General features: G+C 31.5%; 58 protein-coding genes, 1 tRNA gene and 1 riboswitch (1 of these 60 running past the window's edge). Of the genes, 27 read left to right on the top strand and 32 right to left on the bottom strand.

What is annotated here, in order from left to right:
- Positions 1–1,007: the 3' portion of a LysM peptidoglycan-binding domain-containing protein gene (locus B4J88_RS07260; protein WP_291067054.1), read on the top strand. The gene continues 841 nt to the left of window position 1, outside the view; 1,007 of the gene's 1,848 nt are visible here — the last part of the coding sequence; the start codon falls outside the window, past its left edge; it ends in the stop codon at positions 1,005–1,007.
- A gap of 114 nt (positions 1,008–1,121) precedes the next feature.
- Complete coding sequence (locus tag B4J88_RS07255) at positions 1,122–2,291, top strand: dicarboxylate/amino acid:cation symporter (RefSeq protein ID WP_221855609.1); 1,170 nt, start codon at positions 1,122–1,124, stop codon at positions 2,289–2,291.
- 91 nt (positions 2,292–2,382) lie between these two features.
- On the opposite strand, the gene B4J88_RS07250 is transcribed toward B4J88_RS07255, so the two are convergent.
- On the bottom strand, positions 2,383–4,785 hold the full coding sequence (locus tag B4J88_RS07250) for a TonB-dependent receptor (protein ID WP_291067050.1): 2,403 nt from the start codon (positions 4,783–4,785) through the stop codon (positions 2,383–2,385).
- 297 nt (positions 4,786–5,082) lie between these two features.
- Here B4J88_RS07250 and B4J88_RS07245 point away from each other — a divergent pair, with 297 nt between their 5' ends.
- The 6 genes from B4J88_RS07245 to B4J88_RS07220 all read left to right on the top strand — a co-directional run bounded on the left by B4J88_RS07245 (position 5,083) and on the right by B4J88_RS07220 (position 8,605).
- On the top strand, positions 5,083–5,847 hold the full coding sequence (locus B4J88_RS07245; RefSeq protein WP_291053100.1) for a Rossmann-like and DUF2520 domain-containing protein: 765 nt from the start codon (positions 5,083–5,085) through the stop codon (positions 5,845–5,847).
- Complete coding sequence (locus B4J88_RS07240; protein WP_114998734.1) at positions 5,844–6,368, top strand: KdsC family phosphatase; 525 nt, start codon at positions 5,844–5,846, stop codon at positions 6,366–6,368. Before B4J88_RS07245 ends, B4J88_RS07240 begins: the two co-directional genes overlap by 4 nt.
- A gap of 11 nt (positions 6,369–6,379) precedes the next feature.
- The gene (locus B4J88_RS07235) at positions 6,380–6,964 is read left to right on the top strand and encodes a Maf family nucleotide pyrophosphatase (protein ID WP_291067048.1); all 585 of its coding nucleotides are present in this window, start codon (positions 6,380–6,382) and stop codon (positions 6,962–6,964) included.
- A 256-nt stretch (positions 6,965–7,220) separates the two neighbouring features.
- Complete coding sequence (gene nadD, locus B4J88_RS07230) at positions 7,221–7,787, top strand: nicotinate (nicotinamide) nucleotide adenylyltransferase (protein ID WP_291067046.1); 567 nt, start codon at positions 7,221–7,223, stop codon at positions 7,785–7,787.
- A gap of 24 nt (positions 7,788–7,811) precedes the next feature.
- Positions 7,812–8,168, top strand: coding sequence for a hypothetical protein (locus B4J88_RS07225; RefSeq protein WP_038336388.1), 357 nt, complete (start codon positions 7,812–7,814; stop codon positions 8,166–8,168).
- The gene (locus B4J88_RS07220) at positions 8,165–8,605 is read left to right on the top strand and encodes a GNAT family N-acetyltransferase (protein WP_038336389.1); all 441 of its coding nucleotides are present in this window, start codon (positions 8,165–8,167) and stop codon (positions 8,603–8,605) included. The genes B4J88_RS07225 and B4J88_RS07220 overlap by 4 nt, the downstream gene beginning before the upstream one ends.
- Here B4J88_RS07220 and B4J88_RS07215 read toward each other — a convergent pair.
- Genes B4J88_RS07215 through pth form a run of 3 tightly spaced genes read right to left on the bottom strand, consistent with a single transcriptional unit; the run spans position 8,602 to position 9,801 of the window.
- Positions 8,602–8,832, bottom strand: a complete 231-nt coding sequence (locus B4J88_RS07215; protein ID WP_038336390.1) for a DUF3820 family protein — start codon at positions 8,830–8,832, stop codon at positions 8,602–8,604. The genes B4J88_RS07220 and B4J88_RS07215 overlap by 4 nt on opposite strands.
- Entirely contained in the window at positions 8,832–9,245 is a 414-nt protein-coding gene (locus B4J88_RS07210; protein WP_280035392.1) for a rhodanese-like domain-containing protein, read from the bottom strand. The genes B4J88_RS07215 and B4J88_RS07210 overlap by 1 nt, the downstream gene beginning before the upstream one ends.
- Positions 9,235–9,801 (bottom strand): aminoacyl-tRNA hydrolase, encoded by a 567-nt coding sequence (pth, locus tag B4J88_RS07205; RefSeq protein ID WP_286474801.1) that lies wholly within the window; start codon positions 9,799–9,801, stop codon positions 9,235–9,237. Before pth ends, B4J88_RS07210 begins: the two co-directional genes overlap by 11 nt.
- Before the next feature lie 112 nt (positions 9,802–9,913).
- Here pth and B4J88_RS07200 point away from each other — a divergent pair, with 112 nt between their 5' ends.
- From B4J88_RS07200 to B4J88_RS07190, 3 genes are all read left to right on the top strand, one after another.
- A complete protein-coding gene (locus B4J88_RS07200) occupies positions 9,914–10,432 on the top strand; it encodes a TlpA family protein disulfide reductase (RefSeq protein ID WP_114998723.1) in 519 nt (172 codons plus the stop codon).
- A gap of 188 nt (positions 10,433–10,620) precedes the next feature.
- Complete coding sequence (gshB, locus tag B4J88_RS07195) at positions 10,621–11,601, top strand: glutathione synthase (protein WP_291067040.1); 981 nt, start codon at positions 10,621–10,623, stop codon at positions 11,599–11,601.
- Entirely contained in the window at positions 11,598–13,604 is a 2,007-nt protein-coding gene (locus B4J88_RS07190; protein ID WP_291067038.1) for a flavohemoglobin expression-modulating QEGLA motif protein, read from the top strand. Before gshB ends, B4J88_RS07190 begins: the two co-directional genes overlap by 4 nt.
- Positions 13,605–13,642: 38 nt before the next feature.
- Here the strand turns inward: B4J88_RS07190 and B4J88_RS07185 are convergent, their stop codons facing one another.
- From B4J88_RS07185 to B4J88_RS07165, 5 genes are all read right to left on the bottom strand, one after another.
- A complete protein-coding gene (locus B4J88_RS07185; RefSeq protein ID WP_291067036.1) occupies positions 13,643–14,929 on the bottom strand; it encodes an APC family permease in 1,287 nt (428 codons plus the stop codon).
- A 69-nt stretch (positions 14,930–14,998) separates the two neighbouring features.
- On the bottom strand, positions 14,999–17,386 hold the full coding sequence (locus B4J88_RS07180; protein WP_291067034.1) for a TonB-dependent receptor plug domain-containing protein: 2,388 nt from the start codon (positions 17,384–17,386) through the stop codon (positions 14,999–15,001).
- A 53-nt stretch (positions 17,387–17,439) separates the two neighbouring features.
- Positions 17,440–17,543, bottom strand: a riboswitch (SAM riboswitch).
- 58 nt (positions 17,544–17,601) lie between these two features.
- Entirely contained in the window at positions 17,602–18,201 is a 600-nt protein-coding gene (locus B4J88_RS07175) for an aminotransferase class IV (RefSeq protein WP_114998715.1), read from the bottom strand.
- Positions 18,185–19,144, bottom strand: a complete 960-nt coding sequence (locus tag B4J88_RS07170; protein ID WP_291067032.1) for an aminodeoxychorismate synthase component I — start codon at positions 19,142–19,144, stop codon at positions 18,185–18,187. Before B4J88_RS07170 ends, B4J88_RS07175 begins: the two co-directional genes overlap by 17 nt.
- 15 nt (positions 19,145–19,159) lie before the next feature.
- Positions 19,160–19,921, bottom strand: coding sequence for a hypothetical protein (locus B4J88_RS07165; RefSeq protein WP_038336406.1), 762 nt, complete (start codon positions 19,919–19,921; stop codon positions 19,160–19,162).
- Between the two features lie 72 nt (positions 19,922–19,993).
- Between B4J88_RS07165 and B4J88_RS07160 the strand changes: the two genes are divergently transcribed.
- A complete protein-coding gene (locus B4J88_RS07160; RefSeq protein WP_038336407.1) occupies positions 19,994–20,566 on the top strand; it encodes a nitroreductase family protein in 573 nt (190 codons plus the stop codon).
- 112 nt (positions 20,567–20,678) lie between these two features.
- The gene (locus tag B4J88_RS07155) at positions 20,679–21,512 is read left to right on the top strand and encodes an alpha/beta hydrolase (RefSeq protein WP_291067028.1); all 834 of its coding nucleotides are present in this window, start codon (positions 20,679–20,681) and stop codon (positions 21,510–21,512) included.
- Between the two features lie 52 nt (positions 21,513–21,564).
- Here B4J88_RS07155 and B4J88_RS07150 read toward each other — a convergent pair whose 3' ends face one another.
- On the bottom strand, positions 21,565–22,062 hold the full coding sequence (locus tag B4J88_RS07150; RefSeq protein WP_291067026.1) for a GNAT family N-acetyltransferase: 498 nt from the start codon (positions 22,060–22,062) through the stop codon (positions 21,565–21,567).
- A 32-nt stretch (positions 22,063–22,094) separates the two neighbouring features.
- Positions 22,095–22,556, bottom strand: coding sequence for a DinB family protein (locus B4J88_RS07145; protein ID WP_038336414.1), 462 nt, complete (start codon positions 22,554–22,556; stop codon positions 22,095–22,097).
- 134 nt (positions 22,557–22,690) lie between these two features.
- Here B4J88_RS07145 and B4J88_RS07140 point away from each other — a divergent pair, with 134 nt between their 5' ends.
- From B4J88_RS07140 to B4J88_RS07125, 4 genes are all read left to right on the top strand, one after another.
- Complete coding sequence (locus tag B4J88_RS07140; protein ID WP_114998705.1) at positions 22,691–23,791, top strand: Mrp/NBP35 family ATP-binding protein; 1,101 nt, start codon at positions 22,691–22,693, stop codon at positions 23,789–23,791.
- A gap of 14 nt (positions 23,792–23,805) precedes the next feature.
- Complete coding sequence (locus tag B4J88_RS07135) at positions 23,806–24,096, top strand: NifU family protein (RefSeq protein ID WP_114998704.1); 291 nt, start codon at positions 23,806–23,808, stop codon at positions 24,094–24,096.
- Positions 24,097–24,205: 109 nt separating this feature from the next.
- Positions 24,206–24,976, top strand: coding sequence for a DUF3108 domain-containing protein (locus B4J88_RS07130; protein ID WP_286486551.1), 771 nt, complete (start codon positions 24,206–24,208; stop codon positions 24,974–24,976).
- Positions 24,977–24,993: 17 nt separating this feature from the next.
- Positions 24,994–25,587 (top strand): hypothetical protein, encoded by a 594-nt coding sequence (locus tag B4J88_RS07125; protein WP_280050732.1) that lies wholly within the window; start codon positions 24,994–24,996, stop codon positions 25,585–25,587.
- Between the two features lie 7 nt (positions 25,588–25,594).
- Here the strand turns inward: B4J88_RS07125 and aat are convergent, their stop codons facing one another.
- Together aat and B4J88_RS07115 are read right to left on the bottom strand one after the other, a co-directional pair.
- Positions 25,595–26,227, bottom strand: a complete 633-nt coding sequence (gene aat, locus B4J88_RS07120) for a leucyl/phenylalanyl-tRNA--protein transferase (protein WP_291067022.1) — start codon at positions 26,225–26,227, stop codon at positions 25,595–25,597.
- Positions 26,228–26,309: 82 nt separating this feature from the next.
- A complete protein-coding gene (locus tag B4J88_RS07115; RefSeq protein WP_019976879.1) occupies positions 26,310–26,681 on the bottom strand; it encodes a DUF3127 domain-containing protein in 372 nt (123 codons plus the stop codon).
- A gap of 117 nt (positions 26,682–26,798) precedes the next feature.
- Here B4J88_RS07115 and B4J88_RS07110 point away from each other — a divergent pair.
- Positions 26,799–26,880 (top strand) — tRNA-Leu (locus tag B4J88_RS07110).
- 413 nt (positions 26,881–27,293) lie between these two features.
- Here the strand turns inward: B4J88_RS07110 and B4J88_RS07105 are convergent.
- The 15 genes from B4J88_RS07105 to B4J88_RS07035 form a co-directional block, all read right to left on the bottom strand.
- Complete coding sequence (locus B4J88_RS07105) at positions 27,294–28,418, bottom strand: GNAT family N-acetyltransferase (RefSeq protein ID WP_291047809.1); 1,125 nt, start codon at positions 28,416–28,418, stop codon at positions 27,294–27,296.
- A gap of 46 nt (positions 28,419–28,464) precedes the next feature.
- On the bottom strand, positions 28,465–28,986 hold the full coding sequence (locus tag B4J88_RS07100; protein ID WP_286495691.1) for a DUF4833 domain-containing protein: 522 nt from the start codon (positions 28,984–28,986) through the stop codon (positions 28,465–28,467).
- Positions 28,987–29,034: 48 nt separating this feature from the next.
- Positions 29,035–29,637 (bottom strand): hypothetical protein, encoded by a 603-nt coding sequence (locus tag B4J88_RS07095; RefSeq protein ID WP_125349578.1) that lies wholly within the window; start codon positions 29,635–29,637, stop codon positions 29,035–29,037.
- Positions 29,638–29,640: 3 nt separating this feature from the next.
- Positions 29,641–30,279 (bottom strand): VTT domain-containing protein, encoded by a 639-nt coding sequence (locus tag B4J88_RS07090; RefSeq protein ID WP_291067021.1) that lies wholly within the window; start codon positions 30,277–30,279, stop codon positions 29,641–29,643.
- A gap of 49 nt (positions 30,280–30,328) precedes the next feature.
- The gene (locus tag B4J88_RS07085) at positions 30,329–31,000 is read right to left on the bottom strand and encodes a DedA family protein (protein WP_291067020.1); all 672 of its coding nucleotides are present in this window, start codon (positions 30,998–31,000) and stop codon (positions 30,329–30,331) included.
- Between the two features lie 9 nt (positions 31,001–31,009).
- Positions 31,010–31,375, bottom strand: a complete 366-nt coding sequence (locus B4J88_RS07080; RefSeq protein ID WP_291067019.1) for a YraN family protein — start codon at positions 31,373–31,375, stop codon at positions 31,010–31,012.
- A 10-nt stretch (positions 31,376–31,385) separates the two neighbouring features.
- Positions 31,386–32,021: a uracil phosphoribosyltransferase gene (upp, locus tag B4J88_RS07075; protein ID WP_291067017.1), complete on the bottom strand. Its 636-nt coding sequence runs from the start codon at positions 32,019–32,021 to the stop codon at positions 31,386–31,388.
- On the bottom strand, positions 32,008–32,964 hold the full coding sequence (locus B4J88_RS07070; protein WP_291067016.1) for a S66 peptidase family protein: 957 nt from the start codon (positions 32,962–32,964) through the stop codon (positions 32,008–32,010). The genes upp and B4J88_RS07070 overlap by 14 nt, the downstream gene beginning before the upstream one ends.
- A gap of 82 nt (positions 32,965–33,046) precedes the next feature.
- Entirely contained in the window at positions 33,047–35,557 is a 2,511-nt protein-coding gene (locus B4J88_RS07065) for a TonB-dependent receptor (RefSeq protein ID WP_291067014.1), read from the bottom strand.
- A 422-nt stretch (positions 35,558–35,979) separates the two neighbouring features.
- Complete coding sequence (locus B4J88_RS07060; protein ID WP_286501096.1) at positions 35,980–38,439, bottom strand: TonB-dependent receptor; 2,460 nt, start codon at positions 38,437–38,439, stop codon at positions 35,980–35,982.
- A 464-nt stretch (positions 38,440–38,903) separates the two neighbouring features.
- On the bottom strand, positions 38,904–39,767 hold the full coding sequence (gene nadC, locus B4J88_RS07055; protein WP_286501097.1) for a carboxylating nicotinate-nucleotide diphosphorylase: 864 nt from the start codon (positions 39,765–39,767) through the stop codon (positions 38,904–38,906).
- A complete protein-coding gene (locus B4J88_RS07050) occupies positions 39,767–40,657 on the bottom strand; it encodes a hypothetical protein (RefSeq protein WP_291067011.1) in 891 nt (296 codons plus the stop codon). Before B4J88_RS07050 ends, nadC begins: the two co-directional genes overlap by 1 nt.
- Positions 40,657–42,222, bottom strand: coding sequence for an L-aspartate oxidase (nadB, locus tag B4J88_RS07045; protein ID WP_291067009.1), 1,566 nt, complete (start codon positions 42,220–42,222; stop codon positions 40,657–40,659). The genes B4J88_RS07050 and nadB overlap by 1 nt, the downstream gene beginning before the upstream one ends.
- Positions 42,222–43,226: a quinolinate synthase NadA gene (nadA, locus tag B4J88_RS07040; protein ID WP_291047825.1), complete on the bottom strand. Its 1,005-nt coding sequence runs from the start codon at positions 43,224–43,226 to the stop codon at positions 42,222–42,224. The genes nadB and nadA overlap by 1 nt, the downstream gene beginning before the upstream one ends.
- A gap of 12 nt (positions 43,227–43,238) precedes the next feature.
- A complete protein-coding gene (locus tag B4J88_RS07035; protein ID WP_291047827.1) occupies positions 43,239–44,357 on the bottom strand; it encodes a C1 family peptidase in 1,119 nt (372 codons plus the stop codon).
- 126 nt (positions 44,358–44,483) lie between these two features.
- Here B4J88_RS07035 and B4J88_RS07030 point away from each other — a divergent pair, with 126 nt between their 5' ends.
- Entirely contained in the window at positions 44,484–44,948 is a 465-nt protein-coding gene (locus B4J88_RS07030; RefSeq protein ID WP_286495705.1) for a hypothetical protein, read from the top strand.
- A 159-nt stretch (positions 44,949–45,107) separates the two neighbouring features.
- Entirely contained in the window at positions 45,108–46,463 is a 1,356-nt protein-coding gene (locus tag B4J88_RS07025; RefSeq protein WP_286479332.1) for an orotate phosphoribosyltransferase, read from the top strand.
- A 73-nt stretch (positions 46,464–46,536) separates the two neighbouring features.
- Here the strand turns inward: B4J88_RS07025 and B4J88_RS07020 are convergent, their stop codons facing one another.
- Both B4J88_RS07020 and trmB read right to left on the bottom strand, forming a co-directional pair.
- A complete protein-coding gene (locus B4J88_RS07020; RefSeq protein WP_291067006.1) occupies positions 46,537–47,988 on the bottom strand; it encodes a M20/M25/M40 family metallo-hydrolase in 1,452 nt (483 codons plus the stop codon).
- A 94-nt stretch (positions 47,989–48,082) separates the two neighbouring features.
- Positions 48,083–48,760, bottom strand: a complete 678-nt coding sequence (gene trmB, locus B4J88_RS07015) for a tRNA (guanosine(46)-N7)-methyltransferase TrmB (RefSeq protein ID WP_219033815.1) — start codon at positions 48,758–48,760, stop codon at positions 48,083–48,085.
- A 135-nt stretch (positions 48,761–48,895) separates the two neighbouring features.
- On the opposite strand from trmB, the gene B4J88_RS07010 reads away from it, so the two are divergent.
- Complete coding sequence (locus B4J88_RS07010) at positions 48,896–49,324, top strand: hypothetical protein (RefSeq protein ID WP_114998669.1); 429 nt, start codon at positions 48,896–48,898, stop codon at positions 49,322–49,324.
- A gap of 179 nt (positions 49,325–49,503) precedes the next feature.
- Positions 49,504–49,977: a DUF6702 family protein gene (locus B4J88_RS07005; protein WP_114998668.1), complete on the top strand. Its 474-nt coding sequence runs from the start codon at positions 49,504–49,506 to the stop codon at positions 49,975–49,977.
- Positions 49,978–50,026: 49 nt separating this feature from the next.
- Here the strand turns inward: B4J88_RS07005 and B4J88_RS07000 are convergent, their stop codons facing one another.
- Together B4J88_RS07000 and B4J88_RS06995 are read right to left on the bottom strand one after the other, a co-directional pair.
- A complete protein-coding gene (locus B4J88_RS07000; protein ID WP_291067004.1) occupies positions 50,027–51,283 on the bottom strand; it encodes a D-alanyl-D-alanine carboxypeptidase/D-alanyl-D-alanine-endopeptidase in 1,257 nt (418 codons plus the stop codon).
- The gene (locus B4J88_RS06995) at positions 51,283–52,185 is read right to left on the bottom strand and encodes a mechanosensitive ion channel family protein (protein WP_221856081.1); all 903 of its coding nucleotides are present in this window, start codon (positions 52,183–52,185) and stop codon (positions 51,283–51,285) included. Before B4J88_RS06995 ends, B4J88_RS07000 begins: the two co-directional genes overlap by 1 nt.
- A gap of 172 nt (positions 52,186–52,357) precedes the next feature.
- Between B4J88_RS06995 and B4J88_RS06990 the strand changes: the two genes are divergently transcribed.
- The 5 genes from B4J88_RS06990 to B4J88_RS06970 form a co-directional block, all read left to right on the top strand.
- Complete coding sequence (locus tag B4J88_RS06990; protein ID WP_291067002.1) at positions 52,358–53,659, top strand: OmpA family protein; 1,302 nt, start codon at positions 52,358–52,360, stop codon at positions 53,657–53,659.
- 111 nt (positions 53,660–53,770) lie between these two features.
- A complete protein-coding gene (gene tgt / locus B4J88_RS06985) occupies positions 53,771–54,901 on the top strand; it encodes a tRNA guanosine(34) transglycosylase Tgt (RefSeq protein ID WP_291047836.1) in 1,131 nt (376 codons plus the stop codon).
- A 1-nt stretch (position 54,902) separates the two neighbouring features.
- Entirely contained in the window at positions 54,903–55,997 is a 1,095-nt protein-coding gene (locus B4J88_RS06980) for an LptF/LptG family permease (protein WP_291067000.1), read from the top strand.
- Positions 55,998–56,175: 178 nt separating this feature from the next.
- A complete protein-coding gene (locus B4J88_RS06975) occupies positions 56,176–57,426 on the top strand; it encodes a hypothetical protein (protein WP_291066999.1) in 1,251 nt (416 codons plus the stop codon).
- A 25-nt stretch (positions 57,427–57,451) separates the two neighbouring features.
- Positions 57,452–57,671, top strand: a 220-nt coding sequence (locus tag B4J88_RS06970; RefSeq protein WP_291060620.1) for a hypothetical protein, incomplete at its 3' end; no start/stop codon positions are given.

The following is a 57,671-nucleotide window of genomic DNA, read 5'->3' as shown; positions in this document are numbered from 1 at the left end:
CTATTATGCTACCTTTTGATGTTGCAAATAATCCGCAATTAAAAAATTCGCAAGCAATGCAATTTTTTACTGGAGCTAAATTAGCGTTGACTCATTTGGCGAAAAAAGGTAAAAATGTAAATGTGAAAGTGATCGATACGAAAAACGGAAACTTACAAGATATTCTATCAACAACAGATTTTAGTAAAACGGATGCTGTTATCGGCCCATTGAACACGTCTGATATTACAGAAGTTGCCAACTTCTTCAGTAATTCTGGTATCGCTGTGATTTCGCCTTATGCAAATGACGATTCGTTAAATTCTTTCAATGATTTATTGATTTCTAATCCAAAAGATGAAGTAATTGCAGATCAAATCATCGAAGAAATTGGGAAAAACTTTGCTGGAGAACAAGTTTATTTATTAACAAATCGTGACGATCAAGAGTTAGCAAGTTATACGAAAAAACAATTAGAAAAACAGTTGAAAGCAAATGTTGTGATTGTAGATAGCGCAGCAAAAATTGTTCAACCACACGACAAAGTAAACGGCGAAGATTATTACACACCAATTATCACAGTTTTAGTTGGTGATGATGATAATTTGGGAAAACAATATTTAGAGAAATTAAAAACATTTAACAAAGACAATATCAAAGCCTTCGGGATAAAATCAGTTTCGGTTTATGATGTTTATAGTGCAGATAATGCGAAGAATATTGATGCATTCCGTGAATTTGGTTTTGTGTTTAGTACTGCGCGATTAATCAATACAAGAGATACGGAAGTACAAAGTGTAATCAAAGATTTCAAGGAAGTTTATTGTGAATTTCCGACACGTTACGAGCAATTAGGTTACGACGTAACTTACGATATTGTGGACAGAATGAATAATAAAGGTGATGTTACCAACAATATTACAACAGAAAATACACGTTTGGCATCGAAGTTTGCATACAAAAAAATAAGCGGAAGCAAAGCTTATACGAACGATGCAAGCCGAATTGTACGTTTACCTAAAAAGTAATTTTATCAAAAATTATATACCAAAAAGCGATGCTAAAATTTAGCATCGCTTTTTCTTTTTATCAAGATTTAGAATTAAAACCTTGTATTGAACGGATTTTTTCTAAATTTGACTATGCACAAACTTAAAGACAATTTACTCGTAAAAGTTATTCTTGCCATTGTACTTGGAATTTCACTCGGCGGAATAATACCAGAAGCTATTGGTCGTATTTTTATGACTTTCAATGATTTTTTTAGCGAATTACTTAACTTTTTAATCCCATTAATCATTGTTGGATTAATCGTTCCATCAATTGGAAGATTAGGACAAACAGCCGGAAAATTATTATTAGCAACCGTTTTAATTGCTTACGGATCAACCATTTTTTCAGGATTACTAGGCTACTCAGCGAGTATGTCTATTTTTCCACAATTATTAGAACATCAAACTGGGCAAATTAATTTAGCAGAAAAAGCCAAAGAATTTACACCATACTTTTCGATAGAGTTTCCTCCGTTATTTGATGTAATGCCAGCTTTGGTATTTTCATTTCTTTTCGGAATTGGATTATCACGATTAAAAGATTCGACTTTTGGAAAATTTGCAGATGATTTCGAAGAAATTATTACGTATTTAATTCAAAATTTAATCATTCCATTATTACCAATATTCATTTTCGGAATCTTCTTGAATATGTCATATTCAGGGCAAGTGGTAACAATTATGAATGTATTCCTTAAAATAATTGGTGTAATTTTCGTGCTACATGTTTTCTTGTTAGTGCTTCAATTTACAATTGCCGGAATTATCGCAAAAAAGAATCCATTTAGCATGTTGAAATTGATGTTACCTGCTTATTTCACAGCATTAGGAACACAATCTTCTGCGGCTACAATTCCTGTAACAATTGCGCAAGTAAAGAAAATTGGAGTTCGCGACGAAATTGCCAATTTCGCTGTGCCGTTGTGTGCAACAATTCATTTATCTGGTTCGATGCTAAAAATCGTTTGTTGTTGTTTAGCATTGATGTTAATCCAAGGAATAGAAATTGATTTTGTTCAATTTTTAGGATTTATCATGATGCTTGGAATTGCAATGGTTGCAGCGCCTGGAGTTCCTGGTGGAGCGATTATGGCAGCAATTGGTATTATTGCGTCGATGTTAGGATTTAATGCAGAAAATCAAGCGTTGATGATTGCACTTTATATCGCAATGGATAGTTTCGGGACAGCAGGAAATGTGACTGGTGACGGTGCCATCGCTGTAACATTGAATAAATTATTTAAAAAAGAAGTTCAATAAAAATATAATTTTAACCCAATAAAAAAAGAGTTCCAAAAATTATTTCGGAACTCTTTTTCGTTTGAAAATATTTAAAATAAATGAAGAATGTTTATTGTAATCCAATTCCTCCTCCTTGGTTTTCTGTTTTATTCTGTTGAGCTTCGGCTCTTGATTTTACCTTACCACCGAAGTTGTAATTAAATCCTAAATAAAATGTTCTTGATTCCCATTTGAATTTTGCAAAACCTTCGTATGGATTATCCATATTAACACGTGCTTTCATTGTATTGAAAATATCATTTACACGAGCTGAAAATGATGCTTTTCCTTGCATAAAACTATATTTTATTCCTAAGTCCATACGCCACATATCTAACATTTCTCCTTGTAAAAATTTATTTTTACCTCTGAAGAATCCAAATTGTTGTAAACTTAATTGTTTTGTTAATGTATAAGTATTATTCATTCTCAATGACAATGTATTCGCTGTAATTTTCTTAACAACAGGATTATTATTTTCATCCTCTATAACACTTTGCATTTCTGATGAAGTAAAATCTCCGGCAAGATAAGTACTCATCCATTTAGTTAATTTATAGTTCCAACTTGCTTCAACTCCATAACTATTCACTTTATCATAGTTCATATTATATTGTATAAAAGCTGATTCTACTTCTGGATCTTTTTTGAAAGTCTGAATAATATTATCAGTTACATGACGGTAAAATAAATTTCCTGAAATTGATCCTTTTTTCAATTGTTTCAAATACCCTAATTCAATTGAGTTTGTATATTCTGGATTAAGTTCTGGATTACCTTTACTTGACATTAAAGCTGTCGTAAACTGAGGTACAGGTGTTAACTGATACATTCCTGGACGATCAATTCTTCTACTATAGTTAAATGATAATTGATCCTTTTCTGTCAAATCATATGTTAAGAAAGCAGATGGAAATAAATCTGTATAATCTTTTTTCAAAGTTCCAGAGTTATTAGGCGCAAATAACCAATTTCCATCATCCTCTACACGTTCTAATCTCAATCCTATTTGAGCTCCGAATTTGTTAAATTTTTGTTTATAATTCGCGTAACCCGAGAAGAATTTACGCTCAAATTCAAAATCAACATTTGGATTAAAGTTTACAGCATTTTCAGTAATTACATCTGTAGATCTTAAAATATTATCATTCGTTTCTCTTCTGAATTGTAAACCTGCTTCTAATTTTCCAGCATCTTTTATTTGATTCGTATAATCTAAATTGATTCGAGTATTCGTTGTTTTATCATTTCGATATTCTTGATAGAACTTACTTTTTGGGTATGTGTTGGTGTAATCTCTATCATCATCTTCTTTACTTGTCGAATAAAATGCATCCAAAATAATATTATGATCTTCTTTTTTGAAATCATGTTTGAAGTTTAAACTATAATCCGAACTTTTTGAATCTGACCAAATATCATTTCTATTCAAATCATTTTTTACACCTTGTAAAATATTTGTATTAATTAACGCATTATGATCTCCATTCCATTGATTTGTATAAACTGTCAATGCATTTTGATCATTAATAAACCAGTCAAAACCTGCTTTATAAGATAAATTTCTATTTTTATTATTCTGAATATCAAACAACTGATCTATATTATCAGAATAATTCTGACCAATACCATTTTGTTTAGATGGACGATCTGCATAATTTACATTACCAAATAAATTGAACTTTCCTACATTTACGTTTGCATTAACAGATGAATTGAAACGTGATTTTTTACCTTGCTCGTATCCAGCAATCAAACCAACATTATACCCTTTTTTCTGCCCTTTTACCAATACGATATTAATGATTCCAGATTTTCCATCAGCTTCATATTTAGCAGACGGATTTGTGATAATTTCTATACGTTGAATTTGATTAGAAGGAATTTGTTTCAGTAATTGAGCTGCAGATTGAGACGACGGCTTACCATCTACATAAACTTTTACATTTTCATTTCCTCTCAACGATAAAGCACCTGATTGTTGATCAACATTAACTGAAGGAATATTATTCAGAACCGATGCAGCATCTGTACCAGCAGAAACTAAATCGTTCCCCACTTCTACAACACGTTTATCTATTTCATTACGATATTGTGAAGTTTGCGCACGAACAAATGCTCCTTTCAGTTCAACTGTTTCGGCTTTTTCTGCTTGTAAAATGATGTTACCTAAATTTAACTCACCTCGTTTTACTTCTGCAGTTGTTACAGATTGTTGATAACCAAATTCTGTAATCACCAAACGATAACTTCCGTCTTCTAAATCTGGAATCTCGAATGTTCCGTCTGCGTTCGTATACACTTCATCGAATAATTCTTTTGAATCTGCTTTATAAATCTGAATCGCAGCCATACCAACCGCTTCATTTTTTGCATTTTCAATCTTTCCTTTCACAGGATGTTGTTCCTGCGAGAATCCGTAAATAGAGCAAACGGAGAAAAGAATAGCTAAAGTAAATTTGTTTAATCTCATAGTTAATATTTTTTAATAGTACTATGTTTTACATAATACATAATAAGAGTTGTCCGTACTTTTTCCTAATTAGACGTTTTAAAAAATGTTTTGTTACAAAATATTTAACCTTTTTTTATTTTTCAAGTACTATGTTTTGCATAATACGTAAACCTAATCGTTGGATGATTTTACTAATAAGACGCAACAACTTCAATAATGTTACAAGAATTTTTAATTTTTTTTAAAATTTTTTTCCTCGACTGAAAAACTTACATTTATCATTCAATTAATATTAATCAAAAAATTGCTAAAACATTGAGTTCAATTGTCATATTAGGTGCGGGAAATGTTGCGTTTCACTTAACTCGTGCATTAATCGAAAACACTTGCAATGTTCGACAAATTTTCAATAGAACATTAGAACACGCTAGAGAAATCGGAGAAGCAAATAGAATTTCGTATACCGATAAAATTTCTGAAATAGAAAAAGCAGACATTTATATTATTGCGAGCGCAGATTCTGGAATCGAAGAGTTTTCTCATTATATTCCGTATGATGATGTTTTGGTTGTACATACTTCTGGTTCGTCTCCAATGTTTGTTCTGAAAGGCGATTACCGAAAAGGCGTTTTTTATCCGTTGCAAACTTTTTCGAAAGAAAGAACAATGCGTTATGATAATATTCCGTTTTTTATCGAAGCCGAAAATCCTGAGGATTTAAAGACGTTGAATGATTTAGGAAATCGAATTTCAAACGAAGTTCACGAACTTAATTTTGCAAGTAGAATGCAAGTGCATATGACAGGTGTTTGGGCAAATAATTTTGTCAATCATTTATATTATATCGCAGGAAATATTTGTGAACAAAACAATGTTCCGTTCGATGTTTTGTTGCCTCTTATACAAGAAACAGCAAATAAAGTGATCGAAATGAGTCCTAAAGATGCGCAAACTGGTCCAGCAAAACGTGGAGATCAAGTCATTATTGATCGTCATTTAGAGGCCTTACAAGATGATTCGAGATTATTACAGATTTACCAAATATTGACAGATTCAATCAAACGAGTTTACGAAAAATGATAAGTTATAAAGAAAAACTAAATAACATTAAAACCGTTATTTTAGATGTAGATGGAGTTTTGACAGATGGAAATTTAATTTTATTACCAACTGGCGAAATGGTGAGAACAATGAATACGCGTGATGGTTATGCGATGCAATTAGCCATCAAACAAGGAATTCGTATTGCGGTGATTACAGGCGGAAGAGATGAAGCTGTTGTAAATCGTTTAAAATATTTAGGCTTAACTGATATTTATGTAAACAAACGTGATAAAGTAGAAGCTTTCGAAGATTTACTTTTTTCTTATGGATTAGATCCTGATGAAATTGCTTATATGGGCGATGATTATCCAGATTTAGCTGTGATGAATTTAGTTGGATTATCAGCTTGTCCTAACGATGCGTGTATGGATGTGCGCAAAGCTTCGGAATATATTTCACCAGAAAACGGTGGAAAAGGTTGTGTTCGCGATTTATTAGAGCAAATCTTGAAAGTTCAAAACAAGTGGTATAATGCAGAAGAAATTGCTTCTGTATAAAAGTTTTTGAAATGTTATTAACAGAAAAATTTAAAAATACCAACATCATTTTGGCATCACAATCGCCAAGAAGAAAAGAACTTTTAGCTGGATTAGGATTGCAATTTTCGACAATTTCATTGGATATTGACGAAACATTTGATCGCAACGAATTCAAGAAAGAACAAATCACCGAATATCTTTCCGCTAAAAAAGCAAAAGCTTATACTAATATTCAACCAAATGATTTGATTATTACGTCGGATACAACTGTTTGGGTGGATGATGATTCGTTAGAAAAAGCTTCGAATAGAGAAGAAGCGTACGAAATGATTAAAAAATTAAGCGGAAAAACACATTCTGTTTATACATCAGTTACAATTCGTTCTTTAGAAAAAGAAGTTACTTTTTCAGACGAAACGCAAGTTACTTTCGCAGATTTAACAGATGAAGAAATTTATTTCTACATTGATAATTACAAACCTTTCGATAAAGCGGGCGCTTATGGAGTTCAGGAATGGATTGGTTACATTGGTGTGGAGAATATGAATGGAAGTTATTTCAATGTAATGGGACTTCCAACGCACAAACTATATAAAGAATTAGTAAAATTCTAAACATATAATCCAGCTCCGGCTGGATTTTTTTATTATTTGTCGTATTGAACTTGTTTCAATATCGCATCAAGAAACAGAAAAAAATTAAGCAAACTCAAAATAGCACTAAAGTAAAAATCATTCTGATGAAAAGAGGAATCTAAGATTTTTCATTTCTCTAATGCTACATTCAAAATGACAAAAAACTTACATCATTTCACTTTCTTCCGAAACTTTATTAATTATCGTATTTTTGTTTTTCTAAAAAATCAATTTTATGAAGGTCGGTTTATATTTTGGATCATTCAATCCTATTCATGTCGGACATTTAATTATTGCCAATCATTTTCAACAATTCACCGATTTGGATCAGGTTTGGTTTGTGGTTTCGCCTCAAAATCCATTGAAGAAAAAAAGTTCTTTAGCAAATGAATATGATCGATTAGAAATGGTAGAATTAGCGATTAAAGATTATCCTAATCTTCGTGCTTCTAACATCGAATTTACGTTACCAAAACCTTCTTACACGATTGATACATTAATTCATCTAAACGAAAAATTTCCTGAGCATGACTTTGCGTTGATTATGGGTTCTGATAATTTAGATGGAATTTCAAAATGGAAAAACGCTGAGATTTTAATGCGCGATTATCAAATGTATGTTTATCCGCGTCCTGGTTATTCGCAAGAAGAAAATTTGGATAATGTCGAAATGGTTGAAGCGCCTTTGATGGAAATTTCTTCTACATTTATCAGAAATGCAATCAAATATGAAAAAAATATAAAACCTATGTTACCTCCAAAAGTTTGGGAATATTTGGATGGAAGTAATTTGTATGGATAAATTTAATGTGAGAATTTGAAGGTTATGGACTGGGAAAATTTAATAGAATATGAATCATTAAGAATTCAAAAACAATTTGCTGGTGAAATTCGGTTTGGTCCAACTTTTTTCTCGCTTAATTCTAATCCAGAAATTAAAGAATTGAATAGTAAAATCTTTGGAGATTGGTTTTATAAACACAATTCAACGATATATTTACAACAATGGAATTCTACTAGAAATCCAGATATAAATCTTATTTCAATAAATATATTTACACTTGAATATAAAATTGTATTAGAAAATATAAAATCTGTTTTTGGGAAAATGAGATGCAGAAATAATCAATTATATTTTGTAGATAAATACAATAAAAAAGAATATTTAATCACAGCATCATGACACAACAAGCTACTATAAATAATCTAGAAGAATTAGTTCCTTTATTTGATGCGTATCGTCAATTTTATGATAAGAAATCTGATGTAAAAGCAGCGGAAAAATTTCTAGAAGCCAGAATTGTAAATGACGAATCGGTTATCTTTTTAGCCTATAATAAAGACGAAAAAGCAGTTGGTTTCGTACAATTATTTCCTTCATTTTCATCTACTCGAATGAAACGTTTCTGGATTTTGAATGATTTATTTGTTTCACCAGAATTTCGCGGACAAGGTTTTTCAAGAGAATTGATAGAAGAAGCAAAAAATCTGTGTCGCAAAACAGATGCTTGTGCAATGTTGTTAGAAACAAGTGTTACGAATGATATTGGAAATTCATTATATCCAAGTGCTGGATTTCAATTGCGTGATGATGCAAATTTTTATGAATGGGAAGTTTAACCAAATTGACGTTTCAATTCGTAGATAATATCTTCTAATCCATTTAATTTTATTTCATAAACAGTGGATAAAAGAATTCCTAATTTCCCTTTCGGAAAACCACCTTTACCAACAAACCATTCCAAATAAGAAACAGGTAAATCGCACAACAATCGCCCTTCGTATTTACCGAAAGGCATTTTAGTTGTGACAATTTCTTTTAATATTTCGGGACGAAATCCTTCCATTATTTTACTACAGTTCCTTTGTACGTCGACATTCCATCTTTGAAATTCTTCGCATTTTTGAAACCTTTTTCTTGCATTTTTTCTGTTGCTAATTTTGCTCTAACACCAGATTTACAATAAATGAAATAATTCTTTTTTGTGTCTAATTTCTGAATTTCTTCTTCGAAATTTGGATTTTTAACATCAATGTTTACCGCTCCAGGAACATGACCTTCAGCAAATTCTTCAGGTGTACGAACGTCTAACAAAACATTCTTTTTGTTCTTGAAATTGATTTCATTTACATTGTCTAAAGTCGAAGTTACTTCTTCTATTCTCGCTTCTTTTCCTTCTGAACTTGACGAATTGCTTGCACAAGAACCTAAAAAAAGTGTTCCTGCAATCATTGCAACTCCTAAAATTTTATTTACCATTATATTGATTCATTGTATTCCCTAATCCTTGAAAAACAAACGACAAAACTGCATCAGCAGCCAAATTTAATCGTTCATTCATTTTTTCATTTTCTTCTGCCGACCAATCGCCTAATACGTAATCCACTTGTTTACCTTCCGAAAATTCGTTTCCTACACCAAAGCGTAATCGCGCATAATTTTGTCCGCCAACTTTATTTTGAATATCCTTCAAACCATTGTGTCCACCATCGCTACCTTTTCCACGCATACGAATTGTTCCGAAAGGCAAGTTCAAATCATCTGTAATGACAAAAATATTTTCTAACGAAATATTTTCTTTTTTCATCCAAAAACGAACCGCATCTCCACTCAAATTCATGTATGTATTTGGTTTTAACAACGTAACTGGACGCGCTTTATATTTAAACTGTGCTACTTCACCAAAATTTGATGGTGAAAATTTAGCATCAACTTTTTTAGCAACTTCTTCAACAACCTTGAAACCAATATTATGACGAGTATTTTCGTATTGAGCACCAATATTACCAAGCCCAATAATCAGATATTTTTGCATGAAACAAAATTACATCTTTTTGCAATGATTAGAAATAAATATTTACCTTTGCTTTAAAGTCTACTGAATTGGTATAGATTTTGTAAATACATGAAATCGATAAAAAATTATCATGAGAAAAATAATTAGCGTTTTAATATTATTTGTTGGAATTAATGCATTTTCGCAAAAAATTCCGTCAGTGATGAAAACTGAATTTCCCGCAACAGCTTTGCAAGATAGCGTAGTTGATTTAGAAGGAAATTCGGCAACCATAGAAAAAGTTTTTTCAAACTATAAAGGAAAAATTGTCTTGTTGGATTTATGGGCAACTTGGTGTGGAGATTGTATCAAAAACATGCCTGCTTTGAAATCTTTGCACGAAAAAAATCCTGACGTAACCTTTGTTTACCTTTCAATGGACAAGAATGAGGAAGCTTGGAAAAATGGTATTAAAAAATATCAAATTGAAGGTCAACACTTTTACTTAGGAAACAACTGGAAAGGCAATTTTGGCACAGGGATTGATTTAAATTGGATACCAAGATATTTGGTTCTTGATCAAAATGGAAAAATTGCAGATTATTACAGCGTAAAAGCTGATGATCCTAAAGTTCAAGAAACAATTGATCGTTTAAGAAATAAGAAATAAATAGTTTATAATTTACCAACCAAATGGTGATTGAAATTAAAAAATCAATCACCATTTTCTTTTATTAATCATTAGAAATCAATATCTTTCATAGAATAAAAATAAATATTCTATAATTTTTTATAGATCATTTTTTGTATCAAACTTTTAGTTATTATTGCATTGATTTTAATACCCTTTTTATTTATATGAAAATATGCTTCGTAATGTATCCTTGGGACAAGGTTGAACCAGGAAAAGACACCACTATGCGAATTATTAAAGAATGCGTAGATCGTGGATTTGAAGTATCCTATTTAACAAAAAAAGATATCTCTATTGCCAAAGGCAAAGTTGTAGGAAACTGCAAAAAGATGATAACTACAGAAACAAATGATTGTGTTGAGTTTTATCACACCATGAAATTTGAAAGTAGTATAAAAGATTTGACCGAATTTGATATAATTTTTATGAGAGCCGATCCACCAATTGATCCGCTTTTGTTGAATATGTTAGAATTAATCGAAGATAAAGTTTTCTTCGTGAATAAAATTTCGGGATTACGTAAAGCAAATAATAAAATATACGCCGCATCTTTTGATGATGGTCTAGAAACAATTGTTCCTCAAACACTTATTACAAAAGATATTGATTTGATAAAATCGTTTGTAGAAGAAAATAATTTCGAGAAATTTATCATCAAACCTTTAGACGGAATGGGTGGTAAAGGTGTTATACTTTTCGAACGAAAAAATATTGGTAACTTAAGCTCGATTTGCGATTTTTATATCAATCATACCGGATATTCTCAGCCTATTATTTGTCAAAATTATATAGAAGGTGCAGAAAAAGGTGATGTTCGCGCTATTGTGATTAATGGTGAACCGATTGGTGCAATTATGCGTGTTCCTGCAGAAGGTGACCACCGTTCTAATATTTCGGCTGGTGGTTCTGCGATTAGACACGAAATGAGTGAACATGAGTTAGATTTATGCCGTAAAATAGGAAAACAATTAAATGAAGATGGAATCTATTTTTGCGGAATTGATTTGATTAACGGTAAAATGGTTGAATTGAATGTCGTAAGTCCCGGAGGAATTGTTCCTCACAATAATGTAAACAATAACACGGAGATACAAAAACAAATTGTTTCGATGTTATTGGAGAGATATAAAGAATTTAAAGCATGAAAACCTTAAGTATACAGCAAATTTTAGATAATATTGAGAACGAAATTGTATTTGAAGCTTATGCAGAAGACGAATCATTCAAAATAAAAATTGACGAATACATTCCTTACGTTTGTGCAGCTATTCACGATGGTGGACAAATGCGTGACGATATTCGCGAAAAATGTTTATTGAGTAATTATGAGCGTTGGTATGAAGAAGATCCACATACTGCTGAGTTTATCGAAACTTTTCCTGTTCTTATTCAAGGATGTGATTCTCGATTTGAATACGATCTAAATCGTGGTCCAGAAACTGCTGTGTACGAAGAAGCTTGGGGAAAACAGGTTTGGAAAGAGCCTTTGTCGGTTTCTCAAAAACAAAAAAGTATTGCAAAACATCACGCTTTTTATGAAGTTTTAGAAGCTTTAATCAACAAGCTTGAAACTAAATTTAAGTCATGCTTGGTTTATGATATTCATTCGTACAATTGGAAACGCTGGGATCGTCCGGTTCCTGTGTTCAACATTGGTGCGGAACGAGTTGATAACGAACGTTACGGAAATTATGTAGAAAGTTGGCGCGATGAATTGGCAAATATTGAGTTAGAAAATATTCACAATTATTCGGCGATTAACGATGTATTTTATGGACGAGGATATTTGTTAGAATTTGTTACAAATCGATTCAAAAATACGTTGGTTTTAGCGACAGAAGTTTCGAAAATTTATTGTGATGAATTAACTGGAGAATCTTTTCCGGAGATTATTAACCAAATAAAAGAAGGTTTCAAATCGGCAATTCTTAACCATGCTTATGAGTTTGTAAAAACAGAAACGACGTACAAAGTAGGTTCTAAGCAAGTAAATATTTTGCACAATGAATTAGAATCTGACTTGGTTAAAATTGATAAACAATTGTATCAATTGGTTCAGAATTTTGAATTGTTAAGTGTTATCAATCCGATCAATTTAGAATTTGAAAAGAAGAAATTTTTAGCTTCAAAATATACATACGAACCACAATTTAAATACAATCCGCTTAACATTGATCCATTCGAATTTAAACGAAAATTATCGAATATTAAAGTCGAAAAAATCAATGATATTAGTATTCAAAATATGTATGTTAATACGATTAACGCTTATTTTGATAAGGTCGATTTATTAGCCAATCTTGGTACGGATAAATTCTTATACAATTCGTTGCGTTACTTTGGCGAACCATCCAAAAAAGATATCGAAAATGCGAACTTTATCCTTTATTGTCCTGAATTTAGAATGGATAAACAAGGAAATTATACAGAGGAAGAAGTGGTTAATCTTTTTAGAAATGCTACAAATGATTATGGTTTCAAATTTGACATCGAAGTTTCGGATGATATCGCATCAAAAGCACTTGTAATCAATAGCAAGAGAAAAGTTGTGATTAAACGTGGCGTTAAGTTTGACAAACGTTTTACAAATGGTTTAATTGAGCACGAAATTGGAGTTCACATGGTGACAACCATGAATGCGTTGGATCAACCATTAAAAATCTTTAGTATTGGTTTACCTGTAAATACATTAACTCAAGAAGGTTTAGCAATTTTAAGTGAATATTATTCTGATTCTATTAATCATAGCCGATTAAGAGAACTTGGTTTACGCGTTATGGCAGTTCATATGTTAACAAGCGGAAAATCGTTCAATGAAACGTTTATGGTTTTGATGGAAGAATACAAAATGCAACCAGAAGACGCATTTTATCTGACAACTCGCGTTTATCGTGGTGGTGGTTTTACAAAAGATGCACTTTACTTGAAAGGTTTGAAAACGATTTTGAATTATGTCGATCAAGGACGTTCTTTGGATAATTTATTGATTGGAAAAACTTCAGTTGAATACATTGATACAATTGACGAATTAGTTGAACGTAAAATGATTAATAAACCAAAATATCATACCAAAATTTTCAAAAAACATCTTGAAAATCCAGAAATCAACCCTATTTTACAATATATTTTTAACGGAATAAAAGATTAAAAAATAAAAACCCACTCAAATTTGAGTGGGTTTTGTGATTAATTCTCTTTCTCAATTCTTTTATCAAAATAGAATAATACAATTCCTAATGCAATAATACCTAAACCAAATAAACTTTCTTTTGGTTTTTGCATCAAAACGAAATAACAGATATATAAACTAAATGCTAAAAATATAGCAGGCAAGATATAAAAGAATTTACTTTTGATAATAGTTAATTGATCTTGTTTGATAAAGAAAGCTGTACAAACTGCTAATGTTGCTAATATTTGTAAAACAAACGATGTATAGGTAAAAATTACTTCAAAATCTCCTGAAAAAATAAGCAAAATACTAATTGTTGTATGCACCCAAATTGCACGAACCGGAATTCTATTTTTATTCTCTTTTGCCATAAAATTCCACAATTTATTTTCGCGCGCGGTGGCTTGTGTCAAACGAGAACCAATCCACAAATAACCGCTAATCGTCGCAATCAATTGCAAAGCAATAAAGCAACTCACCCATTTTACATTATTTCCAAGTAGATTACCAAACGAAATATTTGCAACATTTTCTTGTCCAGCCAAAGCTACTGATGATGCATGTTTCAAGAAAACATAATTTAGCAAAACATAAGAAATCGTGACAAAAATAACGCCTATAAATAATGCTTTTGGTAAGTTTCGTTTTGGTTGTTCAATTTCTTCTACGATATATGAAGCCGAATTCCAACCTGTATATGCGAAAGTGACATAAACCAAAGAAGTCGCAAATGCTGGAAGTAACAATTCATTTTTCCAAGTCGAATCAAAAAGTACCGCATTTGGTTCAACTGCTGGAGCAAAATAAAAACCTAAAGCAATTAAAACGATGATAAATACAACTTTAAGAACAGTAAAAATATTCTGAAATTTACTACTCAAATTTAGGCTGAATGATTGAAAAACAGCGACAATTAAAATCATGGCTATTGCAAATTCTTTTCCTAAATTCAACCCAAAAACATTGAGGTATTTTCCCATTGCCAAAGCCGCTAAAGAAATTGGAGCAGAGAAGCCTACAAACAAAGAAATCCAACTTGATAAATAACCAAAAACGGGATGAAATGTCCGAGATAAATATATATAATCTCCTCCTGATTGTTTAAATTTTGAAGCTAATTCCGAATAAATAAATGCTCCAATCAACGCTAAAAACCCTCCTATTAACCACAATAATAAGATAGAAGTTGTATTTTTTAGATCAGAAATTTGATATCCCAAACTGGTAAAAACACCTGTTCCGATCATATTCGAAATCACTAAAGCTGCTGCGGTTTTCCAACCAATTTTTGAATGCGCCATACACAAAAAAATGCCAATTGAATGTTTGAATTTACATTAAAATTGACACTTAGAATATTTTATTATTGATTAAAATTTAAAACTTGCACGCGCAAAATAATACGCTCCTGTCATCCCCATTTGAACCGGTGCATACGGAAAAACTCCATAATAAGAATTTTCGTAAACTTGTTTGTCTGGGAAAACATCAAACAAATTATTTGCACCAATTGTAAAGTTGAAATTCTTTGTGATATCATAACCAATCGATGCATCTGTCACCACTTTTCCCGTGTGTTCTTGGATACTTCCCCAAGGATATCCATCTTTTGTCACTTTTCCGAAATACGTGTTACGCACCATAAAATTGAATCCAGAAATTGCATAATTCAATCCTAAAGTTGCTTTTGTTTTTGGACTTAATGATTCGATAATATTGACTTGATCAGGACCAAAAAATTCATCTGTTGGAATTGTCAAAGCGGTTGGAAAATGATAACCGACAATCTTTGTTTCATTGATATTTCCTGATAAACTTGCATTCAATTTTCCTCGACCTAAACGAGTATCATAGGAAATTACTAAATCCAAACCTTTGGTTTCAGTATCAATTGCATTCGTAAAAATACGTGCTGTCGCAACATTATATTTTTCTAAAGCAGGATCTGTGATATCAGAAGTCAAGACAATTCGGTCATCAACTTTTATAAAATATCCATCCAATGTGATAAATAATTTTGAAGTCGGACGAAATGTTAAACCTAAACTTGCATTGATTGATTTTTCTTCTTTTAATTTATCCAAACCAATTTCTTTCGACAATTCAGACTCATTTCGAATAATTCCTTTTGTTACCAAAACTTGATCACCATTATCATTCAAGAATAAATCGGTATACGAATTACTGAAATATTTTTGTTGTAAAGAAGGTGCTCTAAATCCTGTCGAAATCGCTCCACGAACCGAATATCCTTTTGCGTATTCATATCGCATCGCTAATTTTCCGTTGATTGTACTTCCAAAATCTGAGTAATTTTCGAATCGTCCAGCTAAATCAGCTGTAAAATCTCCAAATTTCAATTCTCCATCTACATAAGCCGCAACTGAGTGACGATCACCTTTTACAACATTCAATGGAGAAAACCCTACAAAAGATTCAGATCCAGAACCTGAATAAGACGCTTCATCTCCAGCTTCAATTTTATATTGTTCAAAACGATATTCTCCTCCAAACGCTAAACTAACATTTTGATTGATTCGTTTCGAAAAATCTAAATTGACTGTATTTTGTAAAAATTGATGTTTCCCAGCGTAAAAATCGGTTGGAGAATTTAAGCCTAATGATTGATTAATTGAATTTTCTAAATCATACTTGAATGAATTTAATCCAAAAGTATTGCTCAAGTCAACTCTCCATCCATCATATGAATAACGTAATCCTGTAGAATTTGAATAATCATTTACATTAGATTTTAACGTTGCTTGAAAACCATTTGGATAAATTTTTAACGCATCTTCAGACAATTCACTTGGCAATCTTCTAAAACCAAATCCATTACCTTGGCGCAACGAAACTCCTCCAAATGAATAAAAATCTAATCGATCATTAATCGCCGTTTCAGCATTTACAAAAAATTGTTGATTCTTGATTGCCGCATCTCCAATTTGAAATCTAAAATCTTTTCTCGAAAGCCCTAAAGCAGCAATTTTAGCGTCATCCACAGCTCTTGCTACATCTGGATCATCTGCAAAATCGTACGCGAAATTATCTCCAAAAATATCTAAATTATGATCTTTCGAGCGATTTGTTTTTTTACGTTCACTTACAACAGCCGAAAAAACAATTGAACCTGATTGTCCTAATTTCGTTCCATAACTTCCGTTAAAATTATACGTTTCACCATCATTTCGAGAAGTCTGACCATACGTCAAAGATGCATCACCACCTGGTTTAGATTTCAAAACAATATTTACAACTCCCGCAATTGCATCAGAACCATATTGCGCAGCCGCACCATCACGTAAAACTTCAATTTTATCAATTGCTGAAATCGGAATTGCGCCTAAATCTGTTCCTACAGAACCATTTCCAACTGTATTTTGGTAATTCACCAACGAAGTTGTGTGACGTCGTTTTCCATTAATCAAAACTAAAACCTGATCTGGTCCCATTCCACGCAATGTCACAGGATCGATATGCTCAGTTCCATCGGCAGATGATTGACGAACAGAATTAAAAGAAGGAATAACCACATTCAAAATATCATTCACACTCAATTGAGGAGAAGACGTTTTCAATTTCTCAACATCGATAATATCGACAGGAACTGACGAATTAACCACCGTTCTTTCTGATGTACGACCACCGATTAAAATAACTTCGTTAAGATTTGTTTCCTCCTTTTCAACTTCTTGAGCAAAAAGTGTAGATGCGCAAATAAATGCGAATGAAGCAAGTAAAAATTTGTTTCTTTTCATTTTTAATTATCATAAAACTTTCAAGAAACCAACAGATAAAAGTGAAATACTTTTACTCATCTTTCCCTCTAATAGGTTGGATTTAGCACCTTAGATTATAAGTCATCTGGTTGCTAAGGTTTCACAGGGCCAATCCCTCCACCTTTCTTGATAAGTTATGCAAAGGTAATGTTAAAAAATGAAAACGCAAACAATACTCTATCAATTTCATAGAGTTATTGAATTAACAACGAAATATCCAATTCTTGGCTTTCGTCTAAATTCATCATCGCATTGATTCGTTTGAATGATTTAAAATTAACTAAATCTGAAACTTTTATATTTTTCTGAATGATTTCGCCTGATTGTAACAAAGCTTCTCGCATTGTCCCTTTCAACAGAAAAGTTCGTGGCGTGATCCATTGAGAACCGTCAAAAAAAACAATATTCGAATAAATACAATCTGTAATATAATTTGATTTTACCAAGACCAAATCATCTGTTTTTGACTCTTTTAAATATTCATCAAAAAACCAACGATCTAAATATTTGTAGGAATAATCAATTTTATTTTCGATCTCAAAAAGTTGAATACTTTCAATGGGTTTGATTTGATACGATTGAAATTCTACCGATTGAATTTCACGATCATAAACAATTCTAACTTTATATTTTTCGTCCGTTAAATCTGTCGGAAACTTAATAATTTCGTCCAATAAAATCGGATTGATTTCAGTAAAATTATCATTTCTTGTTCGATCAAATCTCGCTTGATGAAATTCTAAATTTCGAAGTTGTTTGTTTACACAACAAATCGATTCAATAAATTGGAACATACACTTTTTGTATTAATTCTTCGTACTCTGCTTTTGCCTTACTTTTTGCTGTTATTCCTCCTCCACTCTTGAAAAATAATTCACCTTGAATATTTTCAATGAAACGAATCATCACAGCACTATCAAGATTTTCGCCATCAAAAATACCGAAAACACCTGTATAAAAATTTCGATGATACTTTTCTGCTTCTAAAATAATTTCGATGGTTTTCTTTTTTGGAGCACCACAAATAGAACCAGCAGGTAAAAGTTGATCGAAAATCGTTCCTAAGTTTTGGTAATAATCATCATTCAAATCGCCTTTTATCTCAGAACTTACTTGCAAAAGTGTTGCATCATTTGTCTTCACCTCATCCATGTAGCGATAATTTATCACCTCAACATTTTCGGAAACAAGACTCAAATCATTTCTGATTAAATCGACAATTGTTGCATGTTCGGCAGCTTCTTTTTCATCATTCAAAATAAGTTGCTTCGCATTTAGAATCGAGGCATCAATGGTTCCTTTCATTGGATTTGAAAAGATTTTTTGATCTTCAATTTTCACAAAACGTTCGGGAGAAAAACAAACAAATTCGTTTTTATATTTCAATTTATATTTTGCTTCAGAAAACTGAAAAACTTCATCTAAAGTCAAATCTGTTTCAATTTTTGTTGGAAGCGTTAAATTCGTTAAATATGAATTTCCAAACAAAAGATTATCGTGAACATAATTGAATTTTGGCAAATATTCGTCAAAAGAAATCGGGAATTTATTGAATTTAAAATCTTTCTGAAAAAATTCTTTTTTTGTTGAATCTACTTCAAATTTTATCTCATCAGGTAATTCCTTCAACGGAATTACTTCTCCATTTTCTTTCAAAAAATCGATCATAAAAAAAAAGGGAACTTTTGCAGCTCCCAATTCATTCATTTTCGTAAAAATCGAATGCTTTGCTAACATTCGATAAAATTAATATTATTCTTGATTTGTACCAAGTAGATCAATTTCTGTTTTTTCATCATCTGTCAAAATCATATCTTTTAACATAAAATATACCATAATATAAGCAAATGGATACGTTGCAAGAGCACCTACATAACAAGCAATAGCACCAATTGAAGCAACCAGACTAACTACAATCGCCATTAAAACCATCCACCAAAAATTCTTTTTCACAATTGCATAAGACGTTTTCATTGCGTCAATAGCGCTCATGTTTCCGTAATGAATAAGATACGGAGCCAGATAAATACATGCTTGTAGAAACAATAAAAATACCATCGCCACTAAGATGTATAACATACCAAAAAGCGATGAACCAATCATTAATGCTGGATTTACGTTTTCGGGATCATTAAACATAAGTGGTAAAAAAGAAAAAATAATATAAGGCGACAAAACAACAAGCGAAACACCCATAACGATAAGTGTTAAAAGGAAATAGTTGCCTATATTTTTGAAACCTCCAAAAAAGTCACCTAACTCTAATGACATTTTGTTTTCTGCACGTTCTGCACCAATCATAAATCCCATTATCAGTGGATACATCACAAAAAACAATCCGATTACAGTGAACGAAGTAAACATATAAATAATAGCTGCGACAAGAGCATAAATAACAAATGGTTGCCAATTGTTTTGGAAAAGTTCTAATGATTGATTGAAATATTTCCCGATATCAAATTGAAATTTATTGTTTTTGTAATACTCAATTTTGTTGTAATCTAATGTTTTCATCTTAACGTTGGTTTAATTGAAATTAATGTAAATTTGCTTGATTAGTAGAATAAAATTAATAATTGTTACAACATGAATGCAAACGATTTATTATCAATCATAAAAAATAGACGCTCTATATTTCCTCCGCAATATAATCAAGAAGAAATTACGCGCGAAGAATTGAATCAAATTTTTGAGGCAGCAAATTGGGCACCATCTCATAAAAAAACAGAACCTTGGCGTTTTGTCGTTTTAGAAGGGCCTGCAAAAGACCGTTTCCGCGAATATGTAAAGCGTGTTTATGTACAAGGAACGCCAACAGATCAGTTGAGTGATCGCAAAATAAATGCATTAATTGAGAAATGTGATAAGTCGAATAAAATTGTTTTAATCAATTTTATCAACACAGAAAAAAATCCTGAATGGGAAGAATTAGCTGCAACTTCTATGGCTGTTCAAAATATGTGGTTAATGGCAAGTGCGCTAAACATTGGTGCATATTGGTCTTCTCCAGCAAATATTATCGCCAATGTTGATGAGTTTACAACTATGGAAGAAGGCGAAAAATGTGTTGGTGTTTTCTATATGGGAAAAATTGAAGGAGATTCTCCAGAAGCTGTTCGTCAACCAATCGAAGATAAAGTGAGATTTTTAGATTATTAAAAATCTTCTGAAAATATAATTTGAGAAAGACTGCTAATTTTTTAGTGGTCTTTTTTATTAAATAGAAAATCAACTCTTTATGATTTTTGTATATTTGACTAAATACTTTAATATGAAATACATGAAATCGATTTTTAACTATTTATTAATTATTATCTCTATTAGTTTTTTGACATCTTGCAAAAACTCTGATCCCGTTGTTTACAATGATCCAATTCCGAAACATGAAACATTTACAATTGATTCTAAAATTCTGAATGAAAAGCGAATTATTAATGTTTGGGTTCCAAAAGAATATTCGACTTCTCAGGATTCATTATCCGTTTTGTATATGCCAGATGGCGGAACAAAAGAGGATTTTCCACATATTGCAAACACATTGGACAGTTTGATTATTTCGAAAAAAATAAAACCAGTTATTTTGGTTGGAATAGAAAATATACAACGTCGCAAAGATTTGAGTCCGCCAACCGAAAACGAAGAAGATAAAAAAATAGCCGATATTGTGGGTGGTTCGAATGAATTTAGAAGTTTTATCAAGGATGAATTATTTCCTGAAATCACGAAAAAGTATCGCACTAAAAATAATAAAGGAATTATTGGTGAATCGTTGGCTGGATTATTTATTATAGAAACTTTTCTGAAACAACCCGAAATGTTTGATTATTATATTGCAATTGATCCTTCGCTTTGGTGGAACGATCATAAAATGTTATTGAATGCAAAAGATGATTTAGCTAAATTTCCTCCAACTCCAAAAAAGTTATGGTTTGCAGGATCTGGAGCAAGTGATATTTTGCCTTATACAGATGATTTAAAGAATATTTTAACACAAGAAAAACTTCCAAATCTACAATGGAATTATTCTCCAGAACCGAAAGAAGAACATGCTACAATTTACAGAGCAACTAAAGAAAAAGCACTGATTTGGAGTATTGGTAAATAAAATTTATCTAATAAACCAAAAAACCCTCACTTCAAATGAAGTGAGGGTTTTTTTATGCGATTCGTTTTCCTAAAATAGTTAAACTTCTTTCTATTCCGTCTAAAGTTGCAATATTGGGATAGTTTCCCCATTCTTCGAAACCAAAATGTTTGAATAATTTCAAGCTCGGTTCGTTATGAGAAAAAATAAAACCTAAAATCGTTTTGATTCCAAATTCTGGCGCTTTCGTAATGCTATATTCCAACACTTGTTTTCCTAAACCTTTTCCACGTTGCGTAGCATCTAAATAAATGCTAATTTCTACAGTTGCATCATAAGCTGGTCTTCCATAAAAAGATTGAAAACTTACCCAACCTACAATGTCTTTCGATTCATTTTCTACAACCCAAAGTGGTCTTTTTTCAGGTGAATGTTCTTCGAACCATTTTACTTTACTTTCAACTGAAACTTGTTCTGTATCGGCAGTTACTAATCGAGAAGCTATTGTCGAATTATAAATTTCTGTTATTTTTTCTAAATCGCTTCGTTTAGCATCTCTGTATGTTAACATCTAAATTTTTAAATTTTATTCTGCGTTTGATTTTAAAAAGGAATATTCTTTTTCATCGCCATCATATAGCCCAAATGCATTGCTTCGTGAATATTGTTGTACAAAATTGCATCTTCAATCGATTCTAACGTCATACCAAAACTTGTTTTATATGATCGATAATACGATAGTTTTTCCGAACGATAATCCTTGAACATCTGCATTGGTGTACTTTCCAACATTTCCTTCAATTCTGTCACATCCTCTTCTGTTACTTCCGTATTTCCAATTGTTCCTTTTTTATACTTCTGGATAAACTGAATATCGACCAACATCCTATTATCGGTTAAATAATAATGGATCAATTGCTGTGTTGCCAAAACATGAGCAGCATTCCAAAACAAATTGTTTTTATAGCCAACAGGTATATAAAGTAGTTGTTTCAGAGAGTGTTGTTCAAGCTCATCAATAATCTGTTTTCTTATATTCGTCAGATAAATAATATGCTCTTCCATAGTCAGATTTAAAGTTTAAATATACATCAAATTAAGTCTATTTATCAAATTATAAAGCAAAACAATTAAAATCACGTTTTTAGATTATTTAAAGTCTTTGATTCTTCGTAATTTTGTCTCATTAAATTTAAAAGATGGCTTACACAAGAGATCAAATATATCAAGTATTAGAAGAATTGGGTATTCGCAATTGGATGCGTAACGCTCAAGTGATGGGAAATGATATTATTTTGGATATTGTTTCTCCTTCGCCTGCAATGCACGAACGCAAGCGTTTGGAAATTGCGTTGAAAAATGCATTTAAAGAAAATTTACCTGAGTCAAATCTTAAACTTAACATTTCTGTTGAAGTTGAAGAAAAAAATCCGAACGAAATCAAAGGTTCAGAATTGCCAGGTGTTAAAAATATTATCGCTGTAGCATCAGGAAAAGGTGGTGTTGGTAAATCTACTGTTTCATCAAACTTAGCAATTAGTTTAGCAAACATGGGATTCAAAGTTGGTTTATTAGATGCTGATATCTACGGACCTTCTATGCCAATTATGTTCGATTGTCAAGATGCTCGTCCATATTCCGTAGAAGTTAATGGAAAAACGAAAATAAAACCAGTAGAAGCTTACGGAATCAAGTTATTATCAATTGGATTCTTTGCTGATACAGATCAAGCAATTGTTTGGAGAGGACCGATGGCTGCAAAAGCATTGAATCAAATGATTCGTGATGCACATTGGGGAGAATTAGATTTCTTATTAATCGATTTACCTCCAGGAACAGGTGACATTCATTTATCTATCGTACAACAAGTTCCAATTACAGGAGCAGTTGTGGTTTCTACGCCTCAAAATATTGCATTAGCAGATGCAAAAAAAGGAGTTGGAATGTTCCAAATGGAAGCGATTAATGTTCCAGTTTTAGGAATTGTAGAAAATATGGCGTATTTTACACCAGAAGAATTACCTAACAACAAATATTATATCTTTGGACAAAATGGTGCAAAGAACTTAGCAGAACAAATTGGCGTTCCTTTCTTAGGCGAAATTCCAATTGTACAATCTATTCGCGAAGCTGCTGACGTTGGTCGTCCAGCTGCAATGCAAGAAGATACTGTTGTAGCTAATGTTTACAAAGAAATTGCACGTAACGCAGTACAAAGTTTAGTAGAACGTAACAATACTTTGCCTCCAACAGAAGCTGTCCGTATTACAACGATGGCAGGTTGTTCGGCAAAAAATTAAAAAAGTAAAAGATCATGACTCCAGAAGAAAAATATTCAGAAGTTGAAAAGGCCTTAACTGAAATTAGACCATTCTTAAATTCAGATGGAGGCGATATCGAATTAGTATCTGTAGAAGATAATATTGTAAAAGTTCGCCTTACAGGTGCATGTATAGCATGTTCTGTCAACCAAATGACCTTAAAGTCAGGTGTTGAAATGACCATCAAAAAATATGTTCCAGAAATCGTTTCGGTTATCAATGTTTCAGATTTTGAAACTTCAACTGAAGCAGATCAAATATCTTCCCTAAAAGAAGAAAATTAGAATATCATTAGATTCTCATAAATTAAAACGCCTTTATATCAATTTATAAAGGCGTTTTATTATTTTTGGCAAACAATTTGAATCTTAACCACAAAACGAAAAATTCAAAATGAAAAAATATATTTTATTTTTTACTTTTATTATCCTTTCATTTGCATTGCCTTTAAATGCTCAAAACAACTACAAAGTTGGCGAAAATCTAAAGTTTAGAGTTCATTATTCTGGATTGAATGCAGGCTTCGCTTCAATTGATGTAAAAGAAGCTACATTGAACGGAAAAAGTCATTTTCATATCGTAGGAAAAGGAACTTCTACCGGTGCTGTGCGTGCTTTTTTTAAGGTAGATGATAATTACGAATCGTATATTGACAAAACAGATTTGAAACCAACAAAATTTGTTCGAAATATTGTAGAAGGAAGTTACAAACGTCATCAAATCTATTATTTTGATCATGCCAATAGAAAAGCAAAAGTTGAAAATAAACGAGATGGAAAAGTAACGACAGAAACGATTCCGTATGATGCGCAAGATTTACTTTCTGCTTTTTACAGCTTACGTAATGCTAATCATGCTACTCTTAAAACTGGAGATTATTTGAACGAAAATATTTTTCTTGGTGATGAAACGCTTAAATTTCGATTGAAAGTTTTGGGACGTGAAACCTTAAAAACAAAATTCGGAAAAATTGCAGCAATCAAAATTCGTCCGTACGTACAATCTGGTCGTGTTTTCAAAGAATCAGAATCGGTTACAATGTGGATTTCTGACGATGATAACTTAGTTCCGCTAAAAATAAAAGCTGGGTTATTAGTTGGATCGTTAAATGCAGATCTTAACGAGTATAGCAATCTAAAATATCCAATTACTTTTACGAAGTAATATTCTTGATCATTAGCATGAAGAATGTATTAATTCTTTTAGTCATAGCATTCATTACGATTGGAGCTTTAAAAATTTTCAAAACTGAAAAATCTCCAATTACAATAAATCTTCAACTTGAAAAAAAATCTTCAACAAAATTGAATAAGCATTCTTATGGTTGGATATTAGATCAGATAAAAGATGATGACTTAATTATTTCATCAGATTCTGTCATTGTAAATGATTATGAAGTGAAAATAGATATCCAAAATACCGAAAAAAAAGAGATATATCTATGGATGATGAATTGTTCTTGGGATCAAAATTTCGAAATTAATAATAATTATATTCAATTTTATAATCAAGGATGTGATAAAAATTCGCCTCAACTTTTCAAGATTGCACCTAATTCAAAAATTACATTAAAAGGAACTTTACGAAAAGATTTAAAGTTTCAATATGGTGATGATAATTTTGACAATGAAGTAAAACTTACAAAAATAGGTTTAATTATTATCGATGATATTTATAATCCAAAACTAAAAATGTTTGATTATGACTTAAATATTAAAGATAAAAGCAAGCATAAAATTATTTGGAGTAATGGAATCGATTTACTTGATAATTAGTAAAATTTTATTTCTCCAAATATACCAAAAAAACATCACTCGGAATTTCCATTGCACCCAAACTCGCTAAATGTTCGGTATAAACCTGACAATCGATCAATTTATATTTCTTGTGGTATTTTGCAACAAATTGTATAAAACCAGCTTTGGAAGCATTGCTCACTTTCGCAAACATACTTTCTCCACAAAAAACATCGCCCATATCAATTCCATAAAAACCACCAACCAATTCGTCGTTTTGCCAAACTTCAATACTTTTAGCGATTCCCATTTCATGTAACGTACAATATGCTTCGATCATATCATTTGTAATCCACGTTCCGTCCTGATCTTTTCTATACGCTTGCGAACAATTTGTAATCACTTCTCGAAACGCTTTATTTTCTGAATACGTAAATATTTGATCTCGAAAAACTTTCTTCATCGATTTCGAAACATGTAAATTTTCTGGAAATAAAACAAATCGATCTTGTGGAAACCACCAAATAATTGGATCTTCTTCATTAAACCAAGGAAAAATTCCTTTCTGATAAGCCAAAATTAGGCGTTCTGGCGAAAGATCTCCTCCAACAGCTATAATTCCCTCGCTATTCACTTCATCGTAATCAGGAAAGATTAAATCAGAACTTAACCAATACATATCGTTTTGTGTATAATTTATATAAAATTAAAAAAACGTGTCCAATAAAGAACACGTTTAGTATTAATTGATGTTTTTTTACTTAGAATGGTAAATCATCATCATCTCCATTAGAAAAAGTATCAACTGGAGGCGCTGGTGCAAAATTATCGTAACCTTGAGGTGCTTGTGCAGCTGCATTCGCCATATTCTCAATTCTCCACGCTTGGATTGTATTAAAATATCTTGCTACTCCTTCTGGATTAATCCACTCACGACCACGAATATTGATAGAAACTTTCACTTCATCACCAGGTTTGTAAGCATTCAACACATCAGTCTTATCTTGTGTAAGCTCAATTAAAATATCTTGTGGATATTGTTCTTGCGTTGTAACAACAAATTCTCTTTTCTTGAAACTTGCAGTAATATTTTGAGTTTCAAATACTTTCTTAATTCTTCCTGTAATTTCCATTTTTGTAAAAGCTTTGTACAAATTTAGAATGTAAAAAAAGATTAAAAAAATTTTATTTCGAAATTTTGTTAGAAAGAAAACTTGTGTATATTTGCAATCCAAATCGGTGAGATTTTAGCGGGCGTGGTGGAATTGGTAGACACGCTAGACTTAGGATCTAGTGCCGCAAGGTGTGGGAGTTCGAGTCTCCCCGCCCGTACAACAGCAAAGACTTTGAAAAATATTTCAAAGTCTTTTTTTTATGACTTATTACTTTATAATATTTTTTATAAATTTAGATAATTATTTGGTTACAAGTTGTTTGGTATGTATTCGAAAAGAAAAAGAAATTTGAAATCTGGAGGGAGAACTATCCCCATTTTTGAATTTATAGTGGTTGTAATTATCATCATTATTTTGATTTACTTCGCAGTTTTCTAAGGAAATTATTCTTCATTTTTTTAAACATTAATTTATAATTATTTAGAAGAAAAATAGAATCAAATCAAAGAATCTGTTAAGCAAAAATTTGGAGATTAGTTTGATGATGATGCTGAAGATAATGCGAAAAATTATCAGCCACAACCTTAATTGATATAGAAAATGGTTAGAATTTAGATTCTAACCATTTTTTTATGCTTCTATATCTTTATAAAATGTTTTTCTACGTTTATGGATAACCGGATCAAAGTTTTTCCATAATTGTTGCACTTTTGTATTCTCCTCTAGCAAAGGATTGGTCTCTAAAGTTTTAATTCCTCTCGCTATAAATCGATCATAAAGCTCTTTAAAAATCAAGGCGTTAACACCTTTATTTTGATAATGAGGATGAATTCCAATCAAATAAAATTCGACATGATCGTTCTTTTTTTGCGCTTGCATCAAATGCCACCAACCAAATGGGAACAATTTTCCTTTCGTTTTCTGGAAAGCTTTTGAAAATGAAGGCATCGTAATCGCAAAAGCAATCATTTTGTTGTTTTTATCTTTTACACATGAAATAAAATCGGGATGAAGAAATTTTAGATATTTCTTTTTGTAATGCTCAACCTGAAATTTTTCTATCGGAACAAAACTTTGCAATTCTGCATACGTCACATTCAACAAATCGAACATCTCATCTACGTAAGGTAACATTTCGTCAATTGTATCAAATTTATACGTATCTATTTCGTAACGTTTTTTGAGCATTTCACACAATTTATCCATTTGCTTTACCTTGCCCAAATTGGCAATATCAATAGAATATTCTAACCACTCGGCTTTTGGTTGATAACCTAATTCTTGCAAATATATTGGATAATATTCGTAATTATATAAACCGATCAAAGTGGCAACTTTATCAAATCCTTCTGTTAATAATCCAGCTTTATCCATATTCGAAAATCCCATCGGACCTTCTATATAACTCAGTTTATTATTTTTAGCAATGTTTTCAACAGTTGTTAATAAAGCTTTTAAAATGTTGATATCATCTTTAAAAACTAACCAACCAAACCGAATTTTAGTCTTTCCAAGTTCTTTTACTTCGGTCCAATTAATAATCGAAACAATTCGTCCAACGACTTCTTTTCCTTTGTAAGCTAAAAAATAGTTAGCTTCAACCGTCTCAAAAATTGCATTATTTTTATCAAAACTTGCGAGTTCATCTTTCTTTAAAGAAGGCACCCAATACGGATTATCTTTATACACTTCAAAAGGTAAATCGACAAATTTCTTCATTTCACTTGGCGTATTCACCTCTCTTACTTCGATCATATGCTATTAAATTGCGTCTTACAGATTCTAATTTAGGGAGATTTTTTTAGAGAACAATTTTCTCTTCTACAGATTTTCCGTTTTTATCTTTTCCGTAAAATAAAATATAATCAAGCTTTACGGAGATTCCAGCCGTTCCTTTCTTCTGTTTTAAGAAAACACGATTCAGTGTTATCAACTTGTTATTAACAGTTGTTTGAACAATTGGATTTTTTTGAGAATCAAGCTTAAGCGTTAATTTTTGAGTTGGATAAGAAACCAATGTCAACTGAAAAACATTCTTTTCAATTTTCTTAATATCTAAACCATATGCCAATTTCTTTTGTATAGAAGTCAAGGGCTTTTTTGAACCATCTTCAGCATAAAGAATGCGATAAATATCAACTGGATTGTTAGCATCTAAAATTCCTTTGCTCGAAAAAAGTGCATCGTAAACAAACGTATTTTTATTGTCGTTGTGTTGAATGTAAAATAATCTATTTTCTGATTTTGGAGGAACAGGATAACCTTGTTGTGCATTTACAACAAAAGAAAAAAGGATAGAACAAATAATTAATAGGTTTTTCATTGATTGATATTTTTAAAAATAGAAGATAGGAATTATTTGAATGATTATCTAAATCCAAATAAAAAGTTTCGAAACTTTAACTTGTTCAATATTATTTTGATCAAGAAAATCTTGCGGAAATTTGATTAAATCTGAAATTGGAATAATTTCATCATTCTGAATAAAATTATATTTACCATGACCAGTTTGATATTTAGAACTTTTATTAGAAACTTCGTGATTGATTTCAATCATTTCATCTTCTAAATCAATAGTAATTTCTGTTTCTTTTTCTACAACTAACAAAGCCTTTTTATTCCTGAAAAAATAAATTTCGCGCTTAGATTCCTTTAAGAGATGATTGTAAGTATTGACAACTGGAATGGTAAAAAAAAAGAATAGTATCAAAAAAATCATTCCAATAATTATGTTAGTTAAAATGAAATCTGTCACAAACAATAATTGATAAGCTATAAATAAAAAAGTAAGACAAAGAATTGCAAAAAGAATCATATTAAAAACTGAAATATAGCTTAAAAAACCAATTTTGACGCGAATAACTTCATCATTTTCGTGTTTATATTCTTTTTGAGACTCAATGATAAATAAAATAATTGGTAAAAAGATTATCCACAAAAGTAAGATGATGAAAATCGAATTTTCTGTACTCATTTTTTATTTTTTTATTTTCTCTTTGACGAATTCTACAATAATTGGAACCAAAGAAAAGACAATAATTGCCATGACAACAATTTCGAAATTGTTTTTGATAAATGGAATTGTTCCTAGAAAATATCCAGCCAATGTAATCCCGAAAACCCAAATTGTTCCTCCGATAAAATTATATTTGATAAATGTGACATAATGCATTTTAGAAATCCCTGCAACGAAAGGTGCAAGCGTTCTTACAATCGGAACAAAACGTGCAATTACAATGGTTTTTGAACCATATTTTGTAAAGAAATCTTCGGTCTTTAGTATCGCAGAATCTTTAATAATTCGTTTACCGAAAATTTTAGCTGTGACTAATTTCGTTCCTAAGGTTTTCCCAATCGTATAATTGACTGTGTCGCCTGCAATTGCCGCGATCCAAAGTAAACCTAATACGATATAAATATTGAGTTGAGCTGGAAAAGCCGCAGCTAACATCCCTGCTGCAAATAAAAGCGAATCGCCAGGTAAAAAAGGCATGACAACCAAACCTGTTTCGATAAAGATTAAGAGAAATAAAATCAAGTAAAACCAATGTTGATAATCATTCAAAATGGTTTCTAAATATTTATCGATATGTAGAATATAATCTAAAATTTCCATGATTTAAAGGTATAAAAAACTCGACCGAAGTCGAGTTAAGTTTTTATTGTTATTCTTGTTCAACAATCTTTTTTTTGCCAAACTTTTCTTTGATAATTTCTACAAAAATTGGAAGTATTGAAACGATTGTTATTCCTAAAATTACTTTAGAAAAATTATTTTGAATCCATTCTATATTTCCTAAAAAGTATCCAATAAGTGTTAAACCAACAACCCATAACACAGCTCCAATTACGTTATATGTAATGAAAATAGAATATCCCATTCGTCCTATTCCTGCAACGAAAGGCGCTAAAGTTCTTACAATTGGTACAAAACGTGCAATTACAATGGTTTTTGAACCGTATTTTTCGTAGAATTCGTGCGTTTTATTGATATGTTCTTCTTGGATGAAATTTTTACCAAAAATCTTAACCTTAGTTGCTTTGTAACCAACTTTCTTTCCGATGGTATAATTCAATGTATCACCGAGTATCGCGGCCACCAAAAGAATTGCAATCATAATCCACACATTCATATCATTTGTTTCTTGTGCAGCTAACATCCCTGCCGCAAACAACAATGAATCTCCAGGTAAAAAAGGCATCACAACTACACCTGTTTCCACGAAAATGATTAAAAATAAAATTGCATACAACCACAAACCATATTCATTTGCAAACTCTGCTAAATGTTGGTCGATATGCATAATAAAGTCAAAAAGACTCATAAATACTTCCATAAAAGTTGATTAAATTTCCGAAGCATTAAATGCATTTTTGATATGATTTACGCTCCAAGATTGTTGTTTTTTTAAAAGTGCTAAAATATCAAATCTTACCTCAGAAATAAAATTATTTTTCTGAATAAAATCATCTGCGGCAAGAATTAACAATTTCTTCTTCTTTGTGTTAACAGAACTTTCTGGCTCCGCAACATAATTTGAAGTACGACTCTTAACCTCTATAATAACAATCTCATTTTCAAATTGAGCAATAATATCGATTTCGGCTTTTCTGTAAAAATAATTTCGAGCCAATATTTTGTATCCATTTTGGATTAAATAATTAACGGCAAAATCTTCTGCTTCTTTCCCGAAATCGTAACTAATACTCATTCAAAAAAAATTATTTTGTCCCGTACAAACGATCTCCAGCATCACCTAAACCTGGAACGATATATCCATATTCATTCAATTTTTCATCCAAAGCAGCCAAGAAAATTGGAACTTCTGGATAAACATTTTGTACCGCTTCCACTCCTTCTGGACAACCTACTAAACAAGCCAAACGAACAGATTTCGCTCCTTTTTCTTTTAGAATTTCAATTGCTTTGATTGCAGAACCTCCTGTTGCTAACATTGGATCAACCAAAATTACATCCCGAGAATCTAAATCAGTTGGGAGTTTACACAAATATTCAACTGGTTGTAATGTATCATGATCGCGGTAAAGCCCAATATGACCAACTTTAGCGGTAGGAATTAATTGATGAATTCCTTTTACCATTCCCAATCCTGCACGTAAAATTGGAACGATAGTCATATCATTTCCTTTTAATTTGTAACCGATTGTTTTGGTAATTGGCGTTTCAACTTCTACTTCTTCAAGCTCGATGTTACGTGTAATTTCGTAACACATCAAACCTGAAATTTCGTCTACTAATTCACCAAATTCTTTCGTTGTTGTGTTTTTATCACGCATTTGCGTAATTTTTGCTTTTACCAACGGGTGAGAAATGACTGTTAAATTATCTTGTTTCATATATGTTTGTATAATGATGCAAAGTTACATTATTTGAAGTAACATTTAGCTGAACTTTTGCACCCATTTTTAGCGCAACATTGTGACCTGTATGCCCTGCAGGAAATCCGAAAGCTACTGGAATATTTATTTTTTTTGTAAAACTATGAATGACTTCATACGTTTTTGGATCGAATGGATGATTGTAGTTATCAGCATTTTCTTCTTCCGTATCCATGTGCGTAAAGTTTCCTAAAATAATTCCTTTTACATGAATAAGAATTCCGTTGCGTTTAAGATTCATCAACATTCGATCAACAGCATACCAATTCTCGAACCAATCTTCTAAAAATAAAATCTTATCCGAAGGATTTGTAATCGCAGATTCGCTCCCCAAAAGTGAATACACAATCGAAAGATTTCCGCCAATTAATTCTCCTTTTGCTTCGCCTAAATTATTATAAGTATGTGATTGAATTTCGTAATTAATTTCATGTCCAAACAATGCTTCATAAACACTTTGATAAGATGTTGGATGATATTCGGTATTTGCTAATTTCTTTGCTGTAACACCGTGTATTGTTTGAAAACCTAATCGATTAAAATGATTGTGAAAAACAGTGATATCAGAATAACCAATTATCCATTTTGGTGATTTTTTGAAATTTGTTAAATCTAATTCATCAATAATTTTCACAGAACCATAACCTCCTCTAGCACACCAAATCGCTTTAATTTCAAAATCATCCAACGCCCACTGAAAATCTTCTGTTCTCATTTCATCTGTGCCTGCATATCGATAACCAAAATCATATTCGGCATAAATATTTTTCCCTAAAATTGGAACTAATTTCCAAGATTTTATGAGCTCAATTGTTTCTTCTAATTCTCCTTTGAGCATTCGCTTTGCAGGAGCTACTATTGCTATTTTATCCCCTTCTTTTAAAAAATCAGGCTGAATCATTTTACAAATTTTCATCAAAGGTAAACACAAAAAAAAAGACGAACTATAAAAGTTCGCCTATTTATTATTTATAAAATTTATCTTAGAAATTATAAGTTACACTTGCATTCCAAGTTCTTCCATTCCCCCAGAAGTAACCGTAGTTGTCTTTACGAGAAATGTATTGATCATTGAATAAATTGTTGATATTTCCTCTAAATTTAAGTGATTGACTGTTTGTAATTTTAAATTTATAAGACATTCCTAAATCTACCGTTGCGTATGGATCGATAGGAACATTAACATAAGTTTTTCCAGCAATTGAAGCTTTAGCAGCATCAATTAAATCAACATTTTCAAAAACACGAGCAAAATAGTTAAAGTTTGTATCAAAAGACCAAGCACGAGTAATATTTACTCTAGTTCCCATACCAAACGTAAATTGTGCTGCATTACCAACATAAGCATCTAATGATTCTTTTCTGTTTTCATAACCAGGAACTAATGCTTGTGTATCTGTATCTTGAACTTGGAAATTATAAGCTCCAGTGTATTTCCAGTCACCATAAGATGTATAACCTGTTACAGTCCAAGCATGAGATATTTTTGCTTCAAAATCTGCCTCTAAACCTTTGTGAACTTCAGATAAGTTTGTTGCAATGAAACGAACGTTAGCATGGTTATCTCCATTAGCATCGACAAAATCTTGACCAGAATAAGTCATCGATCTATTATCCCATTCTGTATAATAAGCATTAAGATTTACTCTTAATGTACGAGATTTATAACGGTAACCAGCTTCAATACTTTGTAAAATTTCGTTGTTAACTGGTAAGTCTTCTACATAATTTACAGTATTACGAACAAAAATATTATTTAAATATGGTTGACGAGAATATTTCCCAACATTAGCAAAAATACTATTTTCACTATCTATATTGAAAGAAGCTCCAGCTTTTAAGTTATATCCAATTTTAGTACGCTCCCCTGAGTAAGCTTTACCATTTTTAAATTTGATTCCTTGTGCAGCTGCTGTTTCTGCAGTATAGTTCCAGTTATCATATTTCTCATACTCTTGCCAAGATAATGCTCCTTGGAAGAAAGCAGAAAATCTTTCGTTAGAATATTCAGCTTGTCCAAAAAATCCTTGATAATTAATACGCTCTGAATTATCAAAACCTATTCTTTCTGAATGTTTAGCTTTATTAAACAATGCATTCCAAGGACTTGCACTGAATGTTTTTGTAACTTCGTATCCTGCTGGTCTACTAACATTAACATTTCTTACATCAGTACGAGCTCTAGCGCCTAATAAATTATTTAATTGTTGATAATGCTCTCCTGTATAAAAACGAATATCTGTACCTACATTAAACGTTAAACCTTTCTTTGTATCAAACGTAAGATTAGATACCGCTCCATACCAGAAATGATTATTAACTGAAGAAGCTAATACTGTACCATTTCTATACCCATCAGAAATACCATTTTTTAACGTTGCGTTATTTGCATAAATATTTCCCCAATTAATCTCTCCATTATTTGTGTAACCACCTCCTGGAGTATAACCAATTCCGTTACCAGCATTACCTACACTTCCACCAGTACCTGTTGAAGCGTAAACTACTGTAGATAACGATAAGTTTTCATTAATCGTAAAATCCCAGTTTAAATTAGCAACTGGTTTATGATAATAATTTGTACGTGCAGACATTGCCTCTCCATTGTAAAAACCATAATTAGAATTACCTTTTCTTCCAGTAATATCATAACCTGGTTTTGTTACAACACCATTTTTATCACGTTCAGACACCATTGGTTTAGAGTAATTCTGATCGTGTTGTTGTGGTGCACCAAAAATCATTAAGTTGAATGTATGACGATCATTTGGTTTAAATCCAACAGAAACAAAGTAAGATTGTCCTTTACCTTCTGTACCACGAGCAAAACTTCTGTGAGCTGACCAATTATCAAAAACAAAAGAAGCTCCCCATTTGCCTTTCATACCTGTATTATATCCTACAGTTTGTTTTTGGTAAGAATCATTTCCTGCGAAATAACGTACAAATCCTCCTTCTTTTTTATCTGTTGCTTTTGTTACTATATTTACAGTTCCTCCAATAGAAGAAATTGCTAACTTAGATGATCCTAAACCTCTTTGTGCATCAATTACAGTTGCAATATCAGAAACTGATTGCCAGTTAGACCAATATACACTTCCGTTATCCATTCCGTTCATTGGTTGACCATTCAATAAGAAAGCAGTATTTGATTGATCAAAACCACGCATATACATTTTTGCATCTCCAAAACCTGAAGCTTGGTCTGCAATATAAATAGATGGCGAATTTTTTAATAATTCTGGAAATTCAACATTTCCTACACCTTTATCCAAAATTTGCTCCCTTGTAATAACTGTAGAAGCAACTGGTGTTTTACGATTTTCTGTAACGTCGATTACACCTTTACCAATGATTAATGTTTCACTTAAAGATACATTTTCGTCTTGTTCAACCTTTGTAGAATCTGTTGGTTCAACAACTTGTGCGAAAGATAATGATGCCGTTAAGGCAAAAGCTCCTACTAATAAAAGCTTTACTGAGTTTAACCTCATCTTATGAAATAGTTTAAATGTTTACCGCTGCAAAGTTGAGGTGTATATATGTTAAAACGACTACAAACGTTATGTTAATTAAGAATAATTATTACTAAAAAAAATAATTTTAAATAATTACAATATTTTTCTTAATATTTTATGAATATGAAAATATAATTAAAATAAAATTACTAAAAAATAAACATTTTAATTATTTATCAAAGACAGACTAAACAAACAATAACACTTAAAAAACATAATATGTATAATAATTCACTAATAAATGAATATTTATTCTTAAAATAAATTTATTTAGATTTAATATAAATAAAATTTTAAGTTTTTATTAATTAAATACAAATAATTCAGTCACAATACTTCATAAAAAAAGTGGACTTATTACTAAGTCCACTTTAATATGTTAAGAAATTTAATTCTTATTAAAAGTTATAAGTAACACCTGCATTCCAAGTTCTACCTACTGCATATCCGTATCCATTACTATCAATTCTACTCATATATTGATCGTTGAATAAGTTACGAACGTTTCCTCTAAATTTAATAGATTGTTTACCAAACTTAAATTCATATGCTAGACCTGTATTAACACGAGCAAAAGGAGCTACCTTTTGTTCTTGATAATTACCTTTAGCAGCATTAATAACACTTGGATCTACTTGCGCATATACACGTGCATTGTACATAAAATCTACATCCCAATATAAATTTCTTGTAAAGTTTACTTTAGTTCCCATACCAAAAGTTAATTGAGCAGCTTCACCTACGTGTACTCCTGTTAAATCAACATTTTTAGTTTCAATAATCTCGTCTGTATCAGAATACATTTTTTGATATGGTGTTGATCCATCATATTTCCAATCACCATAAGAAGCAAATCCATATAAACCGAATACCTGAGATACTTTCGCATCAAAATCAATTTCAACACCTTTATGTATTTGTGTTACATCACTGTAAGATGTGAAAATTGGTCTTTCTAAGCCTGCAACAGTTGCACTACTTGTAGTAGATAAGAAACGATTTGCCCATTTCGTATGATATGCATTAATGTTAACTCTTAAACTTTTTGTTTGATATTTGTAACCAACTTCGAAACCTGTAATTTCTTCGTTCTCTACTTTAGGATCACGTAAATTAACAGTATTATAATCAAAAATATTATCTAAAAATGGTTGACGTGAATAACGTCCTGCATTACCAAAAATAGTATTTTCCTCGTTAATATTAACAGATAAACCTCCTTTAATATTCCATCCAAGTTTATTCACTTTTTCAGAAGCTGTTTCAACTCCATTGTAATTCCAAGAATCAAATTTTTGATAGAATTGATTAGATACGGCACCTTGAACAAAAACTGTAAAAATATCATTAGAATATTCTACTTGTCCAAATCCTCCTTGATAGTTAATATCTTCAGAATAATCTCTACCTACTCTTTGTCCTTTCTTAGCTGACTTGAATAAAGCAGACCATGGATTTGTGCTAAATGTATCAGCATCTGTAACAGTTACAACTTGACCTAATTTTGCAGTTCCATCAACTTTAGTATAATCTTGCCAAGATTTCAACCCGAACATTTTGTTCATTTGTTGGAAATGGTTTCCATGATAAAAACGAATATCAGCTCCTAAGTTAAAGTTCCATCCTGTTTTTGTATCATAGTTTAAGTTTGTTACACCTCCATACCAAAAGTGATTATTAACCGATGTTCTTATTGCAGCTCCCCTGCCTGTAGTTTTGTTAGGATTAGCCGCTGTTGGTGTATTAAAAAAACCTCCAGCTCCATTTACAGAAGCATTAATAGATTCGAATTTATCAAAATCAACTAATCCCTCTTTTGTATTAGCAGAACTTGTAGCTACTCCAACTCCAGAAGTACCTCCTCCTGTACCTGTAGAAGCATAAAGAACTGTTGATAAATTCATATTCTCATTAATATTCCAATCCCAGTTTAAGTTAGCTACTGGCTTGTGGTAAAAGTTAGTTCTTAAATTTTCCCCCTTACCATTGAAGTACCCGTAAGTTGTATTATACTTGTTTCCATATCCAAACTTTTCTGCAGTTTCCCATTGCTTAACACTTTTAGTAGAATAGTTTTGACCATGTTCTTGTGGCGCTCCAAAAATCATAAAGTTAATGTTATGACGATCGTTTGGTTTATATCCAACAGAAACAAAGTATGCTTGTGAATTTGCATCTGTCCCTTGAGCCCATGATCTGTGCATAGTAGTTTGGTTAAATAAGAAAGATGCTCCCCATTTACCTTTCATTCCTGTGTTATATGAAACTGTAGCACTCATGTAACTATCGTTACCTGTGTTGAATCTTACAAAACCTCCTTGTCTTTTATCTGTAGCCTTAGTTACCATGTTTACAGTACCTCCTACAGAAGAAATAGCCAGTTTAGAAGATCCTAGACCACGTTGAATTTGAACTTGATTTGCAACTTCAGTCATTGCAGACCAATTAGACCAATACAAGTTACCATCTTCCATACCATTGATTGGCTGCCCATTCAATAAGTAAGCTGTGTTTTGGCTACTAAACCCACGTAAAAACATTTGAGAATCTCCAAAACCTCCCGCTTGTCCAGAAACATAAACAGAAGGTGTAGTTGTAAAAATCTCAGGAAAGTCTACGTTTCCAACAGCTTTATCTTCAATTGTAGCTTTTGTAATTGTAGATACAGCAACTGGCGTTTTACGATCCTCTACGATATCGATAACTCCTTTACCAATGATTAATGTTTCTCCTAAAGATACGTTTTCGTCCTGTTCAACCTTTGTAGAATCTGTTGGTTCAACAACTTGGGCGAAAGATAATGATGCCATTAAGGCAAAAGCTCCTACAAGTAAAAGCTTAGTTGAGTTTAACCTCATCTTATGAAATAGTTTAAAAGTTTACTTCCGCAAATTTCTATACTTTAAATGAGATTATTGTTAAATAATGGTAAAATTTTATAAAATCAATTAACATCTTAAATATTAATTATTATATTTTATTCAAAATAATCAATATATTATCAATATTGTAAATTAGCTCTTGTATTCGTATAAAGTTTTAAAGATTATTTAACATTTTATCAAAAATTAACATAACGAAAATGTTAATTTTTAACATTAATTATCAGCATTCGCTGATTTTTTTCAGAAAAAAGATAAAAACTCAAGAAAAAATTAATTATTTAGAATCAGTATTAATAAAATTAAATTCAATAACTTTTTTATTTATAAGCTAATACTAATAAATTTTCAAAACAAATTATTTAAATACAATACAACTAACGTTAAAACTTGTTGTATTGTATTCTTAATCATAAAAAAGAATTGAAATGTTAAAGAAATCAAGCCTTAACAGCTTTCAAACTTAAATCAAAGTTGGGAGCAGAATGAATAATCGCACCAGAAGAAATAAAATCAACACCAGTTTCGGCAATTGCGCGAACAGATTCTTTTGTAATTCCTCCCGAAGCTTCTGTTTTTACTCGCCCATTTATATATTGAACAGCTTCTTTCATCGTTTCAAGCTCAAAATTATCCAACATAATAAAATCAACATTTGCCTCCAAAGCTTCTTTTACCTCATCCATATTACGCGTTTCCACTTCAATTTTAAGATGTAAATGATGTTTTCCCAAATAATCTTTGGTTTGCGCAACTGCTTTAGTAATATTTCCACAGAAATCGACATGATTATCTTTTAACATCACCATATCGTATAATCCAAAACGATGATTTTCTGCGCCCCCAATTTTAACAGCCCATTTTTCTAACATACGAAAATTAGGTGTTGTTTTGCGTGTATCCAAAATTTTGGCATTTGTTCCGCTTACCAATTCCATCATTTGGTGTGCATAAGTCGCAATACCAGACATTCGTTGCATACAATTCAACGCTAATCGCTCGCAAGTTAAAATTGATTGTGAAGCCCCTTTTACTTTGAAAGCTATATCACCAAATTGAACTTTATCGCCATCATTTATATATTGTTCTATTTTTAAAGATGGATCAAACGTATCGAAAATAATTTTTGCTAATTCAATTCCAGCAATTATTCCGTTATCTTTTACTTTCAGTTCTGCTTCTTGAATTGCATCATACGGAACCGACGCTAAAGTTGAATGATCGCCATCGCCAACGTCTTCTAAAAAAGCTTGACGAATAAAAAGTTGTAATTTTTCTTGTGTGATATATGGAGGAAAATTCATTATCTATATGTTAAGGATGCAAATTTTGATTGATTAAATTCTTTCTTGGTTTTGTATTCATAATATTCAGCCCAAGTACCGTTTTCTTCACGCACAACTGTAATCAACACTTGTACTGAAGGATCATTTTCGAAGAAATTTTTGATTTGAAGTTTATATTCTTTGTCATCAATTTTTCCTTTTGTAATATCAATTGCTCCAGATTTGAACGCCGAATCAAAAGCAGTTGCATAAGGATCAATAGAAGCCATTTCGAAAAGATTAGAAAACTTTCCTAAATAATATTCCCGACTTCCGTTATTACCAAAAGTTGTTAAATTAAATTCTTTATCAATTCTTACTTCAATCGTTTCTTCATCAGTTTTTAAAGTAAACAATACACGATTTTCCGAAGGGAACTTCTCAAAATCATTATTTTTTTCTGCCGATTCGTAACGTAAAGGCATTGTATATTTCATTGCAACTGCTTTTCCATCAACTCCTTTTGCAGGAGTTATTTTTAGATTAGCTCGCTCCATTTTATTATTCAACAAAACTAAACTAGACAATGCTACACTATTAAAAATTGGATTCGAACCATCAGTCGAGACATCTCCAAAATTACCATCTTTATTAATTTTAAAACCTAATTTAGATTGAGCAGTTTCGATATGAAGATAATCAGCAATATTAGAAAAGAATGAAATTTGACTCTGTATATCTTCACTCAATTTTTGACTCAAACAACTCACCATCGTTTTATCTTGCGGATAATCTTCGCAACCAAAATATACAGGCGCGGTTACATTATCTTTCGTTAAAACCTTTGGCTTAGCAATTGTTTCAGCTTTTTGTTGAGAAAAAACAATACTTGAAGCAATACTAAAAAAGAAAAGAAATAAATTCTTCATTAATTAAAATCTTTGTTATAAAAAGTTCCTCGATTTTCTTTTTGATTGATACTTTGCTCAATGATTAAATGTGCGACATCAACCAAATTTCGAAGTTCTAAAATTTTAGGTGAAACAATCGTAAAATAATAAATTTCTTTGACCATTTTCTCGATTTCATTGATACGATTCTGCGCAATTTGTAAACGATTATCGCTTCGAACAATTCCGACTAATTCGCTCATCATCGCCTGTAATTGTTTGCGCAAATAAGAAATCAACACTAACTCTTCTTGCACTTTCATGCCTTCTTCGTTCCATTCTGGAAACTCAAAATTATAAATCGAAAATTGATTCTCATTTAATAAATCGACCGTTTTTAACGCTGCACGATGACCAAAAACCATCGCTTCTAACAACGAATTCGAAGCCAAACGATTTGCGCCATGTAAACCTGTATTAGAACATTCGCCAACTGCAAACAAATTCTCGATAGATGTTTTTCCTTCTAAATCGACGTCTATTCCACCGCACAAATAATGCGAAGCTGGAACAACCGGAACCAATTCGGTAAACATATCGTAACCTTCGGATTTACATTTTTCGTAAATATTTGGAAAATGCTCCAAGAATTTTTCTTTTTCTAAATGTCGACAATCAATATAAACATAATCATCTCCACGCAATTTCATTTCGTTGTCAATCGCACGTGCCACAATATCACGCGAAGCCAATTCTTCACGTTCATCATATTTATGCATAAACAATTCGCCATCTTTCGTACGCAATTTCGCACCAAAACCACGAACAGCTTCCGAAATCAGAAACAATTGTCCATCAAATTCGCTGTAAAAAGCCGTTGGATGAAACTGAATAAATTGCATTCCCGAAACGGTTGCTTTCGCACGTCGAGCCAAACCAATTCCGTCGCCAGTTGCAATAATTGGATTCGTCGTATTTTTATAAACATGACCAACTCCACCTGTTGCTAACAAAGTTACTTTAGCTAAATGTTGCTCAACTTTATCTGTATTCAAATCTAAAATATACGCACCAAAACATGTAGTTTTCTGTGCTATATCACGATTCAAATGATGTTCTGTAATCAAATCTACCACAAAATGATGCGTAAAAACCTGAATATTTGGATATTCTTTGATCGCTTCTAACATCGCACGCTCAATTTCCCAACCTGTCACATCTTTGTGATGAACAATTCGGTTTTCTGTGTGTCCACCTTCACGACCAAGGTCATAAATTCCTTCGTTGTTTTTATCGAAACGAACGCCCCAATCTATAATTTCATTAATACGTTCTGGCGCTTCTTTTACCACAACCTCAACCGCTTCCAACTTACACAAACCATCTCCAGCACGAAGTGTATCCTCGATATGTTTCTCGAAACTATCTTTCTCAAAATCGCTCACAACAGCGACTCCGCCTTGCGCATATTTCGTATTAGTTTCGTCTTTATTCGCTTTGGTTACAATGGTAATTTTTGCATCAGGATTTCGAATCGCAATTTTCAGCGCATACGAAAGTCCAGCAATTCCAGAACCAATGACTAAAACATCTTGAATAGCCATTATTTGATTTTTTCTGATAAATCTAACATTCTATTAATTGCAGCTAATGCTTTCACTCGCAATTCTTCTTCGATTTGTATTTCTGGCAATTCATATTTCATGCACAGATATAATTTTTCTAATGTTGATAATTTCATGTAAAAACATTCAGAACAATTACACGATTCATCTTGAACCAAAGCTGGAATTAATGTTTTATTCGGCGCAAGTTTTTGCATTTCGTGTAAAATTCCTTCTTCCGTTGCCACAATAAATTCTTGTGCATCATTTTCTACCACATAATCTAACAAACGAGAAGTTGAACCAATAAAATGTGCAAACTTCAATAGATCTTCTTGCGCTTCTGGATGCGCAATTAATTTTGCATTTGGATGATCAGCCATTTGTTGTGCAATTCTTTCCAAAGAAAACGCTTCGTGTACGATACAAGCGCCATCCCACAAAATCATTTTGCGATTACAAACTTGATTTAAGTATCGACCTAAATTACGATCTGGCGCAAAAATAATTTCTTGATCTTCTGGCAACGAATTAATAATCGCTTCCGCATTCGAAGAAGTGACAATAATATCTGATTCCGCTTTAACACCCGCATCACAATTGATGTAACTTACCACAATCGCATTTGGATGTTGCTCACGTAAACCACGTAAACCTTCTGCCGAACAAGAATCTGCTAAAGAACAACCCGCTTTTGTATCGGGTAAAACAACTTTTTTAGAAGGGTTCAAAATCTTTGCAGCTTCTGCCATAAAATGAACACCACAAAAAACAATCATATCAGCTTCAGTTTTTGCAGCAGCACGCGCCAATTGTAACGAATCACCTAAATAATCTGCTAAATCCTGAATTTCTCCTGACTGATAATAATGCGCCAAAATCATTGCATTTTTCTCTTTGCGTAATTTATTGATTTCCGCAATTAAATCAGTTCCTTTTGGAATTTCAACATCCAAATAACCTTTATAATCTAACTTTTCTATCGCTTGTTCTAATGTATTCATTTGTGAGTGATTTTATTTTATACCTAATTGCTTTTTCACTTCTTTTGACAACGCATCTTTGTGCACTGTAAAAGCAATTGATTTCATTCTGAAAAATGGTTTCGACATATAAATGTGTCCATTATTTCCTAAATCTGTTGTTCCCCAAGAATTTTTTACATCATAATATTGATTTCCCAATTGATCTTTCAAAATTCCTGTAATATGCATTAAATGGTCATCTTCTGTCGAATAATCTTCAAAAGCAGCTTGACGCTCATCAGCAGAAACCCATTTTTCAGGTAAAATCTGAACAAAATAATCTGATTCTAAACCTTCTGAAGGCCAAATTGCCATTCCATACTTTTTAGAAAATGTTTTTTCAGAAACATCTGTATCAAAAGCCGCTGTATATCCTTTATATAACGCTTCGTCCAAGACTTTCATGTATTCATCTAATGGTAAATTATAATATGAACCATTTGAAAAATTATCTGGTACTTGCAAAATAAATTGTGAATAATAAGGCGCTTGCTGAAAAGATGTCAAGGTTACATAATCATCAGGATTTATTTTCAAGGCTTTTGCAAATTCTTGTGGTGTATATTCTTTTCCTTCGAACTTGAATTTTGTTGGAGGAACACCTAATTTATCATTCAATTTTTGATCAAATTTTGATTTCCAATCTGCTGTTAAATATTTTTTAGGATTTTTTACAATCGAATCTAATCCAACTTTCAAATCTTTTACCAATATTTCGTGGTTATGCTTCACATCTGTTCCATTCGCAAAACCTGCATAAACTTCGTTTGGAACTAATCCATTTTTACGAACCGAATTTAAAACATCATGCGACAAACCTCCTTGACTAAACTGTGCTTTTCCTTGACGGTAAACATAATTGTATGCTTTTTCTGGATAAGTATATCGTACATTGTACATTTCCGACAAATCGACATCTTTTCCTGTCAATCGTTTTACTTCTGATTCTAAAAAAGAAGTTGTAGAAAATGACCAACAAGTTCCCGTTTTTCCTTGCGAAATAATTGGAAGCGCAGTGTTGTTAACTAATTCTGTAAATTTGAAAGGCGTTTCTTGTGCCGAAACCAACATACTTACAAAAGCAATGCTGGCAACTATATATTTTTTCATTTGTGTTTTGTATAGATTTCAAAAGTAAAGTTATTTTATGAAGTTTTATTATAAAATGTAGAACGAAAACTTCTTTTCTGAATTACATAAAAATTATATTTTTACGTAAATATTTAATTCTTATAAATGAAAGAATATATTAGTAGAAAATATAATAGTTTTTATAATGTGCTTATTATAATTGTTTTAAACATATTAATTCTATTTACTTCAGTAATTATTTTCACTTATTTAGACGAAATAATTGCAAAAAATAAATATGATGTCTTGATTTTTTGTATTTCATTTATACTAATTTTATGTGTTTTTATTCGGATTAATTATCAGATTAATGAAATAGTGTTAGATAATAACATTAACCAACTTACAATTAAAAAGGTATTTTCAAAAAAAACATTTAATCTTAATGAAGTTCAAGAAATTAATCAATTTGTACTTCCATATTTAAATTATATCAAAATAAATAACAAAAAGTTCTTTTTTATATCAAGAGCTATTGATCCTTTTGGTGATAATTTTACATTTAATAGCGAAGAAGATTTAGAAAACATAAGATGCACTATTGATTCAATAAAAAATAACATTAATTAAAAATTTTCATTTATTTTAAATACATAATATTTCACTTTTAGAACAAATTATAAATCAAATTAGTATAAATATTCAATTTTTATACATCTAAAAATTAATTTCCCTTAAAATGCCATAAATGACTCAAAAACCTATTAACTTTGCTCAAACATTACACAGATGCAACCAAGAGAAGATTTTTTATTGAAAGCTTACGAGCTGGGAATTATAAAATTTGGAAATTTTACTTTAAAAAGTGGTATAGAATCTCCTTTCTATGTCGATTTAAGACCTTTAGCTTCGAGTCCACAATTACTAAAAACTTTAGCAAATAACTTATTAGATTTAGTTGAAGATGTAGAATACGACTTGATTTGTGGTGTGCCTTATGCAGCTTTGCCAATGGCGACTACAATGAGTTTAACATCGAATATTCCTTTGATTATCAAACGTAAAGAAAACAAAGGTTACGGAACTAAACGTATGGTAGAAGGTGTTTTTGCGGAAGGACAATCTTGTCTTTTGGTCGAAGATGTAATTACTTCTGGACAATCTTTGTTAGAAACAATTGATCAAGTTGAGCGCGAAGGTTTACGTGTAAAAGATTTGGTTGTTGTTTTGGATCGTGCGCAAGGTGGATCTGAAAAATTAAAAGAGCAAGGTTACAATGTGAAAACGTTATTTACAATTCACGAAGTAATCGATATTTTACATAAATATCACCGTTTGAGTGATGCGGAAGCGAAAAAAATCAAAGACTTTTTGGCTTTGCCTCCAGAAGCGGTTCCTGCAAAACAACGTATTGCATTGGAAGACAAGAAAATTGTACATCCAGTTGGAAAACGTTTGGTTGAATTAGCATTGAAAAAACAATCTAACTTAATTGCTTCTGCGGATTTAATCACTTCTGAAGAAATTACAGATTTCGCGAAAAAAGTTGGTGATCATATTGTTGCGTTAAAATTACATTCAGATATTATTCAAGATTTTTCGGATAACTTAATTGTTGAGTTGAAAAAAATCGCGCGTGAAAAAGAATTCTTATTATTCGAAGATCGCAAATTTGGAGATATTGGAAATACACAAGAATTACAATTTAAGAAATCGATTTACAAAATTTCTGATTGGGCAGATTTAGTAACTGTTCATCCAATTGGAGGTTTAGAATCGTTGAAAGTTTTCGAAAACACAGGTGTTATCACAATTGTTGAAATGTCTTCGAAAGGAACATTGACTGATGATTATTACTTTACAAAAGCAATTAATGTTTCGGAACAATCTGGAAATGTTTTGGGAGCTGTTGCACAACGTCAAGTTCCTGATAACTTGTTATTGTTTACGCCTGGTGTTAATATTTCTTCAACTGGAGATAGCAAAGGACAACAGTACAATACGCCAGAATTGGTTTTCAAAAATTACCACACAGACTTTATGATTGTTGGTCGTGGAATTTACAAAGCTGCTGATGTAAAAACTGCTGCAAAAGAATACCAAACTTTAGGTTGGGTTTCTTACTTACAAAGTTTGAATGACTAAGATTTAGATAAATTTCAAAAATATAAAAGCAAGCTATTTTCAGCTTGCTTTTTGTTTTTTATTTATAATGAAATTACTTCATCACAAATTTATGCGAAACACTATTTCCATTATCATCTTGAAATGTTGCGATATAAAATCCTGTAGATAAATTAGAAAGATTTACACTTCCATTAGAATTTTCAGTATTTATTGTTTTAATCATTCGTCCTGTTGCATCAATTATTTTGATCGAAATTGGAGATTTAAAATTTAGTTGGTAATTCAATGTTTTGTTTGAAATGTAAATTTTAGACGAATTTTTATCAACATCATTTGTTCCTAAAGTTGATGTTTTAGCAGCTTCAACCACATATTCAATCCCTAATTTTGTAAACTTCGCGGCATGCGTAGACGTACTTCCCATAAACGCATAAGTGTCTCCCGTTGTGTGTATATTAGGATTATCTTCTCCCATTTTAGACTCGAAAGGTAAAGTCGCCGCATAACCATTTTCCGACCAACTCGCATGATCTGAGCATCCATAACCACATTTTGAAGTATCATACGTGAATTGATGTAAACCCGTTTTATTATATTCGTCCATCAATTGCATCAAAAACGAATTGAGATTTGCATCACAATAAGCATCCGTCATCAAAATAACATCTTTCGTAGAACCTTTGTAATTCGTCATATCAAATTGCACATAACCTATTACATTTTTATTCTCCGAAGCGTATTTCTGCGCAATTTCTTTCGATCCAACTAAACCGATTTCTTCGGCGGCATAAGCCATAATTTCGGTAGTTCGTTGCGGTTTGAAATTATTTTTTAACAACACACGCAAAACTTCGGTGATTGTTGCAATTCCAGATGCATTATCATCTGCTCCTGGTGCAAAAGTTTGATTTGCATTCCAACCAACAGTCGAATCGGCATGACCTCCAATAATCACAAATTCATCTTTCTTTTCAATTCCATTAAAAGTCAAAATCAACGACTTCATTGGCGTATTCACATGATCAACGATTCTTACAAATACGTCAGTTCGTCCTGCATCAGCAATCATTTTCACCCAAACTTCTTTCAATTTAAGAACCGCATTATTTGCTTCTTGTCGTGTATGATAACGCGTTTTGAAATCTTCTAACATCAAAATTGTTTTCTCAATTTCTTTGACATCAACATCATTCAATGCCGTAGTTATAAAAGCTTGTTCTGATATTGTATAATTGAAAGGTGCTTTTTTCTGAGATGGCTTTTCTTGAAGTGATTCTAGTGCATCTTCTTTCGAATTTCTAAAAATATAACCATGTCCATGCGCAAATTTTCCATGTAAACTTTCAGCAATTTCTGGATGAAAATAAATAGCAGAAAAATTATTTTTTGAAGAAATTATTTCAATAGAATCCGCATGATTTTTTTGTAAAAAAGCGGCATTCTCAGTCTCCATTGTCGCAAAAATGAAGTTTTCTCTGGTTTGCGCAAAAGAATAAAGCCCATTCAATAAAAATGTGGTAAGTAGTAAAAGTTTAGTTTTCATAAAAAATCATATTAGTGTAAAACAAATATATGATTAATAATGATTTATCGTATTTATCAAAACAAAAAAATCCATCTTTCGATGGATTTTTTTATTAATATTTTAATTGAAATTTTATATAGGTAATCTTTTTACCTTCTTCCAAAAATTTCGATTCATAATATGTTTGTACAGCTGTTACAATTTCTGGAATATCTGAATGATCTGGGTGATAAACATCGTGTGTAGAACGAATAACTTCGTGTCCTTCGATGTGAATAACACCATGTGTATATCCGTGTAAAAATTCAGAGTCCGTTTTTAAATTAACTGTTCCTTCAGGTTTTAAGATGGTATTGTAACGTCTCAAAAATTCAGGATCTGTTAAACGATGTTTTGTTCTTCTGTATTTGATTTGTGGATCTGGGAAAGTAATCCAAATTTCGCTCACTTCATTTTCTGCAAAAAGATGATCGATAATTTCGATTTGAGTTCGAAGAAATCCAGCATTTTCAATTCCTTCATCCAAACAAGTCTTAGCACCACGCCAAAATCTTGATCCTTTAATATCTACTCCGATAAAATTACGATCCTTGTCACGACGCGCCATTGCAACTGTATATTCTCCTTTTCCGCACCCAAGTTCTAACACAATTGGTTTGTCGTTCTTGAAAAATTCTTTGTTCCAATTTCCTTTTAATGCAAACTCGTTAATTGCCTCTTCTCGTGTTGGTTGAACAACATTCTGAAAAGTTTTATTTTCGTTAAATCTTCTGATTTTATCTTTTCCCATTTCGGATATATTTTGCGCGAAATTACGAGATTTTGATTAATCTAAAAAACTGTTCTGAAAACACATAAATATCATCAAATAGTATTTATGTAAAAAGGTTTGTTATTTTTGTATTGAAAAACTAAAATTAGAAAAATGGATTTTATCAAACAATTTCATAGTGGCTGGGCTTATCTTGTGATTTTGATGGGCGTTATCTTTGTGATTTCAACATTAATTTATGCGATTTCTAAAAAAGATACAAACGCAACAATAAAAAAAATCGGGTTATTTACAACCATTACTTTTCACGTTCAATTATTACTTGGATTAGTAAATTTAATAAAATTGGCTGTTGATGTTTCTGGGGCAGAAAACATTATGAAAAACGATATTTTAAGATTTAAGTTGATGGAACATCCATTAATTATGATTTCTGCTGTTATTTTTATGACGATTGCAAATGCAAAACTAAAACGCTCTATAACTGTACCAATGAGCGTCCCTATTTTTGCAATAGTTTCATTTCTATTAGTAGCTTTAGGAGTTTTCTTTTTATACCAAAATCAACTTTGGTTAGTTTAAAAATTAGAATAATTTCACTAAAAAGAGTATTAATAACTTAATACTCTTTTTATATTTTTATGTGATTTATAATTTTTTTATTCTAATTTCGTTATTAACAAGTCGCTAAAGCTTTCTTTTAAATTTTAAGAATCTTTGGCACTCGATTTGAAATAGACTTGTACAAACTAAGAAATAAAATGAAATACATAAAATATCTATTCTCTTTGCTTTTGGTTTTAGTAACTTTTAACCTAAACGCTCAAGATTTTCATACAGCAAATATCAAGGTTGATTACGAACAAGAAACTGGAACTTTAAATATCACTGCGCGTACATTTACCAATCAGTTGGAAAAAGCAGTTGGTGCTGATGTTTCAAACAAATCTAACTTCGAAAACAAGTTGAAAGCGTATGTAAATAGTAAAGTTGATGTAAAAGTAAATGGTAAAGCTTTGGGAACTTCTTATTATGGTTATCAGGTAAATGATAAATCGACACGAGTTTTTTTTAAGTTTGATAAAATTTCTAATATCAGCTCGATAGAACTAAAAGTAGCTTTGTTGACAGATATTTTTAATGATCAACAAAACATTGTAACTTTTGATGTCAAAAATAAAAAAGACACAAAAGTATTAACAGGAAATAACGACACCGTAAAGATGTCTTTCTAATAAAGCAAAAGCCTTCCGAAATCGGAAGGCTTTTTTATTTCAAATATGCTTAATAATTATCTCTAATAATTCGTAATAACTTTTCGTTCTCATTTCGAATCCAAGATAAATCTTTGATCGAATTATTATTCATCAAACTAAAAATTAACGTTCTTCCAGATTTCGTTTTCAAATAACCACTCAACGTTACATTATTGTTCAACGTTCCTGTTTTGGCATAAATATAAGGTTGCGCCGAATCTTTGTATCTATTTTTGATTGTTCCAGTTTTACCACCTATTGGGAAAATAGAAAACAAACGTTGCTCGGGAAATTCGTTGTACATTTTCCCCAAAACTTGAGCAAAACTTTGCGGTGTAAACAAATTATAACGCGATAATCCCGAACCGTCAAACCATTCTGGTTGTTGTTTCAAATCATTCAACAAATATCTTTTAGAAAAGGTAATCGTTTCAGAAGCGCTCAATTTTCCTGGTAAAGTACTCGAAGCTAAAATCAATAAATGTTCCGCCAAAAAATTATCGCTATTTTCCATCATTTCGCGGTAAACATCATCTGATTTCTGACTATAAAACACTTTCGGATTATTGATCATTGGCGTTTTGACCATATCAACAGGTTTACCCAAAATTTGCGACAACGATTTTTCTATCACCGTTTCATTCACTATAAAAGGAACTTTTTCTGTTCGTTTTTTATTGCTGATATAAAATTTATTATCATAAAAATTCCTCGGCTCTGGCATTTCTCTAATTTCTGTCAATTCTTCAAAATATGTCGGAAATGTTTTGACAGAACTTCCATTTTTCGAAATCGAAACTAAATTTTCATGAATTGGAAATTGACTTCTTTCTGGTGCATAATCTTTTCTAAAATCGTCCCAAGTCCAACCTGGTAGAAAAGATTCTTCGTCGAAATTATTCCAATGAAAAACAATTTTAGAACCATTATTTTTCAAAAAATCTACCGCTCGTGTATTTTTATATTTTGGATGCAAAAAAGTTGGATCTCCAGTTCCTTCGATATGCAATTCGTCACCAATCAACTGATATTTGAATGCAGGGATAGAATCGTTCAACATTTTCATTGCTGTATACAACGTAAAAATTTTGGTATTTGATGCTGGAATAAAAAATTTATTCCCGTTATAATTATAGATTTCTTCTTTCGTGATTGGATCATACAAATAAAATCCTGTGAATTGAGTGGAATAGAAATCAGAATTGAGATGTTTCTCAATTAATTCGATCTGCGCAAATAGATGCACAGACGAAAAAATTGATAATATAGTAAGTAAATACTTCATTAATCTTTATTATCGAAAGGAACTGTTGGCGAATTACTATCATTCTTAATAATCATCTCTGTATGCGGATAAGGCATCGAGATATTATTATCGTCTAATGCATATTTCACCGCGCGATACAATTGCCAATAAGCCGTCCAATAATCACTATTCTTCACATAACAACGCACAGCCAAATTCACAGAACTTGCTGCAAATTCTAAAATCTCAACCGTTTTAGATTGTGTATCATCAACCAATTCATTTTTCTCTAAAACATTCAACAAAACTTCGCGCGCTTTGTCAAAATCATCATCATAAGAAATACCAACATTCACATCTAATCGACGATATTCTTTGACGGAATAATTGGTAATTGGATTATTAAACAAATTTGCATTTGGTAGCGTCACAACCTGCCCTTTTCCAGTAGCAATCACTGTATTTAATAAACTGATTGATTCGACAGTTCCTTCATTTCCTTGTGAAACAATATAATCTCCTACTTTAAACGGTTTGAAAATAATAATTAGAATTCCCGCTGCAAAATTTGACAAAGACCCTTGCAAAGCTAAACCAATTGCTAAACCAGCTCCTCCCAGTGCTGCGATTAAACCGGAAGCATCTAAACCTAATCGTGAAACAACAAACATTATCACGATCATTTTTAGAACAATATTTATAATCGGAATAAGAAAAGTACGAATAGATAGATCCACATTACGAGTAATCATACGTTTTTCAATCAATTTTTTCAATTTGCCCGCCAACCATAAACCAATTACTAACGTAAATATCGCAGAGACTAAACTCCACCCCACTTCAGACCCTTTCGTAATTAACCAGTTCGTAATATATTCTACATCTTTGATAGGTGTTGAAATCACATCTTGTAAACTATCAACCTTGTCTTGTTCTTGCATAATATTTTTTTAGTAATTCAGCGGATAAAATTAATTCCATTCTTACATCTTTTCAAAAAAATAAAAAAATTATCATTTTTTTTAACTAATTTTAATAAATCTGAATATTGGTACAATATTCGTTAATAACAAATTACAACTAAAAAAAGACTATAATTAAAAATTAAAATCTATGAACATTATTGAATTAGTAAAAGGGTATATTACCCCAGATTTGATCTCGAAAACTTCATCAGAATTAGGTGAAAATGAATCGGGAATTTCTAAAGCAATCAATGCATTTATTCCTATTCTTTTAGGAGGTGTTTTAGAAAAAAAGAATTCTACTACAGGCTTATTTCATACCATCAAATCTTTTGGTGCTTCTCGTGGATTAGCTAATATTTCGACAGAACAAGAAACTCCAGACACAATTAAAGAATTAATCAATGTTATTTTTGGTTCGAATGCGCAACCAATCGTTTCTAAAATTGCTGAATATGCAGGAATTTCGACAGGTTCATCTTCAAAATTATTAGACTTAACTGCATTAACAACTTTTGGATCTATTGGAAAAGAAGCAGAATTTAACAATGTAACAGAAGCTGATTTCTTTTCATCTTTAGGAGGAATTAAAGATAAAATTTTAGGATTAATTCCAACTGGTTTAGGACTTGGAGCTTTAGGTTTAGGAACAATATTTAACGATGCGCCTAAAATTACTGAAACAATAGATATTGCAAAAGATCATATAACTGAAACTATTACAGAAACAAGAAAAGTAGTTGATGTAGAACCAGAAGAAAAACCATATGTAGCGCCAGTTGATGCTTATGCAGAAACTCATAATAACAATGGTGGTGGAGGTTTTTGGAAATGGTTAATCCCATTAATTTTAGTTGCTTTAGCAGCCTTTTTCTTATTAAAAAAATGTAATAAGAACGAAGAAAAAACAGTTATTACAGAAGAATCTGAAATTGTGGTTGATTCATTAAATGAGGATTCTCTAAACGCTGCACCAAAAGAATTATCTGATATTGATTTAGATGGTGTTGCATTGAAAGGATATGCAAATGGATTAGAAGATCAAATTATCAAATTTATCAAAGCGCCAGATTTTGCAACAATGACAGAAGATCAATTGAAAGAAAAATGGTTCAACTTTGATAATGTTAACTTCGTTTTTGGTAAAACAGATCAATTAGAATCAGGTTCTGACATTCAATTAGATAATGTTGCTGCAATTTTGAAAAAATATCCTACAGCAAAAATTAAACTTGGAGCATACACAGATAAAGTTGGTGATGATGCTAAAAACAAAGAAATCTCTCAAAAAAGAGCAGATTACTTAAAAGCTGAATTAACAAAACGTGGTGTTGGTGCGCAAGTTATTGCTGCCGAAGGTTACGGAGAAGAATTTGCAAAAGTAGCTGAAACAGCTTCTGACGCAGAAAGAGCTTCTGACCGCAAAATGTCATTACGTTTCACAAAATAATCATTTCATAAAATTTCTAAATAAGGGTAAAGGCAACTTTATCCTTATTTTTTTGTTATTTTTTTCGAAACCAACTCGCAACAAGCTAAACAATTAATATCTTTGCACACTATGAAATTTTCAATCGATAAAAAAGACGAATTTTCTAAGGCAAGAGCTGGTGTTGTAGAAACCGATCATGGTAAAATCGAAACACCTATTTTTATGCCAGTTGGTACGGTTGGTACAGTAAAATCTGTTCACCAACGTGAATTAGAAGAAGATATTAAAGCCCAAATCATTCTTGGAAATACTTATCATTTGTATTTGCGTCCAGGAACTGATATTTTGCACAGAGCGGGCGGATTACATAAATTTATGAATTGGCAAAAACCAATCTTAACAGATTCTGGAGGATTCCAAGTGTATTCTTTAGCAACAAGTCGTAAAAAATCTGAAGAAGGTGTGCGTTTCAAATCGCATATCGATGGTTCTTACCACATGTTTACGCCAGAAAAATCAATGGAAATTCAACGTTATATCGGAGCTGATATTTTTATGGCTTTTGATGAATTAACAGGAATTCCAGCAAAATATCACGATGCAAAACGTGCTATGCACATGACACATCGTTGGTTGGAGCGTTGTAGAACTTGGTTAAACAATAATCCTGAATATTACGATCACAAACAAACGCTTTTCCCAATTGTACAAGGAAATGATTTCAAAGATTTGCGTCAAGAATCAGCAAAATATATTGCGGATTTCGGTGCAGAAGGAAATGCTATTGGTGGATTATCTGTTGGTGAACCAGAACCTGTGATGTACGAAATGACGGATATCGTAACAGAAATTCTTCCGCAAGATAAACCTCGTTATTTAATGGGAGTTGGAACACCTTGGAATATCATCGAATGTATTGCTTTAGGAGTTGATATGTTCGACTGTGTTATGCCAACGCGTAATGCACGTAACGCCATGTTGTTCACGTGGAATGGTGTTATGAATATGAAAAATGCAAAATGGAAAGATTGTTTTGAACCATTAGACGAAAACGGGACTAGCTATGTGGATAGTTATTACACAAAAGCCTATGTTCGTCATTTGTTCAATGCCAACGAAGCTTTAGGAAAACAAATTGCATCTGTTCATAACCTTGCGTTTTATTTAGATTTGGTAAGAGTTGCAAGACAGCATATTTTAGCAGGAGATTTCGCTCAATGGAAAGAACAAATTGTTCCACAATTAAAACAACGTCTGTAGTTTGAAAATAATTGATAAATACATCATCCGAAACTTTATCGGAACCTTTATCTTCATGGTTTTGATTTTGTCTACTATCGCTGTTATTGTCGATCTTAGTCAAAAATTAGGACGTATTAATGATAGTGGTTCTACAGCTTTTTCGGCTTTAACCCAATTTTACCCTTATTGGTCTATTTGGATTATTAACACCTTTTTACCAATTGCCGTTTTTATCACTGTGATCTATTTTACATCACGACTGACGATGCAAACCGAAATTGTAGGTGTGCTTTCGGGTGGTATTAGTTTTTATCGATTTACACTTCCATATATTTGGGTTGCTATATTTTTAGCAATTTCCGCTTTATTAGTAGGAAATGTAGTTTTACCTTGGGCAAATATTAAAAAAAATAAATACCAATATACCCATTTATTGAGTAATAACGACAAGGAAGAATATTACAAACGACAACGTATCGGTTCGCAAATTTCTCCTGATGAGTTTGTTTTTGTGGATAGTTATGACAGAACTGAAAAATTAGGAAGTTCTTTTATGTATCAAAAATTTGATTCGACTGAGTTGAAAAAACAAATCATCGCTTCAAGTTTTAATTGGAATGATAAAGATTCTACTTATGCATTAATGAGTGTTTACACACGCGAAATTAACAAGGATAAAACTGAAAAGTTAAATTACGAATCCAATACAAATTTGAAGTTACCAGCTTCTCCTGACGAAATTTTACCAGAAGAATATGTTGCCGAAACAATGAATACCTTCGAATTAAATGAATTTATTCAGAAACAAAAAGCAAAAGGTTCTGCCAATGTAAATACATACGAAAATGAATTAAATAACCGTTTGAGCGGTCCATTTTCAACTATTATTTTGACACTTTTGGCTCTATCGCTTTCATCTAAAAAACGTCGTGGAGGAATCGGAATCAATCTTGCAGTTGGTATTTCGTTAGCGTTTGTCTACATTTTCTTCTCGCAAACAACGTCTACGTTTTCCGAAAAAGGATATGTTTCGCCACTTGTCGCCTCGTGGATACCAAACATCGTCTTCGGATTACTAACTTTGTTTTTATATTTCAGACGAGCTCGTTCATAAAATATTTCAAAAATCCAGTTTCGAAAAGAACTGGATTTTTTATTTGATATTAAACCAATTATATTTTTAATTAAAAGAATATTTTTTTTATTCAATTGATAATAAGTAACTTTAAAATATTCTAAATTAATTTCTTAGATTTAAAAAAAGTTGAAGTGTAAAACTAAAATCAATTGATATGAAAAAAAATTTATTCCTTTTATTTTTAATCCTTTCGGTTTCTATTTTTTCACAAGAAACATTAAATACAATGTTTTATAATGTGTTCAAATTTCCGAATTCACTTCCTCAAAATCGTCAATTGATCTTAAGAGATATTTTAGACGAATACAAACCAGATTTATTTATGATTTGTGAATTAGTAACAGAAAATGGCGCTGATTTAATCTTAAATACATCTTTGCAAAATCAACCTGATAAATTTGCTCGCGCACTTTTTGTGGCTGATACAACGAAATTAGATGATCCGTTACAAACAATGGTTTTTTATAATACACGTAAATTGACGTTGGTTAATCAACAAAAAATCCCAACAGTTTATCGCGACATCAATCAATATTCTTTTCAATTAAATATTACTTCAAACGATCCCATTCATTTAGAAGTTTTTGTTGCGCATCTAAAATCAAGTACAGGACCTGCAAATCGTCAAATGCGTTTGGAAATGGTGCAAGAAGTCACAAAATCCTTGAAAAAATTAACGCAACCTAATACATATGTTCTTTTTGCTGGAGATTTTAATTTTTATAATTCATCAGAACCAGCTTATCAAGAAATTATCAATCCGGCAAATGCTATTTTGATGATTGATCCATTAAATGCACTTGGAAATTGGCAAGACAATCCAGCTTTTAGTTATTTACATACACAAAGTACACGCGTTTCTAACATAGGTTTTGGAAGCGGAACTAATGCAGGGGCAAGTGGCGGTTTGGACGATCGCTTTGATTTTATTGTGATGAGTGAAAATTTCAAAAACAGCTCACGTTTTTCTTTTATAAACGATAGTTATAAAGCGTATGGAAATAATGGAGATTGTTTGAATAAAGACGTTAAAGATCCTGATTGTACGGGCATTTACTCTCAAACTCTACGAACTAATTTGTACAATATGAGTGATCATTTACCTGTTGTCATGCAATTTAAAATTCATGAGAATTTGAGCACAAAATCAATTGAATCAAAACCTTTTATCTGGTTAAAATCAGCAAATATTACGAATGATAAAATTATAATTGGTATTGATAAAACACAATTAAATACTCAAAATAATATACTTTTCATTTACAATTCAGTTGGACAAAGTGTACAATCGGTTCGTATTAATAATCAATCAAATATAACGATTGATTGTCAAAGCTTAGCTTCTGGAATTTATTATATAAAAACAAAAGAATCGAACGAAATTTTAAAGTTTATAAAAAAATAATATTTTTATAAACAATAAATCCAATATGAAATATTTTATTCTGATACTTTTTACATTTCTCTTATTTAATTCTTGTGAAAATGAACAGATAATTCACTCTAATTTAATTAAAGAAAGTGAAAAATTTTTCGAAAAAAGAAATATAAATTCTAAAGATTTTAAAACCCTATTTTATATCAAAAAAGGTGATGATTATGCTCATTATGTTTTAAAATATTATAAAGTACCCGTTGTGCATTTTAAAT

It is taken from the genome of Empedobacter sp. UBA5036, assembly GCF_002415215.1.
Lineage (GTDB): Bacteria > Bacteroidota > Bacteroidia > Flavobacteriales > Weeksellaceae > Empedobacter > Empedobacter falsenii_B.
Note: the sequence above shows the minus strand (reverse complement) of the source record. Positions and strands in the feature narration are given on the sequence as shown.

What these genes read in the sequence shown, in the direction of transcription:
- B4J88_RS07255 (WP_221855609.1), top strand. Translation starts at nt 1,122, where the DNA reads ATGCACAAACTTAAAGACAATTTACTCGTAAAAGTTATTCTTGCCATT.
- B4J88_RS07250 (WP_291067050.1), bottom strand. Translation starts at nt 4,785, where the DNA reads ATGAGATTAAACAAATTTACTTTAGCTATTCTTTTCTCCGTTTGCTCT.
- B4J88_RS07240 (WP_114998734.1), top strand. Translation starts at nt 5,844, where the DNA reads ATGATAAGTTATAAAGAAAAACTAAATAACATTAAAACCGTTATTTTA.
- B4J88_RS07235 (WP_291067048.1), top strand. Translation starts at nt 6,380, where the DNA reads ATGTTATTAACAGAAAAATTTAAAAATACCAACATCATTTTGGCATCA.
- nadD (WP_291067046.1), top strand. Translation starts at nt 7,221, where the DNA reads ATGAAGGTCGGTTTATATTTTGGATCATTCAATCCTATTCATGTCGGA.
- B4J88_RS07225 (WP_038336388.1), top strand. Translation starts at nt 7,812, where the DNA reads ATGGACTGGGAAAATTTAATAGAATATGAATCATTAAGAATTCAAAAA.
- B4J88_RS07220 (WP_038336389.1), top strand. Translation starts at nt 8,165, where the DNA reads ATGACACAACAAGCTACTATAAATAATCTAGAAGAATTAGTTCCTTTA.
- B4J88_RS07215 (WP_038336390.1), bottom strand. Translation starts at nt 8,832, where the DNA reads ATGGAAGGATTTCGTCCCGAAATATTAAAAGAAATTGTCACAACTAAA.
- B4J88_RS07210 (WP_280035392.1), bottom strand. Translation starts at nt 9,245, where the DNA reads ATGGTAAATAAAATTTTAGGAGTTGCAATGATTGCAGGAACACTTTTT.
- pth (WP_286474801.1), bottom strand. Translation starts at nt 9,801, where the DNA reads ATGCAAAAATATCTGATTATTGGGCTTGGTAATATTGGTGCTCAATAC.
- B4J88_RS07200 (WP_114998723.1), top strand. Translation starts at nt 9,914, where the DNA reads ATGAGAAAAATAATTAGCGTTTTAATATTATTTGTTGGAATTAATGCA.
- gshB (WP_291067040.1), top strand. Translation starts at nt 10,621, where the DNA reads ATGAAAATATGCTTCGTAATGTATCCTTGGGACAAGGTTGAACCAGGA.
- B4J88_RS07190 (WP_291067038.1), top strand. Translation starts at nt 11,598, where the DNA reads ATGAAAACCTTAAGTATACAGCAAATTTTAGATAATATTGAGAACGAA.
- B4J88_RS07185 (WP_291067036.1), bottom strand. Translation starts at nt 14,929, where the DNA reads ATGGCGCATTCAAAAATTGGTTGGAAAACCGCAGCAGCTTTAGTGATT.
- B4J88_RS07180 (WP_291067034.1), bottom strand. Translation starts at nt 17,386, where the DNA reads ATGAAAAGAAACAAATTTTTACTTGCTTCATTCGCATTTATTTGCGCA.
- B4J88_RS07175 (WP_114998715.1), bottom strand. Translation starts at nt 18,201, where the DNA reads ATGTTCCAATTTATTGAATCGATTTGTTGTGTAAACAAACAACTTCGA.
- B4J88_RS07170 (WP_291067032.1), bottom strand. Translation starts at nt 19,144, where the DNA reads ATGTTAGCAAAGCATTCGATTTTTACGAAAATGAATGAATTGGGAGCT.
- B4J88_RS07165 (WP_038336406.1), bottom strand. Translation starts at nt 19,921, where the DNA reads ATGAAAACATTAGATTACAACAAAATTGAGTATTACAAAAACAATAAA.
- B4J88_RS07160 (WP_038336407.1), top strand. Translation starts at nt 19,994, where the DNA reads ATGAATGCAAACGATTTATTATCAATCATAAAAAATAGACGCTCTATA.
- B4J88_RS07155 (WP_291067028.1), top strand. Translation starts at nt 20,679, where the DNA reads ATGAAATACATGAAATCGATTTTTAACTATTTATTAATTATTATCTCT.
- B4J88_RS07150 (WP_291067026.1), bottom strand. Translation starts at nt 22,062, where the DNA reads ATGTTAACATACAGAGATGCTAAACGAAGCGATTTAGAAAAAATAACA.
- B4J88_RS07145 (WP_038336414.1), bottom strand. Translation starts at nt 22,556, where the DNA reads ATGGAAGAGCATATTATTTATCTGACGAATATAAGAAAACAGATTATT.
- B4J88_RS07140 (WP_114998705.1), top strand. Translation starts at nt 22,691, where the DNA reads ATGGCTTACACAAGAGATCAAATATATCAAGTATTAGAAGAATTGGGT.
- B4J88_RS07135 (WP_114998704.1), top strand. Translation starts at nt 23,806, where the DNA reads ATGACTCCAGAAGAAAAATATTCAGAAGTTGAAAAGGCCTTAACTGAA.
- B4J88_RS07130 (WP_286486551.1), top strand. Translation starts at nt 24,206, where the DNA reads ATGAAAAAATATATTTTATTTTTTACTTTTATTATCCTTTCATTTGCA.
- B4J88_RS07125 (WP_280050732.1), top strand. Translation starts at nt 24,994, where the DNA reads ATGAAGAATGTATTAATTCTTTTAGTCATAGCATTCATTACGATTGGA.
- aat (WP_291067022.1), bottom strand. Translation starts at nt 26,227, where the DNA reads ATGTATTGGTTAAGTTCTGATTTAATCTTTCCTGATTACGATGAAGTG.
- B4J88_RS07115 (WP_019976879.1), bottom strand. Translation starts at nt 26,681, where the DNA reads ATGGAAATTACAGGAAGAATTAAGAAAGTATTTGAAACTCAAAATATT.
- B4J88_RS07105 (WP_291047809.1), bottom strand. Translation starts at nt 28,418, where the DNA reads ATGATCGAAGTAAGAGAGGTGAATACGCCAAGTGAAATGAAGAAATTT.
- B4J88_RS07100 (WP_286495691.1), bottom strand. Translation starts at nt 28,986, where the DNA reads ATGAAAAACCTATTAATTATTTGTTCTATCCTTTTTTCTTTTGTTGTA.
- B4J88_RS07095 (WP_125349578.1), bottom strand. Translation starts at nt 29,637, where the DNA reads ATGAGTACAGAAAATTCGATTTTCATCATCTTACTTTTGTGGATAATC.
- B4J88_RS07090 (WP_291067021.1), bottom strand. Translation starts at nt 30,279, where the DNA reads ATGGAAATTTTAGATTATATTCTACATATCGATAAATATTTAGAAACC.
- B4J88_RS07085 (WP_291067020.1), bottom strand. Translation starts at nt 31,000, where the DNA reads ATGGAAGTATTTATGAGTCTTTTTGACTTTATTATGCATATCGACCAA.
- B4J88_RS07080 (WP_291067019.1), bottom strand. Translation starts at nt 31,375, where the DNA reads ATGAGTATTAGTTACGATTTCGGGAAAGAAGCAGAAGATTTTGCCGTT.
- upp (WP_291067017.1), bottom strand. Translation starts at nt 32,021, where the DNA reads ATGAAACAAGATAATTTAACAGTCATTTCTCACCCGTTGGTAAAAGCA.
- B4J88_RS07070 (WP_291067016.1), bottom strand. Translation starts at nt 32,964, where the DNA reads ATGATTCAGCCTGATTTTTTAAAAGAAGGGGATAAAATAGCAATAGTA.
- B4J88_RS07065 (WP_291067014.1), bottom strand. Translation starts at nt 35,557, where the DNA reads ATGAGGTTAAACTCAGTAAAGCTTTTATTAGTAGGAGCTTTTGCCTTA.
- B4J88_RS07060 (WP_286501096.1), bottom strand. Translation starts at nt 38,439, where the DNA reads ATGAGGTTAAACTCAACTAAGCTTTTACTTGTAGGAGCTTTTGCCTTA.
- nadC (WP_286501097.1), bottom strand. Translation starts at nt 39,767, where the DNA reads ATGAATTTTCCTCCATATATCACACAAGAAAAATTACAACTTTTTATT.
- B4J88_RS07050 (WP_291067011.1), bottom strand. Translation starts at nt 40,657, where the DNA reads ATGAAGAATTTATTTCTTTTCTTTTTTAGTATTGCTTCAAGTATTGTT.
- nadB (WP_291067009.1), bottom strand. Translation starts at nt 42,222, where the DNA reads ATGGCTATTCAAGATGTTTTAGTCATTGGTTCTGGAATTGCTGGACTT.
- nadA (WP_291047825.1), bottom strand. Translation starts at nt 43,226, where the DNA reads ATGAATACATTAGAACAAGCGATAGAAAAGTTAGATTATAAAGGTTAT.
- B4J88_RS07035 (WP_291047827.1), bottom strand. Translation starts at nt 44,357, where the DNA reads ATGAAAAAATATATAGTTGCCAGCATTGCTTTTGTAAGTATGTTGGTT.
- B4J88_RS07030 (WP_286495705.1), top strand. Translation starts at nt 44,484, where the DNA reads ATGAAAGAATATATTAGTAGAAAATATAATAGTTTTTATAATGTGCTT.
- B4J88_RS07025 (WP_286479332.1), top strand. Translation starts at nt 45,108, where the DNA reads ATGCAACCAAGAGAAGATTTTTTATTGAAAGCTTACGAGCTGGGAATT.
- B4J88_RS07020 (WP_291067006.1), bottom strand. Translation starts at nt 47,988, where the DNA reads ATGAAAACTAAACTTTTACTACTTACCACATTTTTATTGAATGGGCTT.
- trmB (WP_219033815.1), bottom strand. Translation starts at nt 48,760, where the DNA reads ATGGGAAAAGATAAAATCAGAAGATTTAACGAAAATAAAACTTTTCAG.
- B4J88_RS07010 (WP_114998669.1), top strand. Translation starts at nt 48,896, where the DNA reads ATGGATTTTATCAAACAATTTCATAGTGGCTGGGCTTATCTTGTGATT.
- B4J88_RS07005 (WP_114998668.1), top strand. Translation starts at nt 49,504, where the DNA reads ATGAAATACATAAAATATCTATTCTCTTTGCTTTTGGTTTTAGTAACT.
- B4J88_RS07000 (WP_291067004.1), bottom strand. Translation starts at nt 51,283, where the DNA reads ATGAAGTATTTACTTACTATATTATCAATTTTTTCGTCTGTGCATCTA.
- B4J88_RS06995 (WP_221856081.1), bottom strand. Translation starts at nt 52,185, where the DNA reads ATGCAAGAACAAGACAAGGTTGATAGTTTACAAGATGTGATTTCAACA.
- B4J88_RS06990 (WP_291067002.1), top strand. Translation starts at nt 52,358, where the DNA reads ATGAACATTATTGAATTAGTAAAAGGGTATATTACCCCAGATTTGATC.
- tgt (WP_291047836.1), top strand. Translation starts at nt 53,771, where the DNA reads ATGAAATTTTCAATCGATAAAAAAGACGAATTTTCTAAGGCAAGAGCT.
- B4J88_RS06975 (WP_291066999.1), top strand. Translation starts at nt 56,176, where the DNA reads ATGAAAAAAAATTTATTCCTTTTATTTTTAATCCTTTCGGTTTCTATT.